This is a genomic window from Sphingomonas sp. NIC1, from assembly GCF_001638925.1.
Taxonomy (GTDB): domain Bacteria; phylum Pseudomonadota; class Alphaproteobacteria; order Sphingomonadales; family Sphingomonadaceae; genus Sphingomonas; species Sphingomonas aquatilis.
In genome coordinates this window covers 515,001-568,368 of record NZ_CP015521.1, presented here as the reverse complement: position 1 = coordinate 568,368, position 53,368 = coordinate 515,001, and the positions used below count along the sequence as shown (strand labels likewise).

General features: G+C 66.5%; 64 protein-coding genes and 3 tRNA genes (2 of these 67 only partly in view). 51 read left to right on the top strand and 16 right to left on the bottom strand.

Features of this window, described 5'->3' with window-relative positions; all coding sequences use genetic code 11:
- Together A7E77_RS02890 and A7E77_RS02885 are read left to right on the top strand one after the other, a co-directional pair.
- Positions 1 to 199 carry the final stretch of an HprK-related kinase A gene (locus A7E77_RS02890; RefSeq protein WP_063685728.1) on the top strand. It extends 656 nt beyond the left edge of the window, so 199 of the gene's 855 nt are visible here — the last part of the coding sequence; its start codon lies beyond the left edge, outside the window; the stop codon is at positions 197 to 199.
- Entirely contained in the window at positions 184 to 1,218 is a 1,035-nt protein-coding gene (locus A7E77_RS02885) for a nucleotidyltransferase family protein (protein WP_063685726.1), read from the top strand. Before A7E77_RS02890 ends, A7E77_RS02885 begins: the two co-directional genes overlap by 16 nt.
- A gap of 132 nt (positions 1,219 to 1,350) precedes the next feature.
- On the opposite strand, the gene A7E77_RS02880 is transcribed toward A7E77_RS02885, so the two are convergent.
- On the bottom strand, positions 1,351 to 2,040 hold the full coding sequence (locus A7E77_RS02880) for an HAD-IA family hydrolase (RefSeq protein WP_063685724.1): 690 nt from the start codon (positions 2,038 to 2,040) through the stop codon (positions 1,351 to 1,353).
- 62 nt (positions 2,041 to 2,102) lie between these two features.
- On the opposite strand from A7E77_RS02880, the gene glmU reads away from it, so the two are divergent.
- Genes glmU through A7E77_RS02855 form a run of 5 tightly spaced genes read left to right on the top strand, consistent with a single transcriptional unit; the run spans position 2,103 to position 10,103 of the window.
- Complete coding sequence (gene glmU / locus A7E77_RS02875) at positions 2,103 to 3,455, top strand: bifunctional UDP-N-acetylglucosamine diphosphorylase/glucosamine-1-phosphate N-acetyltransferase GlmU (RefSeq protein ID WP_063689673.1); 1,353 nt, start codon at positions 2,103 to 2,105, stop codon at positions 3,453 to 3,455.
- 1 nt (position 3,456) lies between these two features.
- On the top strand, positions 3,457 to 5,280 hold the full coding sequence (glmS, locus tag A7E77_RS02870) for a glutamine--fructose-6-phosphate transaminase (isomerizing) (RefSeq protein ID WP_063685721.1): 1,824 nt from the start codon (positions 3,457 to 3,459) through the stop codon (positions 5,278 to 5,280).
- 51 nt (positions 5,281 to 5,331) lie between these two features.
- Positions 5,332 to 6,264, top strand: coding sequence for an ROK family protein (locus A7E77_RS02865; RefSeq protein ID WP_063685719.1), 933 nt, complete (start codon positions 5,332 to 5,334; stop codon positions 6,262 to 6,264).
- A gap of 48 nt (positions 6,265 to 6,312) precedes the next feature.
- Positions 6,313 to 8,217 (top strand): EAL domain-containing protein, encoded by a 1,905-nt coding sequence (locus tag A7E77_RS02860; protein WP_063689670.1) that lies wholly within the window; start codon positions 6,313 to 6,315, stop codon positions 8,215 to 8,217.
- A complete protein-coding gene (locus tag A7E77_RS02855) occupies positions 8,214 to 10,103 on the top strand; it encodes an ATP-binding protein (RefSeq protein ID WP_063685717.1) in 1,890 nt (629 codons plus the stop codon). Before A7E77_RS02860 ends, A7E77_RS02855 begins: the two co-directional genes overlap by 4 nt.
- A gap of 25 nt (positions 10,104 to 10,128) precedes the next feature.
- Here the strand turns inward: A7E77_RS02855 and A7E77_RS02850 are convergent, their stop codons facing one another.
- From A7E77_RS02850 to A7E77_RS02825, 7 genes are all read right to left on the bottom strand, one after another.
- Complete coding sequence (locus A7E77_RS02850; RefSeq protein WP_063685715.1) at positions 10,129 to 10,869, bottom strand: TorF family putative porin; 741 nt, start codon at positions 10,867 to 10,869, stop codon at positions 10,129 to 10,131.
- The gene (locus A7E77_RS02845; protein ID WP_226341825.1) at positions 10,866 to 11,336 is read right to left on the bottom strand and encodes a hypothetical protein; all 471 of its coding nucleotides are present in this window, start codon (positions 11,334 to 11,336) and stop codon (positions 10,866 to 10,868) included. Before A7E77_RS02845 ends, A7E77_RS02850 begins: the two co-directional genes overlap by 4 nt.
- Positions 11,337 to 11,524: 188 nt before the next feature.
- Complete coding sequence (nusG, locus tag A7E77_RS02840; RefSeq protein WP_017979501.1) at positions 11,525 to 12,061, bottom strand: transcription termination/antitermination protein NusG; 537 nt, start codon at positions 12,059 to 12,061, stop codon at positions 11,525 to 11,527.
- A gap of 11 nt (positions 12,062 to 12,072) precedes the next feature.
- Positions 12,073 to 12,270, bottom strand: coding sequence for a preprotein translocase subunit SecE (secE, locus tag A7E77_RS02835; RefSeq protein ID WP_017979500.1), 198 nt, complete (start codon positions 12,268 to 12,270; stop codon positions 12,073 to 12,075).
- A 172-nt stretch (positions 12,271 to 12,442) separates the two neighbouring features.
- On the bottom strand, positions 12,443 to 12,586 hold the full coding sequence (locus A7E77_RS17850) for a hypothetical protein (protein ID WP_167509723.1): 144 nt from the start codon (positions 12,584 to 12,586) through the stop codon (positions 12,443 to 12,445).
- 135 nt (positions 12,587 to 12,721) lie between these two features.
- Positions 12,722 to 12,797 (bottom strand) — tRNA-Trp (locus A7E77_RS02830).
- Between the two features lie 83 nt (positions 12,798 to 12,880).
- Complete coding sequence (locus A7E77_RS02825; RefSeq protein ID WP_063685711.1) at positions 12,881 to 13,477, bottom strand: hypothetical protein; 597 nt, start codon at positions 13,475 to 13,477, stop codon at positions 12,881 to 12,883.
- Between the two features lie 302 nt (positions 13,478 to 13,779).
- Here A7E77_RS02825 and rpsL point away from each other — a divergent pair, with 302 nt between their 5' ends.
- The 31 genes from rpsL to A7E77_RS02670 all read left to right on the top strand — a co-directional run bounded on the left by rpsL (position 13,780) and on the right by A7E77_RS02670 (position 35,183).
- Positions 13,780 to 14,151: a 30S ribosomal protein S12 gene (rpsL, locus tag A7E77_RS02820; RefSeq protein WP_010185487.1), complete on the top strand. Its 372-nt coding sequence runs from the start codon at positions 13,780 to 13,782 to the stop codon at positions 14,149 to 14,151.
- Between the two features lie 57 nt (positions 14,152 to 14,208).
- Positions 14,209 to 14,679 carry a 30S ribosomal protein S7 gene (rpsG, locus tag A7E77_RS02815; RefSeq protein ID WP_017979497.1) on the top strand — a complete coding sequence of 157 codons (471 nt, stop codon included), beginning with the start codon at positions 14,209 to 14,211 and terminating at the stop codon, positions 14,677 to 14,679.
- Between the two features lie 84 nt (positions 14,680 to 14,763).
- On the top strand, positions 14,764 to 16,857 hold the full coding sequence (gene fusA / locus A7E77_RS02810) for an elongation factor G (protein ID WP_063685709.1): 2,094 nt from the start codon (positions 14,764 to 14,766) through the stop codon (positions 16,855 to 16,857).
- A gap of 204 nt (positions 16,858 to 17,061) precedes the next feature.
- Positions 17,062 to 18,255, top strand: coding sequence for an elongation factor Tu (gene tuf / locus A7E77_RS02805; RefSeq protein WP_017979495.1), 1,194 nt, complete (start codon positions 17,062 to 17,064; stop codon positions 18,253 to 18,255).
- Positions 18,256 to 18,518: 263 nt separating this feature from the next.
- Positions 18,519 to 18,827 carry a 30S ribosomal protein S10 gene (gene rpsJ / locus A7E77_RS02800; protein ID WP_007406109.1) on the top strand — a complete coding sequence of 103 codons (309 nt, stop codon included), beginning with the start codon at positions 18,519 to 18,521 and terminating at the stop codon, positions 18,825 to 18,827.
- Between the two features lie 288 nt (positions 18,828 to 19,115).
- A complete protein-coding gene (gene rplC / locus A7E77_RS02795; protein WP_018250686.1) occupies positions 19,116 to 19,865 on the top strand; it encodes a 50S ribosomal protein L3 in 750 nt (249 codons plus the stop codon).
- 2 nt (positions 19,866 to 19,867) lie between these two features.
- Positions 19,868 to 20,494, top strand: coding sequence for a 50S ribosomal protein L4 (gene rplD, locus A7E77_RS02790; protein WP_017979493.1), 627 nt, complete (start codon positions 19,868 to 19,870; stop codon positions 20,492 to 20,494).
- Positions 20,487 to 20,798, top strand: coding sequence for a 50S ribosomal protein L23 (locus A7E77_RS02785; RefSeq protein WP_017979492.1), 312 nt, complete (start codon positions 20,487 to 20,489; stop codon positions 20,796 to 20,798). The genes rplD and A7E77_RS02785 overlap by 8 nt, the downstream gene beginning before the upstream one ends.
- 5 nt (positions 20,799 to 20,803) lie before the next feature.
- Positions 20,804 to 21,643, top strand: a complete 840-nt coding sequence (rplB, locus tag A7E77_RS02780) for a 50S ribosomal protein L2 (protein WP_017979491.1) — start codon at positions 20,804 to 20,806, stop codon at positions 21,641 to 21,643.
- 3 nt (positions 21,644 to 21,646) lie between these two features.
- Positions 21,647 to 21,922, top strand: a complete 276-nt coding sequence (rpsS, locus tag A7E77_RS02775; RefSeq protein WP_017979490.1) for a 30S ribosomal protein S19 — start codon at positions 21,647 to 21,649, stop codon at positions 21,920 to 21,922.
- Complete coding sequence (gene rplV / locus A7E77_RS02770) at positions 21,922 to 22,299, top strand: 50S ribosomal protein L22 (RefSeq protein ID WP_017979489.1); 378 nt, start codon at positions 21,922 to 21,924, stop codon at positions 22,297 to 22,299. Before rpsS ends, rplV begins: the two co-directional genes overlap by 1 nt.
- On the top strand, positions 22,299 to 23,006 hold the full coding sequence (gene rpsC, locus A7E77_RS02765) for a 30S ribosomal protein S3 (protein ID WP_017979488.1): 708 nt from the start codon (positions 22,299 to 22,301) through the stop codon (positions 23,004 to 23,006). Before rplV ends, rpsC begins: the two co-directional genes overlap by 1 nt.
- A gap of 13 nt (positions 23,007 to 23,019) precedes the next feature.
- A complete protein-coding gene (gene rplP / locus A7E77_RS02760) occupies positions 23,020 to 23,454 on the top strand; it encodes a 50S ribosomal protein L16 (RefSeq protein ID WP_017979487.1) in 435 nt (144 codons plus the stop codon).
- 1 nt (position 23,455) lies between these two features.
- Entirely contained in the window at positions 23,456 to 23,659 is a 204-nt protein-coding gene (rpmC, locus tag A7E77_RS02755; protein ID WP_017979486.1) for a 50S ribosomal protein L29, read from the top strand.
- A gap of 11 nt (positions 23,660 to 23,670) precedes the next feature.
- Positions 23,671 to 23,943, top strand: a complete 273-nt coding sequence (rpsQ, locus tag A7E77_RS02750) for a 30S ribosomal protein S17 (RefSeq protein WP_017979485.1) — start codon at positions 23,671 to 23,673, stop codon at positions 23,941 to 23,943.
- 166 nt (positions 23,944 to 24,109) lie between these two features.
- The gene (rplN, locus tag A7E77_RS02745) at positions 24,110 to 24,478 is read left to right on the top strand and encodes a 50S ribosomal protein L14 (protein ID WP_017979484.1); all 369 of its coding nucleotides are present in this window, start codon (positions 24,110 to 24,112) and stop codon (positions 24,476 to 24,478) included.
- Entirely contained in the window at positions 24,478 to 24,795 is a 318-nt protein-coding gene (gene rplX / locus A7E77_RS02740) for a 50S ribosomal protein L24 (RefSeq protein WP_017979483.1), read from the top strand. The genes rplN and rplX overlap by 1 nt, the downstream gene beginning before the upstream one ends.
- Positions 24,788 to 25,372 (top strand): 50S ribosomal protein L5, encoded by a 585-nt coding sequence (gene rplE, locus A7E77_RS02735; protein ID WP_017979482.1) that lies wholly within the window; start codon positions 24,788 to 24,790, stop codon positions 25,370 to 25,372. Before rplX ends, rplE begins: the two co-directional genes overlap by 8 nt.
- 41 nt (positions 25,373 to 25,413) lie before the next feature.
- Positions 25,414 to 25,719 carry a 30S ribosomal protein S14 gene (gene rpsN / locus A7E77_RS02730; protein ID WP_017979481.1) on the top strand — a complete coding sequence of 102 codons (306 nt, stop codon included), beginning with the start codon at positions 25,414 to 25,416 and terminating at the stop codon, positions 25,717 to 25,719.
- Between the two features lie 9 nt (positions 25,720 to 25,728).
- Positions 25,729 to 26,124 carry a 30S ribosomal protein S8 gene (rpsH, locus tag A7E77_RS02725; protein ID WP_017979480.1) on the top strand — a complete coding sequence of 132 codons (396 nt, stop codon included), beginning with the start codon at positions 25,729 to 25,731 and terminating at the stop codon, positions 26,122 to 26,124.
- A complete protein-coding gene (gene rplF / locus A7E77_RS02720) occupies positions 26,124 to 26,657 on the top strand; it encodes a 50S ribosomal protein L6 (protein WP_017979479.1) in 534 nt (177 codons plus the stop codon). The genes rpsH and rplF overlap by 1 nt, the downstream gene beginning before the upstream one ends.
- Positions 26,657 to 27,013 carry a 50S ribosomal protein L18 gene (gene rplR / locus A7E77_RS02715; RefSeq protein ID WP_017979478.1) on the top strand — a complete coding sequence of 119 codons (357 nt, stop codon included), beginning with the start codon at positions 26,657 to 26,659 and terminating at the stop codon, positions 27,011 to 27,013. The genes rplF and rplR overlap by 1 nt, the downstream gene beginning before the upstream one ends.
- A 2-nt stretch (positions 27,014 to 27,015) precedes the next feature.
- Positions 27,016 to 27,765, top strand: coding sequence for a 30S ribosomal protein S5 (gene rpsE, locus A7E77_RS02710; RefSeq protein WP_017979477.1), 750 nt, complete (start codon positions 27,016 to 27,018; stop codon positions 27,763 to 27,765).
- A 6-nt stretch (positions 27,766 to 27,771) separates the two neighbouring features.
- Entirely contained in the window at positions 27,772 to 27,948 is a 177-nt protein-coding gene (gene rpmD / locus A7E77_RS02705; RefSeq protein WP_017979476.1) for a 50S ribosomal protein L30, read from the top strand.
- A gap of 390 nt (positions 27,949 to 28,338) precedes the next feature.
- Positions 28,339 to 29,388 (top strand): acyltransferase family protein, encoded by a 1,050-nt coding sequence (locus tag A7E77_RS02700; protein ID WP_063685707.1) that lies wholly within the window; start codon positions 28,339 to 28,341, stop codon positions 29,386 to 29,388.
- A gap of 85 nt (positions 29,389 to 29,473) precedes the next feature.
- Positions 29,474 to 30,016: a 50S ribosomal protein L15 gene (rplO, locus tag A7E77_RS02695; RefSeq protein WP_017979473.1), complete on the top strand. Its 543-nt coding sequence runs from the start codon at positions 29,474 to 29,476 to the stop codon at positions 30,014 to 30,016.
- Between the two features lie 224 nt (positions 30,017 to 30,240).
- Positions 30,241 to 31,605: a preprotein translocase subunit SecY gene (gene secY, locus A7E77_RS02690; RefSeq protein WP_017979472.1), complete on the top strand. Its 1,365-nt coding sequence runs from the start codon at positions 30,241 to 30,243 to the stop codon at positions 31,603 to 31,605.
- A 39-nt stretch (positions 31,606 to 31,644) separates the two neighbouring features.
- On the top strand, positions 31,645 to 32,292 hold the full coding sequence (locus A7E77_RS02685) for an adenylate kinase (protein ID WP_063685705.1): 648 nt from the start codon (positions 31,645 to 31,647) through the stop codon (positions 32,290 to 32,292).
- A gap of 421 nt (positions 32,293 to 32,713) precedes the next feature.
- Positions 32,714 to 33,409: a response regulator transcription factor gene (locus tag A7E77_RS02680; RefSeq protein WP_017979470.1), complete on the top strand. Its 696-nt coding sequence runs from the start codon at positions 32,714 to 32,716 to the stop codon at positions 33,407 to 33,409.
- A gap of 78 nt (positions 33,410 to 33,487) precedes the next feature.
- Positions 33,488 to 34,834 (top strand): sensor histidine kinase, encoded by a 1,347-nt coding sequence (locus A7E77_RS02675; RefSeq protein WP_063685703.1) that lies wholly within the window; start codon positions 33,488 to 33,490, stop codon positions 34,832 to 34,834.
- 148 nt (positions 34,835 to 34,982) lie between these two features.
- Complete coding sequence (locus A7E77_RS02670) at positions 34,983 to 35,183, top strand: hypothetical protein (RefSeq protein WP_017979468.1); 201 nt, start codon at positions 34,983 to 34,985, stop codon at positions 35,181 to 35,183.
- Positions 35,184 to 35,356: 173 nt separating this feature from the next.
- On the opposite strand, the gene A7E77_RS17845 is transcribed toward A7E77_RS02670, so the two are convergent.
- Entirely contained in the window at positions 35,357 to 35,500 is a 144-nt protein-coding gene (locus A7E77_RS17845) for a hypothetical protein (RefSeq protein WP_167509751.1), read from the bottom strand.
- Positions 35,501 to 35,599: 99 nt separating this feature from the next.
- Between A7E77_RS17845 and A7E77_RS02665 the strand changes: the two genes are divergently transcribed.
- The 6 genes from A7E77_RS02665 (at position 35,600) to guaA (ending at position 40,485) form a co-directional block, all read left to right on the top strand.
- Positions 35,600 to 35,845, top strand: coding sequence for a hypothetical protein (locus A7E77_RS02665; protein WP_017979466.1), 246 nt, complete (start codon positions 35,600 to 35,602; stop codon positions 35,843 to 35,845).
- A 169-nt stretch (positions 35,846 to 36,014) separates the two neighbouring features.
- Positions 36,015 to 36,383 (top strand): 30S ribosomal protein S13, encoded by a 369-nt coding sequence (rpsM, locus tag A7E77_RS02660; protein WP_017979465.1) that lies wholly within the window; start codon positions 36,015 to 36,017, stop codon positions 36,381 to 36,383.
- A gap of 84 nt (positions 36,384 to 36,467) precedes the next feature.
- Positions 36,468 to 36,857 (top strand): 30S ribosomal protein S11, encoded by a 390-nt coding sequence (gene rpsK, locus A7E77_RS02655; protein WP_017979464.1) that lies wholly within the window; start codon positions 36,468 to 36,470, stop codon positions 36,855 to 36,857.
- Positions 36,858 to 36,940: 83 nt separating this feature from the next.
- Positions 36,941 to 38,008: a DNA-directed RNA polymerase subunit alpha gene (locus tag A7E77_RS02650; RefSeq protein WP_017979463.1), complete on the top strand. Its 1,068-nt coding sequence runs from the start codon at positions 36,941 to 36,943 to the stop codon at positions 38,006 to 38,008.
- Between the two features lie 256 nt (positions 38,009 to 38,264).
- Positions 38,265 to 38,687: a 50S ribosomal protein L17 gene (gene rplQ / locus A7E77_RS02645; protein WP_063685701.1), complete on the top strand. Its 423-nt coding sequence runs from the start codon at positions 38,265 to 38,267 to the stop codon at positions 38,685 to 38,687.
- A gap of 241 nt (positions 38,688 to 38,928) precedes the next feature.
- Positions 38,929 to 40,485, top strand: a complete 1,557-nt coding sequence (gene guaA / locus A7E77_RS02640) for a glutamine-hydrolyzing GMP synthase (protein ID WP_063685699.1) — start codon at positions 38,929 to 38,931, stop codon at positions 40,483 to 40,485.
- Positions 40,486 to 40,672: 187 nt separating this feature from the next.
- Here the strand turns inward: guaA and A7E77_RS02635 are convergent, their stop codons facing one another.
- Complete coding sequence (locus A7E77_RS02635; RefSeq protein ID WP_063685696.1) at positions 40,673 to 41,371, bottom strand: pirin family protein; 699 nt, start codon at positions 41,369 to 41,371, stop codon at positions 40,673 to 40,675.
- A 157-nt stretch (positions 41,372 to 41,528) separates the two neighbouring features.
- Between A7E77_RS02635 and A7E77_RS02630 the strand changes: the two genes are divergently transcribed.
- Complete coding sequence (locus A7E77_RS02630) at positions 41,529 to 42,338, top strand: shikimate 5-dehydrogenase (protein WP_063685694.1); 810 nt, start codon at positions 41,529 to 41,531, stop codon at positions 42,336 to 42,338.
- Between the two features lie 46 nt (positions 42,339 to 42,384).
- Here the strand turns inward: A7E77_RS02630 and A7E77_RS02625 are convergent.
- Positions 42,385 to 42,461: transfer RNA gene (locus A7E77_RS02625), tRNA-Arg, on the bottom strand.
- Between the two features lie 60 nt (positions 42,462 to 42,521).
- A tRNA-Pro gene (locus A7E77_RS02620) sits at positions 42,522 to 42,598 on the bottom strand.
- Between the two features lie 140 nt (positions 42,599 to 42,738).
- Here A7E77_RS02620 and pnuC point away from each other — a divergent pair.
- From pnuC to lepA, 3 genes are read left to right on the top strand one after another with little or no spacing between them, the layout of a single operon-like run.
- Positions 42,739 to 43,311: a nicotinamide riboside transporter PnuC gene (pnuC, locus tag A7E77_RS02615; RefSeq protein WP_078462202.1), complete on the top strand. Its 573-nt coding sequence runs from the start codon at positions 42,739 to 42,741 to the stop codon at positions 43,309 to 43,311.
- Positions 43,308 to 43,832 carry an AAA family ATPase gene (locus tag A7E77_RS02610; RefSeq protein ID WP_063685690.1) on the top strand — a complete coding sequence of 175 codons (525 nt, stop codon included), beginning with the start codon at positions 43,308 to 43,310 and terminating at the stop codon, positions 43,830 to 43,832. The genes pnuC and A7E77_RS02610 overlap by 4 nt, the downstream gene beginning before the upstream one ends.
- Before the next feature lie 33 nt (positions 43,833 to 43,865).
- A complete protein-coding gene (gene lepA, locus A7E77_RS02605) occupies positions 43,866 to 45,677 on the top strand; it encodes a translation elongation factor 4 (RefSeq protein WP_017979455.1) in 1,812 nt (603 codons plus the stop codon).
- 407 nt (positions 45,678 to 46,084) lie between these two features.
- On the opposite strand, the gene A7E77_RS02600 is transcribed toward lepA, so the two are convergent.
- The 3 genes from A7E77_RS02600 to A7E77_RS02590 form a co-directional block, all read right to left on the bottom strand.
- A complete protein-coding gene (locus A7E77_RS02600; protein WP_226341824.1) occupies positions 46,085 to 46,543 on the bottom strand; it encodes a hypothetical protein in 459 nt (152 codons plus the stop codon).
- 73 nt (positions 46,544 to 46,616) lie between these two features.
- A complete protein-coding gene (locus tag A7E77_RS02595; protein ID WP_063685688.1) occupies positions 46,617 to 47,084 on the bottom strand; it encodes a YaiI/YqxD family protein in 468 nt (155 codons plus the stop codon).
- 12 nt (positions 47,085 to 47,096) lie between these two features.
- Positions 47,097 to 48,833: a DEAD/DEAH box helicase gene (locus A7E77_RS02590; RefSeq protein ID WP_063685686.1), complete on the bottom strand. Its 1,737-nt coding sequence runs from the start codon at positions 48,831 to 48,833 to the stop codon at positions 47,097 to 47,099.
- A gap of 407 nt (positions 48,834 to 49,240) precedes the next feature.
- Between A7E77_RS02590 and A7E77_RS02585 the strand changes: the two genes are divergently transcribed.
- Both A7E77_RS02585 and A7E77_RS02580 read left to right on the top strand, forming a co-directional pair.
- Positions 49,241 to 50,536 carry an MFS transporter gene (locus A7E77_RS02585; RefSeq protein ID WP_226341823.1) on the top strand — a complete coding sequence of 432 codons (1,296 nt, stop codon included), beginning with the start codon at positions 49,241 to 49,243 and terminating at the stop codon, positions 50,534 to 50,536.
- Positions 50,533 to 51,771: an arsenic transporter gene (locus tag A7E77_RS02580; RefSeq protein WP_063685684.1), complete on the top strand. Its 1,239-nt coding sequence runs from the start codon at positions 50,533 to 50,535 to the stop codon at positions 51,769 to 51,771. Before A7E77_RS02585 ends, A7E77_RS02580 begins: the two co-directional genes overlap by 4 nt.
- 113 nt (positions 51,772 to 51,884) lie before the next feature.
- Here the strand turns inward: A7E77_RS02580 and A7E77_RS02575 are convergent, their stop codons facing one another.
- Positions 51,885 to 53,066 (bottom strand): NAD(P)/FAD-dependent oxidoreductase, encoded by a 1,182-nt coding sequence (locus A7E77_RS02575; protein WP_063689665.1) that lies wholly within the window; start codon positions 53,064 to 53,066, stop codon positions 51,885 to 51,887.
- A gap of 60 nt (positions 53,067 to 53,126) precedes the next feature.
- Between A7E77_RS02575 and A7E77_RS02570 the strand changes: the two genes are divergently transcribed.
- Positions 53,127 to 53,368: the beginning of an HpcH/HpaI aldolase/citrate lyase family protein gene (locus tag A7E77_RS02570; RefSeq protein ID WP_063685682.1), read on the top strand. 610 nt of this gene lie beyond the right edge of the window; the window shows 242 of its 852 coding nt (coding positions 1-242); it begins with the start codon at positions 53,127 to 53,129; its stop codon lies beyond the right edge, outside the window.

Below are 53,368 nucleotides of genomic sequence, written 5' to 3'. Positions count from 1 at the left end.
TGCGGCGGACACCCGCGCGGTCGCCGCATCGGAGGCGTTCGTCCGGCTGACGCAGGCGTCGACCAATTACGTCATGCTGGGCGAGGCCGGATTCGACGCACTGACCCGCCTGGTGTGCGACACGCCGGCGATGGCGATCGACTATCCCGATGGCGCGGCGGCGGTGGAGCAGGTGGAGGCGCTGTGGCGGACGCTCTGATCCTTGCCCGCGCGCTCGCCGATCCGACCAGTCTGGCGCTCGACACCGATTGGGCGGGCCTCGTCACCATGGCGCGCGCCGAACAATTGCTGGGCACGCTCGCGTGGCGGCTGCACGGCCTGCCGCTGCCCGAGGACGTCGCGCTGCTGCTGAGCGATGCGCGCGCCGCGGCCGAGAATGGGCGCCGCACGGCCTTGTGGGAGGCGGAGATGGCGCGGCGGGCGCTGGCGCCGCTCGGTGTGCCGGTCGTGCTGCTGAAGGGGACCGCTTTCGTCGCATCGGGCTTGGCGGCGGGACAGGGGCGGTCGATCGGCGACCTCGACATCCTCGTGCCGCGCGAGGCTCTGGATGCCGTCGAGGCGGCGCTGATCGCAGCGGGCTGGGAATGGGTGAAGCCCGATCCGTATGACGACGCCTATTATCGGCGCTGGATGCACGAATTGCCGCCGCTGATCCACGTGGAGCGCGACCGGATGATCGACGTGCATCATACGATCCTGCCGCTGACCGCGCGGGTGCGGCCCGACGCGACGGCGCTGATCGCGGATGCGGTGCCGCTTGGTAACGGGCTGTCGGTGCTGTCGCCCGCGGCGATGATCGTCCATGCGGCGGCACATCTACTCGCCGACGGCGATCTGGCGGGGGGCCTGCGTAACCTGTGGGATATCCACTGCCTCTATGGCGAGGCGGCGGAGGACGATCCCGCTTTCGGCCTGACGCTGGTGGAGGAGGCCGGGCGCCACGGCCTGCACGATGCGGTGGTGCGCGCGCTGCGGCTGTCGCAGCAGTTATTTGGGACGCAGGTGCGGGCCTACGAAAGGTCGGGCCGCATCCGCCTGACGCCGCGGTGGAGCGACCGACTCTTCCGGCGGCGGATGCTCGCGCGGGACGACTGGGGGCGGCCGATCCGTCCGGTGACGCGGCTGGCGTTCTACGTGCGCTCGCACTGGCTGCGCATGCCGCCCGCGATGCTGGTGCGGCATCTGTGGATCAAGTGGCGGCGTGGGGCGCGACCTTAGCCCCACCCACCTCGTCACCCCGGACTAGGTCCGGGGTCCACCGGGCCGCGGGGGCAGCATAGGAGCCTCAAGCCGTCCCCCTCGCCGCAGAGTGGACCCCGGACCAAGTCCGGGGTGACGGAGTGCGTGGGGTCAGCGTGCCAGCCGCTCGAGCGTCGGGATCAGTGCGTCGAAGCCGTCGATGATCGCGTCCGCACCGAGTTCCTCGACCGGCTGCATCAGGAAACCGAACGAGCATGCCACCGTCGGCAGGCCCGCCGCATGGCCCGCCTGTACGTCGAAGATCGAATCGCCGATGAATGCCGCGGTGCCCCCGCCGCAGCGGGCCAGCATTTCGTAGATCGGCTTGGGGCTGGGCTTGCCGTTGCCCGGCCCCATCGTGTCGCCGCCGATGATGCACGCGAAGCGCCGCGTCAGGTCGAGCGCGTCGATCACCTTCCGGGCGAGCGATTCCAGTTTGTTGGTGACGACGGCGATCCGCACGCCGCGCGCCGCCAGTGTGTCGAGCGCCTCGAGCGTGCCGGGATAGGGGCGGGTCAGTACTGCGATGTTCGCTTCATAATGGTCGAGCAGCCGCCGGTGCAGCACGTCGAGCGTCGCATCGTCGCAGCCACCGGTCGCGGCGAGCCCCTGTGCCAGCATGTGCCGCGCGCCGCCGCCGATCATCGGTTTCACCTGTTCGACGGTCAGCAGCGGCCGATCGATGGAGGCGAGTGCATGGTTCACCGCCGCCGCCAGATCGCCGCTCGTATCGAGCAACGTGCCGTCCAGGTCGAAGCCGACAATGTCGAAAAACGGATCGGGCGATGAATTTAGCGTCATATGCCGCGCCGGTGACGTCTCCCTATGGAAATGGCAAGTCTTCCGTGGCAGGCGACGTCGCCATGACCAGTCCTCTCGCCGTCATCATCCTTGCCGCGGGCAAGGGTACGCGCATGAAGTCCGATCTGCACAAGGTGCTGCACCCGATCGCCGGGCGGCCGATGCTGATCCATCTGATCGACAGTCTGAACCAGGCCGGGGCGACGCGCCGCGTCGTCGTGGTCGGCGCGAGCGGCGAGCAGGTGGAAGCGGCGGTCGTCGCCACGGGTGTCGAGATCGCGTGGCAGCGCGAGCAGCTGGGCACCGCGCATGCCGCGTTGCAGGCGAAGGATGCGCTCGCCGATTTCGAGGGCGTTGCGATCGTCTGCTTCGGCGACACGCCGTTGCTCGCGACCGAGACGGTGGCACGGCTCGCCGCGCGGCTGGAGGCGGAGGATGCGCCGACGGTCGCGGTGCTCGGCTTCCGCCCCGCCGATGCGCGCGCTTATGGCCGGATCATCGCGGACGCGGACGGCACGATCGCCAAGATGGTCGAGTTCAAGGACGCTTCGCCCGAGGAGCGCGCGGTCGACCTGTGCAATTCGGGCGTCACCGCGGTGCGCACGCGCGACCTGTGGCGGCTGCTGGAGGCGGTCGGCAACGACAATGCGGCGGGTGAATATTATCTGCCCGACATCGTCACGCTCGCCGTCGCCGAAGGCGGCCGCGCGGTGGTGATCGAAACGGGCGAGGACGAGGTGGCGGGCGTCAATAGCCGCGCCGAACTCGCGGCGGTCGAGGCGGGCTGGCAGGCGGCGCGCCGCGATCAGGCGATGGCCGACGGCGCGACGCTGATCGCGCCGGATACGGTGTGGTTCAGCCATGACACGCAGATCGGCCGCGACGTGGTTATCGAGCCCAACGTCGTCTTCGGTCCCGGTGTGTCGATCGCCGACGGCGCGACGATCCGCGCCTTCAGCCACCTCGAGGGCGCAAAGGTTGGCGCCAGGGCCGATGTCGGCCCATATGCCCGCCTGCGGCCGGGCGCGGACCTGGCCGAAAAGGCGAAGGTGGGCAATTTCGTTGAGGTGAAGAAGGCGACGATCGGCAAGGGCGCCAAGGTCAACCATTTGTCCTACATCGGCGATGCCGACGTGGGGACGAACGCCAATATCGGCGCCGGTACGATCACCTGCAACTACGACGGCTTCTTCAAGTACAAGACGCAGATCGGCGCGGACGCCTTCATCGGATCGAACTCGGCGCTCGTCGCGCCGGTGTCGGTCGGTGACGGCGCAATCGTCGCGGCGGGTTCGGTGCTGACGAAGGATGTCGAGGCTGGCGCACTCGCGCTCGTCCGGCCGCCGCAGATTGCCAAACCCGGCTGGGCCACCAAGTTCCGCGCGATGATGCGCGCCAAGAAGGAAGCGAAATAACATGTGCGGAATCGTTGGAATCGTCGGGGCCGAGGCCGTTGCCGACCGTCTGCTCGACGGATTGAAGCGGCTGGAATATCGCGGCTACGATTCGGCGGGCATCGCTACCGACCATGACGGGCAGATCGAGCGGCGCCGCGCCAGCGGCAAGCTGGTCAACCTCGCCAAGAAACTCGCCGCCGCGCCGCTGCCCGGCACGACCGGCATCGCGCACACCCGCTGGGCGACCCACGGCGGCCCGACCACCAACAACGCCCACCCGCACGCGACCGACGAGGTCGCGGTGGTCCACAACGGCATCATCGAGAACTTCAAGGCGCTCCGCGACGAACTGATCGCGCGCGGCCGCGTGTTCACCAGCGAAACCGACACCGAAGTCGTCGCACATCTGGTGAGCGAGAAGGTGGAAGCCGGCCTCGACCCCGTCGGCGCGGTGCGCGAGGTGTTGCCGCGCCTGCATGGCGCGTTCGCGCTCGCCATTCTGTTCCGCAAGCACCCCGACATGCTGATCGGCGCGCGCCTCGGTTCGCCGCTGGTGGTCGGCTATGGTGAGGGCGAGACCTATCTCGGCTCGGACGCGCTGGCGCTCGCGCCGCTGACGCAGCGCATCGCCTATCTGGACGAAGGCGACTGGGTCGTCTGCACGACCGAAGGCGCGCAGGTCTATGACCGCGACAACCATCCGGTCGAGCGGCCGATCACCATCTCGGGCGTCACCGGCGAGCTGATCAGCAAGGGCAATCACCGCCATTACATGCTGAAGGAGATCTACGAACAGCCGATCGTCGTCGCCCAGACGCTGCGGTCGTACCTGCAGCGGATGGAGGATCGCGTGACGCTGCCGATCCCCGAATTCGACCTGGCGGGCATCAAGCGCGTGACGATCGTCGCGTGCGGCACCAGCTTCTACGCCGGCATGGTCGCCAAATATTGGTTCGAACAGTTCGCCCGCGTGCCGGTCGATTTGGATGTCGCGTCCGAATTCCGTTACCGCGCGCCGGTGATGGAGCCGGGCGGCCTGATGATCGTCATCAGCCAGTCGGGTGAGACGGCGGACACGCTCGCCGCGCTGCGCCACGCCAAGAGCGAAGGGCAGACGATCGCCGCGGTGGTCAACGTGCCGACCAGCAGCATGGCGCGCGAGGCGGACCTGCTGCTGCCGACGCACGCCGGGCCGGAGATCGGCGTCGCATCGACCAAGGCCTTCACTTGCCAGCTCGCGGTGCTCGCCGCGCTCGCTGCGAACCTCGCCCGCGCCAAGGGCAAGTTCAAGGACGGCGAGGAACGCGAGATCGTCAAGCATCTCGCCGAGACGCCGGCGGCGCTCAACGCCGCGCTCGCCTATGACGAATCGATCCAGGAAATGGCGGGCGTCGTCGCCGCCGCGCGCGACGTGCTGTATCTGGGCCGCGGCACCGACTATCCGCTGGCGCTGGAAGGCGCGCTGAAGCTGAAGGAGATCAGCTACATCCACGCCGAGGGCTATGCCGCCGGCGAGATGAAGCACGGGCCGATCGCGCTGATCGACGAAAACGTCCCCGTCATCGTCATCGCGCCATCGGGGCCGTTGTTCGAAAAGACCGTCAGCAACATGCAGGAGGTGCAGGCACGCGGCGGCAAGGTCGTGCTGATCAGCGACTATGACGGCATCCAGGCGGCGGGCGAGAATTGCGTCGCGACGATCACGATGCCCAAGGTCCATCCGCTGATCGCCCCGCTGGTCTATGCGGTGCCGGTGCAATTGCTCGCTTATCACGTCGCGGTGGCGAAGGGCACCGACGTCGACCAGCCGCGCAACCTCGCCAAATCGGTGACGGTGGAATAAGCGCGGGCCCCGCGCGACCGTTGCGCTGCTTTCATGGGATGGGATGACAGAATGGACCGTGTGCCCCCGTTGGTTGCCGGCATCGAATTGGGGGGCACGAAGATCGTCTGCATCCTCGCGCGCGGACCGGACGATATTCAGGACCGCGTGCAGATCCCGACGACCCGGCCCGACGAGGCGCTGGCGGCAGTCGAGGCCGTGCTGGACGGTTGGGGCGGGTTCGAGGCGCTGGGTATCGCGAGCTTCGGTCCGATCTCGATCGACCGGCATGCCGCCGATTACGGTCACGTCACCTCGACCCCCAAGCCGCATTGGGCGGGCACCGACGTCGCGGGCCGTCTGTCCGCGCGCTATCAGGTGCCGACCGGTTTCCACACCGATGTGGTCGGCGCGGCGCTGGCCGAGGCGCGCTGGGGCGCGGCGAAGGGCCTGCCCGATATCGCCTATGTCACCGTCGGCACGGGCATCGGCGTCGGCCTGATCGCGGGCGGCAAGCCGGTCGACGGCCTGACGCACAGCGAATTCGGCCACATCCGGCCGCAGCGCATGCCGGGCGACGACTGGATGGGCATCTGCCCGTTCCACGGCAGCTGTCTGGAGGGCCTGGCCGCCGGGCCCGCGATCGGCGCACGCGCCGGCTGCAAGGGGGAAGACATTCCCGCGGATCATCCGGTGTGGGAACCCGTCGCGCATGTGCTGGGCCAATTGTGCCATACGCTGGTGCTGACCGGCGTGCCGTGGCGGATCGTGATGGGCGGCGGCGTGATGGTCGGGAACGACCATCTGTTCCCGCGCGTCCGCGACGCGATGGTGCAGAGCCTCGCCGGCTATATCGCGCTGCCCGAGATCGCCGAACCCGCGTTTATCGTGCCGCCCGCGCTGGGGGGCAATGCCGGGCCGCTCGGCGCGATCGTGCTCGGCGAGCAGGCGCTGGCCGAACGCATGGGCACGGCCGCGTCGGCGGGGGCGTTTACGACGCCTTAACCGCATCTGCTTACTCCCTCGTCAACCATAAGAGGGAAGTTGCTGCAGATGACCGCCGCCGTTTCGAAGCGCCTGCTGATCGTCGATGACGAGCCGGCCATGCACGACAGCTATGCCCGCTGCTTCGCGGTGCAGCGCGGTGCTGCGGAGAATGCGCTCGACGCGATGGCGGCGGAGCTGTTCGGCGACGACGCGCCGGCGGCGGATACGGCGGCGGACGACAGCTTCGACCTGACGCATTGCCATCAGGGCCTCGACGCGGTCGCGGCGGTGGAGGCGGCGCTGGCGGCGGGGACGCCCTATGCGGTCGCGTTCATCGACGTGCGCATGCCGCCGGGTATCGACGGCCGTGAAACCGCGCGTCGCATCCGCGCGCTCGATCCCGAGATCAACCTTTGCATCGTCACCGGCTTTTCGGACTTTTCACCGATCGAGATCAGCAAGGTCGCAGGGCCGGCGGACAAGATCTTCTATATCGCCAAGCCGTTCGAAGTGGCGGAGATCGTCCAGACCGCGACCGCGCTGGCGCATCGCTGGCAGGTCGATCGCGAACTGGCTACGGCGCGGGAGCAGCTCGCGGCCCAGATCGTCCAGCTCGAGGAGCAGAGCGCCGAACTCGCTGCGAACGAAAGCCGCGCGATCCATATGGCGACGCACGATTCGCTGACCGATGCGCCCAATCGCCTCGCCTTCCTGCGCGCGCTGGGTGATCGCGCCAAGCGGCCGGGCCTGTTCGCGACCGCGATGTTCGATCTCGACCGGTTCAAGATCGTCAACGACACGTTGGGCCACCTCGCTGGCGACGCGCTGATCCGCGAAGTGTGCAGCATCCTCCACGCGCAGGCGCCCGAGGGGGCGATCGTCGCGCGTCTGGGTGGCGACGAATTCGGCGTGCTGTTCGATGCACCCGGCGAGGAGGCGGCGGTCATGGCCTGCGACCGCATCGTCGCGGCCTGTGCCGGCACGCATCAGGTGTTCGGCAATTCGGTGCAGAGCGGCGCGTCCGCCGGCCTCGTCGTCGTCGAGGGGGCAGGGGTGTGCGATCCCATCGACGCGCTGCGCCGCGCCGACCTGGCGCTCAACGACGCCAAGCGCGCCGGCCGCGGCGTGACCCGCCTGTTCGACGAGAGCATGGACGAAGGCATCCGCTTCCGCCGCCGCATCGAACATGGGTTGGGCCAGGCGATCGCGCGCGACGAGCTGAGCCTCGTCTATCAGCCGATCGTCGCGCGCAACCAGCTGGAGGTGACGGGCTTCGAGGCGCTGGTCCGCTGGAACACGCAGGAATATGGGCCGATCAGCCCGGCGACCTTCATCCCGATTGCCGAGGAATCGAACGTCATCCACGAGCTGGGCGACTGGATCCTCGACACCGCGCTCGCCATGGTGACGCGCTTCCCCGGCCAATATGTCTCGGTCAACTTCAGCCCCCGCCAGTTCCGCCGCCACAATTTCGTCGGCCACATCATGGAGGCGGTGCAGCGCGCCGGCGTGACGCCGAACCGCGTGCAGATCGAGATCACCGAGACCGCCATTTTCGACGACGCCGAACGCGCCGCCGAAACACTCTACAAGCTGCGCCAGATGGGATTCCGCATCGCTCTGGACGATTTCGGCACGGGCTATTCGTCGCTCTACAATATCCGGAAATTCGCGCTCGACAGCCTGAAGATCGATCGCAGCTTCATCGACGGCATGGGCCGCGAGCGTGAGAGTGCCGCGATCGTCCATTCGATCATCCATTTGGGCCGCGCGCTGGGGCTGGAAGTGATCGCCGAGGGCGTCGAGACGGAGGCGCAGGTGCAGGCGCTGCGACTCGCGGGGGCGAGCCATTTGCAGGGCTATTTCTTCTCGCGGCCTGTTGCGCCCGATGCGGCGCTGGCGTTGGCTGAGCAGCGGTTCCTCAATCAGGACCTGGTCGAAGCCGGAGCCGCCACGGGCACGCACGGATGATCCCCGCGCTACGGGCCCGGTGGCCCTTCGGGCGCCGGCGGCCGATCGGTCCTGCCTCGCTCGGTGCCAAGCTGGTGCTGATCCTGACCGCGGTCGGCGTCGCCGGTGCGCTGGGGATCACGCTGCTGCTTGCCAGCGTCATCACGCCGAGCTTTTCGGCGCTGGAGGCCAAGGCGATCGCCGGCCATGTCGAGCGCACGCAGGCGGCGCTGGGCGAATATGCCGCCAAGGTCGAAAACGCCGTGCGCGACTATGGCGACTGGACGCAGAGCTACGATTATATGGCGACGCCGCCGGGATCGCCCGCGGCGGCGACGTTCGAACGCGACAGCTTCTCGCCGCTGGCGATGACCAACCTCGGCGTGCAGGGCATGGCCTATGTGACGCCGCAGGGGACGCTGCGTATTGCACGCTGGCTCGACCCCGCCAGCGGACGCGAACGGGCGCGGCTGCGCACGGCGCTGGTGCAGCTGGCGACGCATGCCGATCTGGCCAGGGTGATCGGCCGCAACAATTCCGGGCATTTCTATGCGCGGCTGGGGCCGGTGGTCGCGGCGATCGGCGTGGCGCAGGTGCGGCGATCCGATGGCACGGGAAGCCCGCGCGGCTATGTGCTGATGGCGCGGCAGGTGACGTCGCGTCAGCTGTCCGACCTGATCCGCCTCGATGCGCGCATCGACCGGTCCGGGCTGGGTGATGCGCCGATGGTCACGCCGGGCAAGCGCACGATGGCGATTGCCGTGCCGATCGCGGGTGTCGATGGCCATGCCGTTGCCGCGGCCCGATTCCATGTCGTGCGCGACGTGTCGCTGCTGGGACGGCGGATGCTGCTGCTGGCCATCGCCGGGTCGACCCTGCTGCTGCTGATCGTGCTGCTCGTCCTGCGCCGCGTCATCGCGCGGCTGGTGCTGGCGCCGCTGCTGCGCGTCGAGCGGCATATGCAGCGGGTGCGTGCGTCGGGATCGATGGCGCTGTTCCAGGACGACGGGCGGCGCGACGAATTCGGCTCGCTGGGCCGCAGCCTCAACGCGATGCTGTCGCAGCTGAAGGACCTGCGCGAACAGATCGAGGTGCAGAGCTTCGCGCTGGGCCGCAGCGAAAGCGCGGTCGCGGTGATGCACAATGTGCGGAACGCGCTCAATCCGATCAGCACGATCCTGAGCCAGGGCATCGCGCAGGCGCCGCCGATCGATCGCGCGACACTGGAACGGGCGATCGCGGAACTCGCGCGCGACGATCTGCCGGCCGAGCGCCGTGCCAAGCTTGCCGCCTTCGTCCAGGCCGCCTTCGCCGCCAAGATGGCGAGCCGCGAGGCGATGCGCCGCGAGCTGGAGGTGGGGCGCGAGGCGATGGCGCACGTGCTGGAGATCATCGGCCAGCAGCAGAAGCAGGCGCACGAGCGCCCCAGTCTGGAACGCTGCGACCTCAGCGAGATCGTCGCGCGCAACGCGGCCATCGCGCGCTATTCGGACAGCGCGTCGATCGCGTTCAGCTTCCCCGCGGAGGCGCATCTGGCCTTGGCGAACCGCGTGATCCTGAGCCAGGTGATCGGCAACTTGCTGGGTAATGCGGCCGAATCGATCGCGGCGACCGGGCGGCAGAGCGGGTCGATCGGGGTGACGATCGACGAGGAAGGCGATGAGGTCGTGGTGCGGATTCGCGACGATGGCGAGGGCTTCGACGCGGCGACGGGTGCGACCTTGTTCCAGCGCGGCTTTTCGACGCGGGCGCACAAATCGGGCGGGCTCGGCCTGCACTGGTGCGCCAATTCGATGACCGCGATGGAGGGCAGCCTGCGCCTCGAGAGCGACGGCAAGGGACTGGGCGCGACCGCGGTGCTGACACTGCGCGCGGCGGAACGGGACGAGATCGCGCAGGCGGCGTGATCGCGTCCCGTGGCGATGCGCGGGATCAGAAGTCGAAGCGGACCCGGCCGAGCAGCCTGTCGCCGGCATGGCCCGCATCCGCGAACGGCCCGAACGCATCGGCGCGCGTGACGTCCGTCCCGACATAGTCGACGCCCAGAGTCAGGCGATCGCGGCGATATTCGACGCCGAGCCGCCAATCGGTATAGGCGCCGCCGGGGCGCAACCGCTGCGCGCGCAGCGGATCGGTGACCGTCCCCGATGAATGGCCGAGGCTGGCGATCGCGGTCAGCGGCGTGCCGGGGAGGCCCGCGCTCGCATTGGCGTAGAGGTACAGGTTGCTGCCCCCGATCGCACGCTGCTCAGGTGCCCAGATCGCCCCCGCGGTCAGATCGGCGGGGCCATAGGTGTAGCTCGCCGACCCGCCGAGTTCGGCATAGTCCATGTTCCCACGTGCACCGCCGAACACGTGCGCGGTGCCCTGTGCGCGCAGCCGCACCGCCCCGACGTCCCACCCGCTGCCGAGCGTCAGGTCGGCGACCGCGTCCGCGCCTCCGTGCCGGTCCGATCCGCGCAGCGCCGCGACGCGCGCGGTGAGATCGAGGCCGTAGCCGATGACCGTTGCATCCCCCGCGATCGAGGCGCGGCCCTCGCTCCAGCTGATGCCGCGGCGATTCTCATCCGTCGTCCCCTCGACTCCGGCGCTGGTCGCGAGTTGCGCGATGGCGGGCGTGGTCGCCAGCAGTGCGCCGGCAGCGAGGGCGGCTTTTGCAAGCTTGTCGATCATCCGGCGGCAACGCTGCCGTGCAGACGGTCGAGCTCGGCACGCAATATGTCATGATCCTCGCGGGCGACCGCCTGGATGTGGCGGTCCAGCGCGATGGACTGCGCGGCGACGTCTCGCGCGATGGCGTCGCGCTGGCCGGCGCACCAGCCGGGACGATGGCCGGATAGCGACCGATCGCTCACAAAGCTGCGCTGCGTGGTGGCGCCGGTCGCGGTGGTGGCGTGGCGCTCCACCGCGATCTGGGCGGTCCAGTGGCACCGCAGGCCGGAGGCGCGGCCGGCGGGCGCGACGGCGCCGATCTGACGTTGGTCGACCACCAACGCGCCGCGATACCGGGCGGTGACGGGGCCGCTGTGATGATCGAGCTGTGCGCTGTGGTCGATCGTCACCGCCGGCGCGACATCACGCGCCATCGCTGGTGCGGCCAGACCAAGTGTCAGGGCCAGCACGGGAAGGTGAGGGGGCATTATGGGTCTCCTGCGGCGGTCCCGGCCTTTGGGCCGGTGACCGTGATGCAGGCACAATGGCCGAACGCGTGCCGGGTTGCCACCATGGGGCCTTGGCCGGTCGGCCGGAAACACAAAAAAACCGGAGCCTAAGCCCCGGTTTTCCCGTGTGTTTCTGCAGGATTGCCAGCGTCTGGCGCCGGCACGTCTTACTTGCTGCGTTCGACCTGTTCGAAGTCCAGCTCGACCGGGGTCGCGCGGCCGAAGATCGACACCGACACCTTGACCTTCGCCTTGTCGAAATCGAGTTCCTCGACGACGCCGTTGAAGCTTGCGAACGGACCCTCGAGCACCTTGACCGCATCGCCGATCTCGTAATCGACCTTGATCTTGGTCTTGGGCGCGGCGGCCGCTTCTTCCTTGCTGTTGAGCATGCGCGCGGCTTCCGCCTCGCTGATCGCCTGCGGCTTGCCCATGCTGCCGAGGAAGCCCGTGACCTTGGGCGTGTTCTTGACGAGGTGATAGACGTCGTCGTTCATGTTCAGCTTGGCGAGCACATAGCCCGGCATGAACTTGCGCTCGACCGCGATCTTCTTGCCGCGACGGGCTTCCGTCACCGTCTCGGTCGGCACTTCGATCTGCTCGACCAGCTGCTCCAGGCCGAGGCGCGTCGCCTCTGCCATGATCGCGTCGCGAACCTTGCCCTCGAAGCCCGAATAGGCGTGAATGATGTACCAGCGCGCCATTGCCTGAACCTTTACTTCGCGAGCTTGAGCAGCGCCTGGACGACCGCGTTGAAGAACGTATCGACGCCCAGGAAGAACAGCGCGAGGATGGTCGTCATGATGACCACCATGACGCCCGTCATGATCGTCTCGCGCCGGGTCGGCCAGACCACCTTCTTGGTTTCGGCCTGGACCTGGCGGATGAATTCGATGGGGGTCGTCTTTGCCACTGTTTTTCTCAGAAACCCGCTGGAATCACGAAAATCCGTACCGCCGGGGCATGAGCCTTCCGCCGCTTTCCCGTGATGGGAAACCGGCGCTGCCCGTCCTCAGCTGTCGGATGGCCTGCGCAAATAGCCGTACGGGGCGCCGAACGCAAGGGCGGCCCGCCGCCTCGCGCGATCAATGGCCGTAGCGTTTGATCCCGCGCCGCCGCAGCTTGTCCCGCTTGCGCTTGCGCAACTTCAGGATGAGCACCGGCGTGCCGATCAGAAGCAGAACCGCGATGATCGCAATGACGAGGGTGTGGCGGGTCGCTTCATCCATGATGCGGGCGCGTTTAGGGACGCCCGACGGCGGCGTAAACAACCTTCGTCAAGGATTATGACAGATCATTCATCTGTCAGTCATATTTTTCGAAGAGTTCGTCGCGATGCGCGTGTTCGCCGTTCCGTGGCGAACTGGCAGGAGTGCACGGACTCGAACCGTGGGCCCTCGGTTTTGGAGACCGATGCTCTACCAACTGAGCTACACTCCTGCAGCCGGGGGCGGCCTCTAGCGCTGTCCGGGCGAAACCGCAAGCGGCTCGTGTGACGAAAGACGCCGCGCGGGCCGAATGCGTCAGGCGGCGAGGCGGATCGGGCGGCGCACGACGATATTGTCGTTCGCTGCTTGGCACCGGACGGGGGTCGGCAGCGGGAGGGCAAGGACCATCACCACGAAGCCGAGGACGCCCGGCGGTAGCGGCAGGAGCATGGCCAGCACTGCGATGCCCAGCCGGGCTTCGGCGAACAAGGTAGCCGGACGGGTGATGGAGCCGCGTGCCGCCAGCCACGCACTCGTGCCGACGCCGATTGCGGCGACCAGAGCGAGGCTTGCCGGCCATGCTGCGGGGAGCAGCGCCAGATTCGGAAGCTGAGCGGCCGGCGCGGTCCACGGCAGGCGGGTGGCGACCAGCAGCCCGATGGCGGCGGCCACGGGCAGGTGTCGGACCGCGCCGCGGCCGATGGCGAGGCCAAGGCACAGCGGCGCCAGCAGCAGCCCGGCCGGGGACAAGGCGACGCCCAGCGCCGCGGCGATCACCATGTCACGATGGCGGCGTTCGTGCGCGGCGAACAGCGCGGCGGTGATCGACAGCAATGCCAAAGCGTCGCTCCAGCCGGTATCGGGCAACAGACCCGCCAGCACCGCGGCGCTCGCAAGCGCCGCGACCGGCATGGGGGGAGGGGCAGGACGGAACGGCGGCATGGGCCTGTTCTGCACCCGGACCGGTTGCCGCGTGGTTAAGGCGCCATCATAAGCGTACGGCAGCGTGGCCGGACCTCCCCGGATTGACCGCCGGCCCGACTCTGCGTATAGGCCCGCCCGTTCCATCGGAGCGATCCGGTGGGCAAGCTTGAACATTGCTGGATGCAAAAGTTGTGGGGCCGGGGTGGCGTTTCGCCGTCCGCGTCCCTTTTTGTATTCCGAAGTGCTGTGATGGCTCCAGCAAAGTAACCCATATACGAGGTGAAGGCTTCATGCCGACGATCAACCAGCTGGTCCGCAAGGGCCGCGACCCGCAGAAGGCCAAGTCGAAGGTCCCTGCGATGGAGCAGAACCCGCAGAAGCGCGGCGTCTGCACCCGCGTTTACACGACGACCCCGAAGAAGCCGAACTCGGCGCTTCGCAAGGTGGCCAAGGTCCGCCTGACCAACAGCCGCGAAGTCATTTCGTACATCCCGGGCGAAGGCCACAACCTGCAGGAGCACTCGGTGGTGCTCATCCGCGGCGGCCGTGTGCGCGATCTTCCCGGCGTGCGCTACCACGTCCTGCGCGGCGTGCTCGACACGCAGGGCGTCAAGGATCGCCGCCAGTCCCGCTCCAAGTACGGCGCCAAGCGTCCGAAGTAAGCCGGTCGGCCTCCCGAGAGGCTCGTCCAGAAGGCTGAAGTTTGAAAGGTTTTTGAAATGGCACGTCGTCGTCGTCCCGAAAAGCGGGTCATCCTGCCTGATCCCAAGTTCGGGGATGAGGTTCTGTCGAAGTTCATGAATTCGGTGATGCTGGACGGCAAGAAGTCCGTCGCAGAACTCATCGTCTACGGTGCTCTGGAAACCGTCGAGCAGCGCGCGAAGCGCGAGCCGATCGGCGTGTTCCACGACGCGCTGAACAACATCAAGCCGGGCATCGAAGTGCGTTCGCGCCGCGTCGGCGGTGCGACCTATCAGGTCCCCGTCGAGGTTCGTCCAGAGCGCGCCCAGGCGCTCGCGATCCGCTGGCTCATCGCCGCGGCGCGTGCCCGCAGCGAGAACACCATGTCGGCCCGCCTCTCGGGCGAGCTGATGGACGCCGCCAACAACCGCGGCAACGCGGTGAAGAAGCGCGAAGACACGCACCGCATGGCGGAAGCGAACCGGGCGTTCTCGCACTACCGCTGGTAAGGCTTGGAAGCGCACCGCTTTTAAACTATATCATGGGGAGCCGGCGAAAGCTGCGCTCCCCATATCTCTAAGGAAATCACGATCATGGCCCGCAGCCATCCGCTCGAGCGCTATCGCAATATCGGCATCATGGCGCACATCGACGCCGGCAAGACGACCACGACCGAGCGCATCCTCTATTACACCGGCAAGTCCTACAAGATCGGCGAAGTGCACGAAGGCACCGCGACGATGGACTGGATGGAGCAGGAGCAGGAGCGCGGGATCACGATCACGTCGGCCGCCACCACCTGCAAGTGGAAGGCCGAAGAGGGTCAGGGCCCTGAGCACCTGATCAACATCATCGACACGCCGGGCCACGTCGACTTCACCATCGAAGTCGAGCGTTCGCTGCGCGTCCTCGACGGCGCGGTCGCCTGCTTCGACGGCGTTGCCGGCGTCGAGCCGCAGTCGGAAACCGTGTGGCGTCAGGCCGACAAGTACGGCGTGCCGCGCATGTGCTTCGTCAACAAGCTCGACCGTACCGGTGCGGACTTCTACTTCTGCGTCAATTCGATCATCGATCGTCTGGGTGCGAAGCCGGCGGTGCTGTATCTGCCGATCGGCGTCGAGGGCGGCTTCAAGGGCCTCGTCGATCTGGTCGAGAACCGCGCGATCATCTGGCTCGAAGAGTCGCTGGGCGCGAAGTTCGAATATCAGGACATCCCGGCCGACATGGTCGAGAAGGCGGCGAAGTATCGCAACGACCTGATCGAACTCGCCGTCGAGCAGGACGACGAGGCGATGGAAGCGTACCTCGAGGGCAACGAGCCCGACACGAAGACGCTGAAGGCGCTGATCCGCAAGGGCACGCTGTCGATGGCGTTCGTGCCGGTCGTCTGCGGCTCGGCGTTCAAGAACAAGGGCGTGCAGCCCCTGCTCGACGCGGTCGTCGACTATCTGCCGAGCCCGCTCGACGTGCCGGCGATCAACGGCGTCAAGCTCGACGGCGAAACGCCGGACGAGCGTCCGTCGTCGGACGACGCGCCGTTCTCGGCGCTGGCGTTCAAGATCATGAACGATCCGTTCGTCGGTTCGCTCACCTTCGCGCGCATCTATTCGGGCGTCCTGGTCAAGGGCGGCTACCTGAACTCGGTGAAGGACAAGAAGGAAAAGATCGGCCGTATGCTCCTCATGCACGCGAACTCGCGTGAGGACATCGAAGAGGCGCGTGCGGGCGACATCGTCGCGCTGGCGGGTCTCAAGGAAACGACGACGGGCGACACGCTGTGCGATCCGGCGCACCCGATCATCCTGGAGCGCATGGAATTCCCCGAGCCGGTCATCGAGCTGTCGGTGGAGCCGAAGACCAAGGCCGACCAGGAAAAGATGGGCATCGCGCTCAACCGCCTGGCTGCCGAGGATCCCTCGTTCCGCGTGTCGACCGATCACGAATCGGGCCAGACGATCATCAAGGGGATGGGCGAACTCCACCTCGAGATTCTCGTGGACCGCATGAAGCGCGAGTTCAAGGTCGAGGCAAACGTCGGTGCGCCGCAGGTGGCGTATCGCGAATACCTCAAGAAGGCCGTGGACATCGACTACACGCACAAGAAGCAGTCGGGCGGCACCGGCCAGTTCGGTCGCGTGAAGGTGAAGCTGACGCCGGGCGAGCGTGGCGCGGGCATCGTCTTCAAGGACGAGATCAAGGGCGGTAACATTCCGCGCGAATATATCCCCGCGATCGAAAAGGGCTTCCGCGAGACGGCGGCGACGGGTTCGCTGGTCGGCTTCCCGATCATCGACTTCGACATCACGCTGTATGACGGCGCGTACCACGACGTCGACTCGTCGGCGCTGGCGTTCGAAATCACCGCGCGCGGTGCGATGCGTGAAGGCGCCCAGAAGGCGGGCATCACGCTGCTCGAGCCGGTCATGAAGGTCGAGGTCGTCACCCCCGAGGACTATCTGGGCGACGTCATCGGCGACATGAACTCGCGTCGTGGCCAGATCCAGGGCACCGACACGCGGGGCAACGCGCAGGCGGTGACCGCGATGGTCCCGCTGGCGAACATGTTCGGCTACGTGAATTCGCTGCGCTCGTTCACGCAGGGCCGCGCCAGCTACTCGATGCAGTTCTCGCACTATGACGAAGTGCCGCAGAACGTCGCAGACGAAGTGAAGGCGAAGATGGCCTGAGGCGCATAGGGCCAAGCGCGCTTGGCTCTAAGTCGCCGCAAGGCCGGCCGGCGGGGCGACGCAGTCGAGCCCGTCCGACGACCGGGGATTTACTCCCCGGTCGGCCTCTCCCACGAGGGGCTGGCATTACCCACAAACTCCCGCTAAAGGGCCGCGTTCGCGTAGCCCCCCGGCGGCACCGAATTCGAATCAGAAGGTAGGAAAATGGCTAAGGCAAAATTCGAGCGGAACAAGCCGCACCTCAACATCGGCACCATCGGTCACGTCGACCATGGCAAGACCTCGCTGACCGCAGCGATCACGAAGGTGCTGGCCGACCAGGGTCTGTCGGAAAAGGTCGATTTCGAAAACATCGACAAGGCTCCGGAAGAGCGCGCTCGCGGCATCACCATCTCGACCGCGCACGTCGAGTATGAGACGGCCAACCGTCACTATGCGCACGTCGACTGCCCGGGTCACGCCGACTACGTTAAGAACATGATCACCGGTGCCGCCCAGATGGACGGCGCGATCCTGGTCGTGTCGTCGACCGACGGCCCGATGCCGCAGACCCGCGAGCACATCCTGCTCGCCCGTCAGGTCGGCGTGCCGGCGATGGTCGTGTTCATGAACAAGGTCGACCTGGTCGACGACGAGGAAATCCTCGAGCTGGTCGAGCTGGAAATCCGCGAGCTGCTGAGCTCGTACGAATTCCCGGGCGACGACATCCCCGTCATCAAGGGTTCGGCGACCTGCGCGCTGTCGGGTTCGAACGACAAGTTCGGCAAGGAAGCGGTGCTCGAGCTGATGGCCGCCGTCGACGACTACATCCCGCAGCCGGAGCGTCCGCTCGACAAGCCGTTCATGATGCCGATCGAAGACGTGTTCTCGATCTCGGGTCGCGGCACCGTCGTCACCGGCCGTGTCGAAACCGGCATCATCAAGGTCGGTGAAGAAGTCGAAATCGTCGGCATCCACCCGGAAGTTCGCAAGACCACCGTCACCGGCGTCGAAATGTTCCGCAAGCTGCTCGACCAGGGCCAGGCGGGCGACAACGTCGGCGCGCTGATCCGTGGCGTCGCTCGTGACGAAGTCGAGCGTGGCCAGGTGCTCTGCAAGCCGGGTTCGATCAAGCCGCACACCGACTTCAAGTCGGAAGTGTACGTGCTGTCGAAGGAAGAAGGCGGCCGTCACACCCCGTTCTTCGCGAACTATCGTCCGCAGTTCTACTTCCGTACCACGGACGTGACCGGCACCGTCGAGCTGCCCGAGGGCACCGAGATGGTCATGCCTGGCGACAACATCGCGCTCGGCATCAAGCTGATCGCGCCGATCGCCATGGACGTCGGCCAGCGCTTCACCATCCGTGAGGGCGGTCGTACCGTCGGCGCGGGCGTCGTGAGCGCGATCGACAAGTAAGAACCAGACGGGGCGGGGGTCTTCCCCGCGCCGACCGGAACACCAGCAGCCCGGCTCTCCTAAAAAAGGAGAGTCGGGCTGTTGCCTTTTTATGAGGGCCGCCGTATTGGGCCGCCCTTCAGTTTTATTGAGTTTCGGCTCTTTCTCGTCGTCCCGCTGTTTCAGTGGGATCTCATCCCGCCGGTCCAGCACCTGCGGCACGAGTCCTCCGCATCACCGCGGTGGAGACGGCCGGGGTCGTGCTCCTCGCATCGGTAGGGATCATGGACAGCAACATCCGTATTCGCCTCAAGGCGTTCGACCATCGCGTTCTCGACCAGGCGACCGGCGACATCGCCGACACCGCGCGTCGCACCGGCGCGCTCATCCGCGGCCCGATTCCGCTGCCGACCCGCATCGAGAAGTTCACCGTCAACCGCGGCCCGCACATCGACAAGAAGTCGCGCGAGCAGTTCGAAGTGCGCACCTACAAGCGCATGCTCGACATCGTGCAGCCGACCCCGCAGACGGTCGATGCGCTGATGAAGCTCGACCTCGCCGCTGGCGTTGACGTCGAGATCAAGCTGGCGTAATGGCCCGCATCCCCGCGGTCGACGTGAGTCCCGCGGGTTTGCTGTTTTCCGCGTGATGCGGGGGCAGCCGGTTGGGAACCCCGCCTCGCGGGGCCCCTGACAGACACGAGATACCGCCGGCTCTACGGAGCCGGGCCAGCGTCTCCCGTCACGTTCCCGGCAACGGGGGCATCCAGCCCGGGACGGGGCCGACGCAGTTACACACGGGTTGGATGATCCTTCTTCGGAAGGGTCGCACGCACGTTCGGGAATGGTCCCGGCGTGCCTCTGTAAAAGGAGTGCAGGATCATGCGTACCGGCGTGATCGCGAAGAAAATGGGGATGACCCGCCTGTTTCAGGACGACGGCCGCCACGTGCCCGTCACCGTCCTGCAGCTCGAAGGCGTTCAGGTCGTCGCCCGTCGCGAAATGGATCGTGATGGCTACACCGCCGTCCAGCTCGGTGCTGGCGTCGCCAAGGCCAAGAATGTCGCCAAGCCGCAGCGCGGCCACTTCGGCAAGGCCGAAGTCGAGCCCAAGGCGGTCGTCTGCGAGTTCCGCGTGACCGAGGACAACCTCCTCGACGTCGGCGCCGAACTGTCGGCCGACCACTTCGTTGCCGGCCAGCTGGTCGACATCCAGGGTCGTACCCAGGGTAAGGGCTTCGCCGGCGCCATGAAGCGCTGGAACTTCGGCGGTCTGCGCGCGACGCACGGCGTCTCGGTCAGCCACCGCTCGCACGGTTCGACGGGTAACCGTCAGGATCCGGGCCGCGTCTTCAAGAACAAGAAGATGGCCGGTCACATGGGCGACAAGAACCGCACCCAGCAGAACCTGGAAGTCGTCGGCACCGACGTCGAGCGCGGCCTGATCTTCGTGAAGGGCTCGGTGCCCGGTTCGAAGGGTGGCTGGCTGTTCGTGAAGGACGCCGTCAAGGTGAAGGCGCACGCCGACACCCCGTATCCCGCCAGCCTGAAGCAGGCTGCCAACAGCAACACCGCCGCCGACACGCCCGCTGAGACGAGCGCGCCGGAAGCGACCGACGGCCAGGAGGGCTGAACGTGAAGGTCAAGGTTCAATCCTTCGCCGGCACCGCTGCGGCGGACGTCGAGCTCAACGACGAGGTCTTCGGCCTCGATCCGCGCGCCGACATCCTGCACCGCGTCGTGACCTGGCAGCTGGAAAAGCGTCGCGAGACGGCACGTGGCACGCGCGAGCGCGCCGATGTCGCCCGTTCGGGTAAGAAGCTCGGTCGCCAGAAGGGCGGCGGTGTGGCTCGTCACGGCGATCGCCGCGCTCCGGTGTTCGTTGGTGGTGGTAAGGCGCACGGCGCCCGCGTCCGCGACTTCAATCCGTCGCTGAACAAGAAGATCCGCGCCCTCGGTCTCAAGATGGCTCTGTCGAGCCATGCGAAGGCCGGCTCGCTGATCGTCATGGACAGCCTGGCGGTGGAGAACGGCAAGACGAAGACGCTGGTCGGCGATCTCGCCAAGGTCGGCTTCGGCAAGACCGCGCTGGTGATCGACGGCGACGCCGTCGAGACGAGCTTCGCGCTGGCCGCCGGCAACCTGCACGGCATCAACGTCCTGCCGTCGGCTGGTGCCAACGTCTATGACATCCTGAAGGCTGACACGCTGGTGCTGACCCGCGCGGCGGTCGAAAAGCTGGAGGCTCGCTTCAATGGCTAAGCAGCAGAAGGCCGTCGACAACCGTCATTATGACGTGATCGTCGCGCCGCACATCACCGAAAAGGCGACGTTGCTCTCCGAGCATAACGCCGTCGTCTTCAAGGTCGCAGGCGATGCGACCAAGCCGCAGATCAAGGCTGCCGTCGAAGCGCTCTTCGACGTCACCGTGACCGGCGTGAACACGATCGTCCAGAAGGGCAAGACCAAGAAGTGGAAGGGCGCTCCGTACCAGCGCTCCGACATGAAGAAGGCCATTGTCACCCTGAAGGACGGCCAGTCCATCGACGTGACGACGGGGATCTAAGGGTCATGGCACTCAAGCATTACAACCCGACGACGCCCGCGCAGCGCGGCCTCGTCCTCGTCGACAAGTCCTCCCTGTGGAAGGGCAAGCCGGTCAAGGCGCTTACCGAAGGCAAGCGCAAGAGCGGCGGTCGCAACAACAAGGGCCATGTGACCTCGCGCGGCATCGCCGGCGGTCACAAGCAGAAGTACCGCTACGTCGACTTCAAGCGTCGCAAGTGGGACGTCGAGGGCACCGTCGAGCGGCTCGAATATGACCCCAACCGCACGGCGTTCATCGCGCTGGTGAAGTATGCCGACGAAGAGCTGGCCTACATCATCGCGCCGCAGCGTCTGGCGCCGGGCGACAAGATCATTGCCGCCAAGAAGACGGACACCAAGCCGGGCAACGCGATGGAGATCGGTCAGGTCCCCGTCGGCACCATCGTCCACAATGTGGAGATGAAGCCGGGCAAGGGCGGTCAGATCGCCCGTTCGGCCGGCACGTACGTGCAGGTCGTCGGTCGTGATCGTGGCATGGTCATCGTCCGCCTGAACTCGGGCGAGCAGCGCTACATCCGTGGCGAGTGCATGGCGACGGTCGGTGCGGTGTCGAACCCGGACAACCAGAACCAGAACCTGGGCAAGGCCGGTCGTTCGCGCTGGATGGGCAAGCGTCCGCTGACCCGCGGTGTCGCGAAGAACCCGGTCGACCACCCGCACGGCGGTGGTGAAGGCCGGACCTCGGGTGGCCGTCATCCGGTCACGCCTTGGGGCAAGCCGACGAAGGGTGCGCGCACCCGTCACAACAAGTCGACCGACAAGATGATCATCCGGTCGCGTCATTCGACCAAGAGGAAGGGCTAAACCATGGCTCGTTCAGTCTGGAAGGGCCCGTTCGTCGAACTGAGCCTTCTGAAGAAGGCGGAAACCGCGCAGGATGCCGGTGGCCGCGCGCCGATCAAGACCTGGTCGCGTCGTTCCACCATCCTGCCGTCGTTCGTCGGCCTCACGTTCAACGTCTACAACGGCCGCAAGTTCGTGCCGGTGTCGGTCAATGAAGACATGGTCGGCATGAAGCTGGGTGAGTTTGCGCCGACGCGCTACTTCCCGGGTCACGCCGCTGACAAGAAGGGCAAGCGCTGATGAGCAAGCCTGCATCCCCCCGTAAGGTCGGCGACAAGGAAGCCCTGTCGGTCGGCACCCAGATCCGTGGCTCGGCGCAGAAGCTGAACCTGGTTGCTGGCCTCATCCGCGGCAAGAAGGCCGGCGATGCGATGAACATCCTCTCCTTCTCGACGAAGGCGATGGCGGTCGACGCGCGCAAGGTCCTGGCTTCGGCCATCGCCAATGCCGAAAACAACCACAACCTCGACGTCGACGCGCTCGTCGTCGCCGAGGCGTCGGTCGGCAAGTCGATCACCATGAAGCGCTTCGCGACCCGCGGCCGTGGCAAGTCCACCCGCATCCTGAAGCCGTTCAGCCGTCTGCGCATCGTCGTGCGCGAGCAGGAAGAAGCATAATGGGTCACAAGAGCAACCCGATCGGCATGCGGCTCCAGATCAACCGGACCTGGGACAGCCGCTGGTTCGCCGAGGGCCATGACTATGGCCAGCTGCTGCTGGAGGATCTGAAGATCCGCCAGTACATCGTGAAGACGCTGCCGCAGGCGGCGATCTCGAAGGTGGTGATCGAGCGTCCGGCCAAGCTGTGCCGCATCTCGATCTTCGCTGCCCGTCCCGGTGTGATCATCGGCAAGAAGGGCTCGGACATCGAAAAGCTGCGCAAGACGCTCGGCGCGATGACCAAGTCGGACGTGTCGCTGAACATCGTCGAAATCCGCAAGCCGGAAATCGATGCGCGTCTCGTCGCGCAGGGCATCGCCGACCAGCTCGAGCGTCGTATCGCCTTCCGCCGCGCCATGAAGCGCGCCGTGCAGTCGGCGATGCGCCTGGGGGCCGACGGCATCAAGGTGATGTGCGGTGGCCGTCTTGGCGGCGCCGAGATCGCTCGTACCGAGAGCTATCGCGAAGGTCGCGTTCCGTTGCACACGCTGCGCGCGAACATCGACTATGCCGAGGCCGAAGCCCACACGTCCTATGGCGTGTGCGGCGTGAAGGTCTGGGTCTTCAAGGGCGAGATCCTCGGCCATGACCCGATGGCGACCGACCGGCTGATGATGGAGGCTCAGACCTCCGGCGTCCGTCCGGCTCGTGACGACCGTCGTTAAGGACTGACACACCATGTTGCAGCCAAAGCGCACCAAATTCCGCAAGGCCTTCAAGGGCCGCATCCATGGCGATGCAAAGGGCGGCACCAGCCTGAACTTCGGGTCGTACGGCCTGAAGGCAATGGAGCCGGACCGGATCACCGCCCGTCAGATCGAAGCGGCCCGCCGCGCGATCACGCGTCACATCCGCCGTCAGGGCCGGTTGTGGATCCGCGTGTTCCCGGACGTGCCGGTTTCGTCGAAGCCCGCCGAAGTCCGCATGGGCTCGGGTAAGGGTTCGCCGGAATTCTGGGCCGCCCGCGTCAAGCCGGGCCGGATCCTGTTCGAGCTGGACGGCGTCGAGGGCAAGATCGCCGCGGAGGCGTTCGAGCGCGCCGCGATGAAGCTCCCGATCAAGACCAAGGTCGTTGCCCGCCTGGGCGACACCTCGCACCTCGGAGGCGAGTAAGATGGCCAAGACCGATTTCGTCAGCCAGAGCGACGACCAGCTCGCCGAGAACCTCGGCCAGCTGAAGCGCGAGCAGTTCAACCTCCGCTTCCAGGCGGCGACGAACCAGCTCGAAAAGTCGAGCCGCGTGCGTGAAGTCCGTCGCGACATCGCGCGGATCAAGACCCTGCAGTCGCAGCGCACCCGCGCCGCGGCCGCCAAGTAAGGAATTAGCACATGCCGAAGCGCGTGCTGACCGGACTGATCGTCTCCGACAAGGGCGACAAGACGGTGGTTGTGAACGTCGAGCGTAAGGTGAAGCACCCGCTCTACGGCAAGATCATCCGCCGTTCGAAGAAGTATCACGCCCATGACGAGGCGAACGAGTACAAGCAGGGCGAGACCGTGCGCATCGAAGAGACTGCGCCGATCTCGAAGCTGAAGACCTGGAAGGTGATCGATCGGGTGAACACCCATGCGACGCCGGAACGGGTCGACGTCGACGCATAAGTCACGCCGCCGGCCATCGTGCCGGCGGATGGCAAGGGCAGGGCTTGCGTCCTGCCAGCGGAGCGGTTACAGGGCCGCTCCCCCGGTGCAGTCCGCTGCGCCGGGGTCATTGTTTTAGGCGGGGTTGGGTCGGTATCCACCCCATTGACGAGAAGGAAATGGATCAATGATCCAGATGCAATCCAATCTCGACGTCGCTGACAACAGCGGCGCGAAGCGGGTGCAGTGCATCAAGGTGCTGGGTGGCTCGAAGCGCCGCACGGCATCGGTCGGCGACATCATCGTCGTGTCGATCAAGGAAGCGCAGCCCCGCGGCAAGGTGAAGAAGGGTGACGTGCATCGCGCGGTCATCGTTCGCACCGCCAAGGACATTCATCGTGCCGATGGCTCGACCATCCGCTTCGACGGCAACGCCGCCGTCCTGGTCAACAAGAACGAGGAGCCGATCGGCACCCGTATCTTCGGCCCGGTCGTGCGCGAGCTGCGTGGCAAGAAGCACATGAAGATTATCTCTCTGGCGCCGGAGGTGCTGTAATGGCCGCCGCGAAGATCAAGAAGGGCGATCGCGTCATCGTCCTGTCCGGCAAGGACAAGGGCAAGACCGGCACCGTGACCGTCGCCATGCCGAAGGACGGCAAGGTCGTCGTCGAGGGCGTCAACGTCGCGACCCGTCACCGCAAGCCGACCCAGGCGAACCCGCAGGGGGGGCTGGAGCGCACCGAAGCGCCGATGCACATCTCGAAGGTCGCGCACGTGACCGCCGACGGCAAGCCCACCCGCGTCCGTTTCGAGACGCAGGACGGCAAGAAGGTCCGCGTGGCCGTGAAGTCCGGGGAGAAGATCGATGGCTGATGCCTACAAGCCCCGGATGAAGGGCATTTACGAAGACACGATCATCAAGGCGATGGTCGAGAAGTTCGGCTACAAGAACGTCAACGAGATCCCCCGGATCGAGAAGATCGTGCTGAACATGGGCGTTGGCGAAGCGACCCAGGACAAGAAGCGCGTCGATCAGGCCGCGTCGGAAATGGAGCTGATCGCGGGCCAGAAGCCGGTGATCACCAAGGCCAAGAAGTCGATCGCGCAGTTCAAGCTGCGTGAAGGCATGCCGATCGGCGTCAAGGTGACGCTGCGTCGCGAGCGCATGTACGAGTTCCTGGACCGCTTCATCACGATCGCGCTGCCCCGCGTGCGCGACTTCCGTGGTCTGAACCCCAAGTCCTTCGACGGTCGCGGCAACTATGCCTGCGGCATCAAGGAACAGATCATTTTCCCCGAGATCAACTATGACCGCATCGACAAGGTGCGCGGCATGGACGTGATCGTCACCACCACCGCGAAGACGGACGACGAGGCGCGCGAGCTGCTCCGCCTGTTCGGCTTCCCGTTCCCTCAGCCCGAGGCTGAGCAGCAGAAGCAGGCCGCGTGAGCGGTCTGGCTTCCCTGAAGTAAGGAAGAGAGCTTAAGTCCATGGCGAAACTGAGTTCGATCAACAAGAACGAGCGTCGCAAGAAGCTGGTAAAGCAATATGCTCCCAAGCTTGCGAAGCTGAAGGCCCAGGCAAACGACAAGAGCCTGGACGAGAACGAGCGTCTGATCGCTCGCCTCAAGATGGCGGAACTGCCGCGCAACGCGAACCCGACCCGTATCCGCAACCGCTGCGAGATCACCGGTCGTCCGCGCGCATATTATCGCAAGTTCCGTCTTGCTCGCGTGATGCTGCGTGATCTGGCCAACAAGGGCATGATCCCCGGCCTGACCAAGTCGAGCTGGTAAGGATTTATCATGGCAGTGACCGATCCCCTGGGTGATTTGCTCACCCGTATCCGCAACGGCCAGCGCGCGAAGAAGGACAGCGTCCTTTCGCCCGCGTCGAAGCTGCGTCTGCGCGTCCTCGACGTGCTGCAGCGCGAAGGCTACATCCGTGGCTACAGCGACGAACAGATGGGCCCGGCCGCCGGCGTCCGCATCGAGCTGAAGTATTTCGAAGGCCAGCCGGCGATCAAGCACGTCGCGCGCGTCTCGAAGCCCGGCCGCCGCGTCTATTCCGGCTCGCAGGAACTCCCGCGCGTCCGCAACGGCCTCGGCATCACCATCGTCTCGACGCCGCGTGGCGTTCTCTCGGACGCGGAAGCGCGTGAGCAGAACGTCGGTGGCGAAGTGCTCGCGGAGGTGTTCTGATGAGCCGCATCGGTAAGAAGCCGGTCACCGTACCGGCTGGCGTGACCCCGACGATCAACGACGGCATCATCAGCGTGAAGGGCCCAAAGGGCACGCTCACCATGCCGCTGCGTGACGAGATCAGCTACACGCTCGAAGACGGCGGCATTTCGGTGCAGCCGGCCAACGACACCAAGCGCGCCCGCGCCTTCTGGGGCATGCAGCGCACGATGGTGCAGAACCTGGTGACGGGCGTCACCGACGGCTTCACCAAGAAGCTGCTCATCACCGGCGTCGGCTATCGCGCCGCGGCCCAGGGTCGTACCCTGAAGCTGCAGCTCGGCTACAGCCACGACGTCAACATCGACGTGCCGGAAGGCATCGAGGTGAAGACGCCGGACGCCACCACCGTCGAAATCAGCGGCGCGGACAAGCAGAAGGTCGGCCAGCTGGCCGCCGAGATCCGCCGCTGGCGCAAGCCGGAGCCGTACAAGGGCAAGGGCATCAAGTACGACGGCGAGTTCATCTTCCGCAAGGAAGGGAAGAAGAAGTAATGACCAAGGGTCTTTCTCTGTTCGCGAAGCGCCGTCGGCGCAATCGTACCGCGCTGAAGGCGCGTGCCGGCACCCGTCCGCGGCTGTCGGTCCATCGCTCGGGCAAGCACATCTATGCCCAGGTCATCGACGACGTCGCCGGCAAGACCGTCGCGTCGGCCTCGACGCTGGAAAAGGACGTGCGCGGCACCTCGGGCGCCAACATTGCGGCAGCGACCGCAGTCGGCACCCGCGTGGCGGAAGCGGCAAAGGCAGCGGGCGTGACGCAGGTCGTGTTCGATCGCGGCGGCTTCCTGTTCCACGGCCGTGTCAAGGCGCTGGCGGAAGCCGCGCGTGAAGCCGGATTGGAGTTCTGACGATGGCTGACGAAAACAACGTGCAGCCCGCAGCGGCTGAAGGCGCGCCCCAGGACGCGCAGCAGGGCCAGGGCGGCTTCGGCGGTCCGGGCGGTGGTCGCGGTCCGCGTGGCGGTCGTGGCGGCGGTCGTGGTCCCGGTGGTCCGGGCGGCAATCGCGGTGGCCGTGACGGCGGCCGTGGCGGTCGTCGCGACGATCGTCGTGGTGGCCAGGACGATGGCGGCGAAGAGCTGATCGAGAAGCTGGTCCACATCAACCGCGTCTCGAAGACGGTGAAGGGCGGTAAGCGCTTCGGCTTCGCAGCGCTGGTCGTCGTGGGCGACGGCAAGGGCCGCGTCGGCTTCGGTCATGGCAAGGCGCGCGAAGTGCCGGAAGCCATTTCGAAGGCGACCGCATCGGCGAAGAAGGCGATGGTTCGCGTTCCGCTGAAGGACGGCCGCACGCTGCATCATGACGGCAACGGCCACTTCGGTGCCGGTCGCGTGACGCTGCGCTCGGCGCCGCAGGGCACCGGCATCATCGCCGGCGGTCCGATGCGCGCGATCTTCGAATCGCTCGGCGTCGCGGACGTCGTGACGAAGTCGGTCGGCACGTCGAACCCCTACAACATGATCCGCGCCACGTTCGAAGCGCTGGGTGAGCAGACTTCGCCGAAGTCGGTCGCACAGCGTCGTGGCAAGAAGATCGCCGACCTGCTCGGCCGCGGTGGTTCGCAGACCGCCGAGGCGGACGCAGCGGCCGTCACGGAGTAACGCGACATGGCGACGATCAAGATCAAGCAGACCGGTTCGCCGATCCGCCGCACGAAGGATCAGCGCGCGACGCTGATCGGCCTTGGCCTCAACAAGATGCACAAGGTCTCGGAGCTGGAAGACAGCCCCGAAGTGCGCGGCATGATCCGCAAGGTCCAGCATATGGTCGAAGTGCAGGGCTGAGCCCTCGCGTTTCGATGGACAGAAAGAAGGGGTCGGTTCGCCGGCCCCTTTTTTTGTTTGATTGAGGGCGGGCTCGCGCGGCGCTGAGCAATCGCCTTTGTCATTGGTGATCACCAACAAGCTCAGGCGCATGGTGCCATCGCCCGCTGCCACTCCCCCCGTGGGCGGTCCTGCGGAGACGGGCATCTCGTGCGGCCAGCGTCAGTCGCCTAATCGCAAGGCTAGCGCGTCTGGATCCCCGCCTTCGCGGGGATGACGGGTGGAGGTGGCGGCGAGCTGTGTTTGGACGCCTGGCGCCCGAGATCGCGCAATCCATCCTATGGGCAAAGGGCAGCGATCTGTGCCACCTAGTCGCATGATCCCTGCACGACGTTTGCGCGACCGGCTTCGATGAGCGCCAAGCCGCAGCCCCCTGCGCTGAGCCCCAGCGTCCGCGCGCTGCTCGATGCCGCGCGCGCCTGCGCGGCGCTGTACGTCGTCGCCCACCATGTCGCCAAAGGCTACGGATTCCCTGGACCGACCGGGCATCTGCTGCGCTTCGGGCAGGAGGCGGTGATCGTCTTTTTCCTGCTGAGCGGCTTCGTGATCTTCGCGAACGAACGTGTCCGGGCGCTGTCGCCGCGCGGCTATGCGTGGCGGCGCGTGCGGCGCATCTATCCGCCGCTGATCGTGGCGATGATCGTCTCGACGCTCGTCTATTGGGACAATGGCACGCTCGCGCGGCATTTCGATGCGGGGCGGCTGGTCGGCACGTTGCTGGCGATACAGGACGTGTCGACGCTGAAGCCCGGGGTGTGGGCCGATCCGTATCTGGGCAACGATCCGCTATGGTCGCTGTCGTATGAAATCGCCTTCTACATCATCTTCCCCCCGACGCTGGCGCTATGGACCAAGCGACCTGCGCTGACGACGCATGCGGTGGGCGCGATCGGCTGCGGGGCCTATGCGCTGTTCGCGATGGTGCCGAACCATCTGGCGTTGGTGATCGCCTATTATCCCTTGTGGTGGGCGGGCGCGATGGCAGCACAGGCCTATCTCGATGGAGAGCGGACCGTCCGGGCGATCGCGGTGCCGCTGGCGTGGCTGATCGCGCTCTGCGGCGTCGCGCTGGTGGTGGCGCTGGTGCAGCCGCGATATGGGATCGGCCTCTATCCGATCTTGCCGCTGCGACATTTCGTGGTGGCCGCCGTCGTGGTTGCGGTGATGTTCGGTCCGGTCGGCCGGCTGATGGGGCGTGCCAGCGCGTGGTCGCCGGCGCTCTGGTCCGGGGTCGCGAGCATCTCTTATGGCCTATACGTCCTGCACATGCCGCTGCTGGTCGATTGGCAGCGTGCTAAGGGGGCAGGGGGCTTCGCGCTGGCGGCGGTGCTGCTGGTGGTGCTCGCGTGGGCTGTTGAGCGCTGGCTTCCGCGTCTGCTCCCGCGGGCGCCGTCGCGCTGAAAGCACGTGACAAGCGGGGGCGATGCCGCTATGCGCGCCGGCTTCCAATCCATCAGCGCGTAACAAGCGAAAGCGAGTGCATATCATGAAGCTCAACGAACTCCGCGACAACCAAGGTGCCCGCAAGTCCAAGATCCGCGTCGGTCGCGGTATCGGCTCGGGCAAGGGCAAGACCGGCGGCCGCGGCGTCAAGGGTCAGAAGAGCCGCGAGGGCGTCAGCATCGCCGGCTTCGAGGGCGGCCAGATGCCGCTCCACATGCGTCTGCCGAAGCGCGGCTTCAACAACATCTTCGCCAAGGACTACGCCACGGTGAACACCGGCGCGATCCAGAAGGCGATCGATTCGGGCAAGCTGTCGGCTGAGGGCACGATCGATCAGGCGGCGCTGAAGGCGGCCGGTCTGGTGCGCGGCGGCAAGGACGGCGTGCGCGTGCTCGGCAAGGGCGACCTGACCGCCAAGCTGTCGTTCCACGTCGCGGGCGTGTCGGCCGGTGCGCGTGAGATGATCGAAAAGGCCGGTGGCTCGCTCGACATCCCGACGGTCGTTCCGGCGTCGGAAAAGGCCGCTGCCAAGAAGGGCGTCGCCTATAAGGCGCGCCAGGAAAAGAAGGCGTCGTTCAAGGCGTAAGCCGCTCTCGTCTCATCCTTCGTCATGCCGGGCTTGACCCGGCATCCATTGGCCCGCTGGCGACACTGCGGCGGGCGAATGGACCGGGGGTCAATGACCCCGGGGGGACGAAGGGATGAGAAACGAGGTGCGTCGCGATTAGACAAGGCGCGCGTAGCGCCTATATGAGCGGCGGGGGCGGACAAACGCTTACCCGCCGTTTTCGTTTCAGGACACCGACACGCATGGCATCCGCAGCCGACCAGATGGCGCAAAGCATCAGCCTCGCGAAATTCGCGCAGGCGACCGACCTTAAAAAGCGGCTGTGGTTTACGATCGGCGCGCTGATCGTCTTCCGCCTGCTGTCCTACGTGCCGCTGCCGGGCATCGATCCGACCGCATTGGGCCTGCTGAGCCAGCGCACCACGGGCGGCGTGCTCGACTTCTTCAACACCTTCTCCGGTGGTTCGCTCAGCCGCATGTCGCTGATCGCGCTGGGCGTGATGCCGTACATCACGGCGTCGATCGTCGTGCAGCTGTCGACCTCGCTGTCGCCGCAGCTCGCCGCGATCAAGAAGGAAGGCGAATCGGGCCGCAAGAAGCTCAATCAGTACACCCGCTACGGCACGGTCGCGCTGACCGCGATCCAGGGCTATTTCATTGCCGTCGGCCTCGAAGCGCTGTCGGCGACCAATGGCGTGCAGGCGGTGATCGAGCCGGGCATGACCTTCCGCATTGCGGCGGTCATCAGCCTGATCGGTGGTACGATGTTCCTGATGTGGCTGGGTGAGCAGATCACCAGCCGCGGCATCGGCAACGGCGTGTCACTCATCATCATGGCGGGCATCGTCGCCCACCTGCCGACCACGCTGGTCAACCTGCTGGAAGGCGGTCGCTCGGGCTCGATCGACGCGGTGCGTCTGATCGGCATCATCGTCGCGGTCGTCGCGCTGATCCTGTTCATCTGCTTTATGGAGCGCGCGCAGCGTCGCATCCTGATCCAATATCCCAAGCGCCAGACGCAGCGCGGCATGCAAGCGGATCGCAGCCACCTGCCGCTGAAGATCAACACCGCGGGCGTGATCCCGCCGATCTTCGCCTCGTCGCTGCTGCTGATGCCGCTGACGATCTCGCAGTTCGCCGGTCAGCGCGTTGCGGGCCAGTCGAAGTGGGGCGATTTCATCATCGCGCTAAATCAATATCTGGCGCACGGCCAGCCGGTGTACATGGCGCTTTACGCCGCCGGCATCATCTTCTTCTCGTTCTTCTACACCGCCGTCGTCTTCAATCCGGAAGAGACCGCGGACAATCTGAAGCGCTATGGCGGGTTCATTCCCGGCATCCGCCCGGGCAAGAACACCGAAACCTATTTCGACTATGTGCTGACGCGCATCACGGTGATCGGCGCGGCCTATCTGGTCATCATCTGCCTGCTGCCGGAATATCTGGTCTCGGCACTGTCGATCCCCTTCTACCTGGGCGGCACCAGCCTGCTGATCGTCGTCAACGTGACGATGGACACGGTGACGCAGATCCAGAGCCATTTGCTGGCGCATCAGTATGGCGACCTCATCAAGAAGGCGAAGCTGAAGGGCGGGCGCCTGCGTTAACGCCGCGACGACGATTGCACCGACGACAAGGGGACACGCGTGAACATCATCCTTCTCGGGCCGCCGGGGGCGGGCAAGGGCACCCAGGCGCAGCGGCTGATGGCCTCGCGCAGTATGGTGCAGCTCTCGACCGGCGACATGCTGCGCGCTGCGGTGAAGGCGGGCTCGCCCGTCGGGCTGCAGGCGAAGGCGGTGATGGATGCGGGCGAGCTGGTGTCGGACGACATCGTCTCTGCGCTGATCGGCGAGCGGCTCGACCAGGGCGTCGGTGGCGGCGCGATCTTCGACGGCTATCCGCGCACCGCGGCGCAGGCCGCGTCGCTCGACTCGCTGCTCGAAGCGCGGGGCATGACGCTGGATCATGTCATCGAGCTGGAGGTCGACGAGGCCGCGCTGATCGAGCGCGTCGAGGGCCGCTACACCTGCGCCAAGTGCGGCGAGGGGTATCATGACCGGTTCAAGCTGCCCAAGGTCGCTGGCGTTTGCGACGTGTGTGGCTCGACCGAGTTCAAGCGCCGGCCGGACGACAATGCCGAGACCGTGCGGACGCGGATGAACGAATATCGCGCCAAGACCGCGCCGATCCTGCCGATCTACCAGGCGCGCGGCCTGGTGCAGCGGGTCAACGGTATGGCCGACATCGAGCATGTCGCAAACGAGATCGCGACGATCCTCGACGGCGAGTGAGCCCGCTCAGGTTTGAATAACGAGAGGGCGGTCCGGTTGGGCCGCCCTTTTTCGTTTGCAGGACATGTCGTCATTCCCGCGAAGGCGGGAATCCATAACCTCTGACCTTTCGGCTCTTTCGAAGACCTGCGCGTCTGGATTCCCGCCTGCGCGGGAATGACGGGGTGGGCGGCGCGAGGCGCTCACCCCAACCGACCCGACCTCCAATACCCACTCGAATGACGCTTTTGTCATGTCGCGGTCATCGCCCCTCCACCTCGCATTCCGTACACCGGACCCATGGTCGCCACGCGGCCGAACGGTTCGACGAGATCGGCGCCCGACACTCCCGGGGGTGCCGTGGCGGCCGGCGGAGGGCTTGCTTTCCGCCGGCCGTTCCCGTTTGAAGGCAGACGGTTGCAGACAGGCGAAAGGAGCGCGCATGACCCGCAAGATCCTGGTGGTCGAAGACGATGCGTCGACCTCGGCCTATCTCGCCAAGGGCCTGTCCGAAGCCGGTTACGCGGTCGAAGCCGCGCATGACGGGCGTGACGGTCTGTTTCTCGCCAGCGAGGGCATCTTCGACCTCATCATCGCCGACCGCATGCTGCCGGGCCTCGACGGCCTCGCCATGGTCAGCGCGATTCGCGCGGCGGGGCTGGATACGCCGGTGCTGATCCTGTCGGCGCTCGGCGCGGTGGACGATCGCGTCGACGGCCTGAAGGCGGGTGCGGACGATTACCTCTGCAAGCCCTTCTCGTTCGCCGAACTGTCGGCCCGGATCGAGGCGCTCGTCCGCCGATCGGACCGCGCCGGGGCGGAGCCGACCAAGACGCGCCTGTCGGTCGGCGATCTGGAGATCGACCTGCTCTCCCGCGCCGTCACCCGCGCCGGCCGGTCGATCCCGCTCGGCGCGCGCGAGTTCAACCTGTTGGAATTCCTCGCGCGGCATGCGGGGCAGGTGGTGACGCGCACGATGATGCTGGAGAAGATCTGGAACTACCATTTCGATCCCGGCAGCAACGTGGTCGACGTCCATATCGGTCGCCTCCGCCGCAAGCTGGAGGAAGGCTTTCCGACCCCGATCCTCCATACCGTGCGCGGTGCGGGCTACCGTCTGGCGGCCGATCCCGCCTGAGTTCGGCCGGTAGCGGCTGTCCTTGGCAAGGGGCCGTCCCGGACTGTCCGCTGACCGCCGGATGCGATAGGGCGAGCCATGCGCCTGTCCGTCACCGCCCGTATCGCCCTGCTGTCGATCCTATTGACGCTGGTCGCCAATATCGTGCTGCTCGGATTCGTTTGGAAACAGACCGATGCGGTGGTCGTCGACACTGTGCGCCGCGACACGATTGAACATGCCGAGGCGATGCGCGCGCTCTATCGCATCGGTGGGCTGCCGCCGGTGGTGGCGGCGACCGCCCAGGCCCATACGGGCGACGACAGTTCCTTCTTTATCGCGGTGCTGGATCACAAGGGCCGAACGGTGGCAGGCACGTTGCCCCCCGGGCTGTCGCCGGCCTTGCTGCCCACCGCGTTCCGGATCGGCGATGTCGTTTCGCCGACCACGCGCGACGGCATCGGCTATGTTCTGCGTCCGATCGGGGACCATTGGCTGTTCGCCGGCCGCCGGCTCGACGTGGTGGATACCGAGCGTCGTGCGATCGAGGATGCGCTGGTGATCGCCGTGCTGCTGTCGCTGTTGCTCGGGGTGGTCGCCGCGCTGATCCTCGCGCGCTACGTCGGCCGCCGACTGACGCGCATCGCCGCAGTGATTGAGGCGGTGAGCGAAGGCGACCTGTCGCGGCGCGTGCCGTTGACGCCCGCCCACCGCGATGCCTTCGATCGCTTGGCGGACCGATTGAACCAGATGCTGTCGAAGCTCGAACGGCTGATGGTCGAACTGCGCGTCGTCACCGATAGCCTCGCCCATGATCTTCGCTCCCCGCTCGCGCGTCTGCGCACCAAGACCGAGCAGGCGGTGCTGATCGCCGATCCGCAGGCGCGCGAGGCGGCGCTAGGCGGCCTGCTCACCGAAACCGACCTCGTGATGCGGATGCTGACCATGGTGATCGAGATCAGCCGATCCGAATCGGTGTCGCGCGACCGCTTCACCGAGGTGGCACCCGCCGAACTGGTGCGCGAGATCGCCGACCTCTACGAACCGGTCGCCGAGGACGCGGGGCTGGTCTTCACCGTCGCGATCGACGACACGGCGCCGGTGATGCGCGTCCATCGCGAATTGCTGAGCCAGGCGATCGGCAACCTGATCGACAATGCGTTGAAACATGCCGGCGACGGTGGCGCACTGACGCTGCGGCTGGAACGACACGCAACGGCGATTGCGATCCAGGTCGAGGACCGCGGCGCAGGGATCGCCGAGGCGGATCGCGAACAGGCGCTGAAGCGCTTCGGCCGCTTGGATGCGGCGCGCACGACGCCGGGGGCGGGCCTCGGCATGGCGCTGATCGAGGCGGTTGCACGGTTGCACGACGGGCGTTTCGAACTGGCCGACAACGCGCCGGGTCTGATTGCGCGGATCGTGTTGCCGGTGACGCGGACCTGACCACGGGGCCGATCCGCCCACTCGTCGCGTTTTCCCCACTGCCGATGGTTAACCACTTGTCAGGGCGCGGCGCTTAGTGTGTCGGGCGGGACGCGGCCGGGGGGCTGCATGTGGGGCTTTTGCGCCGGAGACGGCAAGAAGGAGCGTTATGCTGGGGGCCATCGTTTTCACCTATGGCATGCTGATGAGCTTCGTGTTCCAGGGCGCGGCCCGGAACGCCAAGCTGAAGCGGCCCAATCCGCCGATGCTGCAATATGTCGGCTATCTGCTGGTTGGCCTGTCCGCCGGTCTGTCGGGCATGTTGCTGCTGATGGCGTTCACCGCGAAGGCGCCGTTCCCGCTGGTGTGAGGGCGCGCGCTACCGCTTTAAGGGGGGCGCTACCGCGTCCTCTACCGGTTCCCGTAACCCGTTCGCCCTGAGCCTGTCGAAGGGCGCCTCATCGCAAGCGGATCGCTCGAGGGTAGGCGCCCTTCGACAGGCTCAGGGCGAACGGCGATATATACGGTAAGGAAAGTAGGCCCTTACGCCGCCCGGCGCGTCGCGAGGGCGGCCTCAATCCGCGCGATCAGCTCGCTCATCGAGGGCGCCGACCAGGGCACCGTAGCAGGCGCGGGCATCTGCACCTTCTGGGCGATCCGGCGATAGGCGTGTTGCGACAGGGCCATGACATCTTCCTCGGACTGACCTGAGGAACGATGCCGCCGACATGCTCACCAAAAGGTTAACGGCTGGCCTCGGCGTCGCAAAGCGGTACAGCGATCGGCATGACTGCGCTCAATCTGTTCGGCCTGTTTGCCATCCTGTTCATGCTGCTGTGCTACCTGATGGAGGAGCGGTCGCCGTGGTGGACATTGGGCTTCGCCTTCGGCTGCCTGCTCAGCTCGGCCTATGGGTTCCTGCAGGGTGCCTGGCCGTTCGGCGCGGTGGAGCTGCTCTGGACGGCGATTGCCATCCGCCGCTGGTGGGTGGGGCTGAGGAAGGTGCGCGCGAATGCGGAACCGCTCGCTTGACAGGGCGTTTGCGCGCGCCTACCTGCCTGTCCTTCCGAAGCACCGGTCCCGGCGGCGCCTGTTGGCGCGCGTCGCGTGCATGCGTACAGGGCAGGTGTTGCTCGGAAGATGCGACGAGATGGGGTTTGTGCGGCCATGCCAAACCCTGTGGAGCTAGGAGAAACGTTTCATGGCACGTATCGCGGGTGTCAATATCCCGACCAACAAGCGCGTGGTGATCGCGCTGACCTACATTCACGGCATTGGCCCGGCCAAGGCCAAGGAAATCACGGAAAAGCTGAACATCGCCGCCGAGCGTCGCGTTCAGGACCTGACCGATCAGGAAGTGCTGCAGATCCGCGAGACGATCGACGCCGATCACACCGTGGAAGGTGACCTTCGTCGCGAAACCGCGATGAACATCAAGCGCCTGATGGATCTCGCCTGCTACCGTGGTCTGCGTCACCGCAAGGGCCTGCCGGTCCGCGGCCAGCGCACGCACACCAACGCGCGCACCCGCAAGGGCAAGGCGAAGCCGATCGCAGGGAAGAAGAAGTAAGCGCCTGCGCGCTTCCTTCTCCGCCGGAAGCTGGTCGGCAACGATCGCCCGGCGTTTCAGCTAGTTAAGGTCAGGACATAATCCATGGCACGTGAACCGCAGCGTCTTCGCCGTCGCGAACGCAAGAACATCACCGCCGGCGTCGCGCATGTGAACGCCAGCTTCAACAACACCATGATCACCATCACCGACGCGCAGGGCAACGCCATTTCGTGGTCGTCCGCCGGCATGATGGGCTTCAAGGGCAGCCGCAAGTCGACCCCGTATGCCGCTCAGGTGGCCGCGGAAGACGCCGGCAAGAAGGCCGCCGAGCACGGCGTCCGCACCCTCGAGGTCGAGGTGAAGGGTCCGGGTTCGGGCCGCGAATCGGCGCTGCGCGCGCTGCAGGCGGTCGGTTTCCAGATCACCTCGATCCGCGACGTCACCTCGATCCCGCACAACGGTGTGCGTCCGTCGAAGCGTCGCCGCGTCTGATTACCCACGCGCCGGCTGACGAGCCGGCGCGTCTTTCTCCCGGCTGGAGCTGCCCCCGTTCCGGCCCAAATTAGGGGACACCTGTGTCTGTCAATGCAAAGAACTGGCAGGAACTGAAGAAGCCCAACGGCCTTGAGAAGAAGGGCGGCGATGGCAAGCGCAAGGCGACCTTCGTGGCCGAGCCGCTGGAGCGTGGCTTTGGCCTGACGCTCGGCAACGCGCTGCGTCGCGTGCTGCTCTCGTCGCTGCAGGGCGCCGCGGTCACCTCGATCAAGATCGAGAACGTGCTGCATGAGTTCAGCAGCCTTGCCGGCGTGCGCGAAGACGTCACGGACATCGTCCTGAACGTCAAGCAGATCGCGCTCAAGATGCAGGGCGAAGGCCCGAAGCGTCTCCAGCTGTCCGCCACCGGCCCGGCCGAGGTGAAGGCCGGCGACATCGCCGTGTCGGGCGATATCGAGGTAATGAACCCCGATCTGGTCATCTGCCATCTGGACGAAGGCGCGACGCTCAACATGGAGCTGACCGCCGACATCGGTAAGGGCTATGTGCCCGCGACCGCCAACCGTCCGGCCGATGCGCCGATCGGCCTGATCCCGGTCGATGCGCTGTATTCGCCGGTGCGCCAAGTGTCGTACAAGGTCGATCCGACCCGCGTCGGTCAGGACCTCGATTACGACAAGCTGACGCTGACGATCGAAACCGACGGCACGGTGACCCCGGAAGACGCGGTGGCCTATGCCGGCCGCATCCTTCAGGACCAGCTGGCGCTGTTCGTCCACTTCGACGATTCGGCGATCACGCGCTCGTCGGCGCCGATCGGCCAGGCGGCCGCTCCGGCAGCCGGTGGCGAGACGGCGGGCGACACGCAGCAGATCAACCGTTACCTCCTCAAGAAGGTCGACGAGTTGGAGCTGTCGGTGCGTTCGGCGAACTGCCTGAAGAACGACAACATCATCTATATCGGCGATCTGGTCGGCAAGACCGAAGCCGAGATGCTGCGTACTCCGAACTTCGGCCGCAAGTCCTTGAACGAAATCAAGGAAGTGCTCTCGTCGATGGGGCTCCGCCTGGGTATGGAAATCCCCGGCTGGCCGCCCGAGAACATCGAAGAGATGGCCAAGAAGCTCGAGCAGGAGATTATGGGTTAAGCCGCATCGGGATAGCGATGCTATCCCGAAGACGGCGTCAGCCCGGCCGACGGGTCGGGGAGCGGCAACGCCGCAACCCGAACCCGATCGACGTGACCGGTGCGGCTTCGCCGCACCGCCACCCGGCCACCGAAAGACACCCTTCTCGGCGTGACTTTTGTGACTTTCCAAAAGGGGTGAACGGCGGTCCCCTGCTATCAAACCGCCAGCCTTGGGGTTCCGTGACACGGCCCCCTGACAAACGAAGGAAATACCCATGCGTCATCGCGTCGGCGGCCGTAAGCTGCAGCGTACCTCGGCCCATCGTACGGCCCTGTTCCGCAACATGTCGGCCGCGCTCATCAAGCACGAGCAGATCACCACCACCGTCGCCAAGGCGAAGGAACTGCGTCCCTACGTCGAAAAGCTGGTGACGCTGGCAAAGAAGGGTGGCCTGTCCAACCGTCGTCTGGCGCACGCCCGTCTGCTCGACGATGCGCAGCTGGTGAAGCTGTTCGACGTTCTCGCGTCGCGCTATGCCGACCGCAACGGCGGCTACACCCGCATCATCAAGGCCGGCATCCGCGCCTCGGACGCGTCGCCGATGGCGATCATCGAATTCGTTGACCGCGACGTCTCGGCCAAGGGCCAGGATTCGGGCCCGGTGCTGTCGGACGAGGATTTCGACGAGGCGGCGTAAGAGCCAGCGGAGCTGGATCGAGGCTCCAGCCTCGTCCGGCCGGCATCGCTACAAGCGACGTCCGACGACTCGGCTTTGCCGAGTCGTGCTTCGGATACGAAAGGCCGCACCAGCGATGGTGCGGCCTTTTTGTTGCCTGTCAGAGACTTGGCCCGCCGCGGCCAAGCCGCGTCGTCGGACGGGGCCTTCGCCCCGCCGGCCGGGCTTGGCCTTATGCGGCTGCGCCGCTAAGGCCGGCGCCATGCAGCACAGCGACAGCATTCTCATCGTCGATTTCGGCAGCCAGGTCACGCAGCTCATCGCCCGCCGGGTGCGAGAGGCGGGGGTCTATTCGGAAATCGCGCCCTTCCAGTCCGCCGACGAGGCCTTCGACCGGATCAAGCCGGCCGGCATCATCCTGTCCGGTGGTCCGGCCTCGGTCACGGCCGAGAACAGCCCGCGCGTGCCGCAGCGCTTCTTCGACGCCGGTCTGCCGATCCTTGGCATCTGTTACGGCCAGCAGGTCATGACCGCGCAGCTGGGCGGCCACGTCGTCGTCTCCGGCGACGGTGGCGAGTTCGGCAAGGCCTTCGTCGACGTGCAAACGAGCTGCGGCCTGTTCGACGGCCTGTGGGCCGAGGGTGAGCGCCACCAGGTGTGGATGAGCCACGGCGACAAGGTCGACGCGCTGGCCCCCGGCTTCACCCCCGTCGCCGTATCGGAAGGCGCGCCCTTCGCGATCGTCGCCGACGAGGCGCGCCGCTTCTATGGCGTGCAGTTCCACCCGGAGGTCGTCCACACGCCGGACGGCGGCAAGCTGATCGCCAATTTCGCCCGCCACGTCTGCGGCCTGACCGGCGACTGGACGATGGCCGAGTTCCGCGAGGCCAAGATCGCCGACATCCGCGCCCAGGTCGGCAGCGGCAAGGTGATCTGCGGTCTGTCGGGCGGCGTCGATTCGGCGGTCGCCGCACTGCTCATCCACGAGGCGATCGGCGACCAGCTGACCTGCGTCTTCGTCGACGGCGGCATCCTGCGCGCCGGTGAGGCCGAGCAGGTCGTCGGCCTGTTCCGGGGCCATTACAATATCCCGCTCGTCCACGTGCAGGCGCAAACGCTGTTCATGAACGGGCTCGCCGGGGTCACCGATCCCGAGGCGAAGCGCAAGTTCATCGGCAAGACCTTCATCGACGTCTTCGAGGCGGAAGCGAAGAAGATCGGTGGGGCAGAGTTCCTGGCGCAGGGCACGCTCTATCCCGACGTCATCGAAAGCGTCAGCTTTACCGGCGGCCCGTCGGTGACGATCAAGAGCCACCACAATGTCGGCGGCCTGCCCGAGCGCATGAACATGAAGCTCGTCGAGCCGCTGCGCGAACTGTTCAAGGACGAGGTCCGCGCGCTGGGCCGCGAGCTGGGGCTGCCCGAAATCTTCGTCGGCCGCCACCCGTTCCCCGGACCCGGCCTCGCGATCCGTATCCCCGGCGAAGTCACGCAGGAACGCTGCGACATCCTGCGCAAGGCGGATGCCATCTATCTCGAAGAGATTCGCAACGCCGGCCTGTACGATGCGATCTGGCAGGCGTTCGCGGTGCTGCTGCCGGTCCGCTCGGTCGGCGTGATGGGCGACGGTCGCACCTATGACAGCGTGCTGGCGTTGCGTGCGGTCACCTCGGTCGACGGCATGACCGCGGAGGCTTTCCAGTTCCCCGGCGACTTCCTGCCGCGGGTCGCGACCCGGATCATCAACGAGGTGAAGGGCGTCAACCGCGTCGTCTACGATTACACCAGCAAGCCCCCCGGCACGATCGAGTGGGAGTGACCGGGCCTCGCGATCCTGCGGGGCGGGATCGCGGCCCGGTCACTCGCCGGCAAGCAGCCGCCGCAGCGCTCGCCACACAGGAACCGTTCGCGCTGTGCCTGTCGAAGGGCAGGTGAGTCTCACCCTGCTTCGACAAGCTCAGCATGACCGGCGTCTCGGGCGGTGAGGCACGCGGTGCAGAAGGTGCCTACGCCACGTCCACCAGCACCATTTCGCTGTCCTCCAGCGCGATCACCCGCAACACGTCCTGGTCCGCGATCGCCGCGCCGTCGCGGGCGTTGACCCGCACGCCGTCGATCTCGACCGCACCCGTCGCCGGCACCAGATAGCCGCGCCGGTCCTTGCCCAGCGGATAGTCCGCGCTTTCGCCTGCCTTCAGCGTCGCTGCGACGACGCGGCCATCGGTGCGGATGCGCAGCGCATCGCCGTCCTCCTCGTAACCGCTCGCCAGCACGACGAACTGTCCCGCGCGCTCGCCCTTGGGGAAGGGGCGGGCGCCCCAGCTCGGCTTTTCGCCGCGGCTGGTCGGCTGGATCCAGATCTGGAAGATCTTCGTCGTCACATCCTCGCGATTATATTCGGCATGCGCGATGCCGGTGCCGGCGCTCATCACCTGCACGTCGCCTGCCTCGGTCCGGCCGAGGTTGCCCAGATTGTCCTGATGCGTGATCGCGCCTTCGCGGACGTAGGTGATGATTTCCATGTCGCGATGCGGGTGGGGCGGGAATCCGGACTGCGGCGCAATCGTATCGTCGTTCCAGACGCGCAGATTGCCCCAGCTTTCGCGCTTGGGATCATAGTAATTGGCGAAGCTAAAATGATGCTTGGCATCGAGCCAGCCGTGGTTGGCACCGCCCAGCGACGCGAAGGGACGAAGGTCGATCATGATACGTCTCCCGATGAGGGGCGGCGGATCGCCGGCGGCCCTCGTTGATCCGCAATATGGCGCGGGTGGGCGAGGCGATGAAGGGCGGCAAACGGCAACGGTCCGTTCGCGAAATGACGTGCGTTGACGCGGGCGCCGACACGCGAGAGGAGGAGGCATGACCAAGCCCCCCATCGGCCGCGACACGCGGCTGTGCATGTCCCTGTCGGCGCGTCCCGGCAATTTCGGCTCGCGCTTCCATAACCGACTGTACGAGCTGACGGGGCTGGACTTCGTCTACAAATCCTTCTCGACCACCGACCTGCCCGCGGCAGTCGGCGGCATTCGGGCGCTGAACATCCGCGGCTGCGCGATCTCGATGCCGTTCAAGGAGTCGGTGATTGCGCTGCTCGACGGCCTCGCGCCCTCCGCTGCCGCGATCGACAGCGTCAACACGATCGTCAACGACGATGGCGTGCTGACCGGCCACAATACGGATTACGGCGCGGTGGTGGATCTGCTGCGCGACGTCGACCCTGCCACGCGATTCGTGCTGCGTGGATCGGGCGGCATGGCCAAGGCGGTCGCCGCCGCACTGCGCGACAGCGGTTTTGCCGACGGCACGATCGTCGCGCGCAACCGGGCGGCGGGCGAGCCGCTCGCGACGCTGTACGGCTATCGCTGGGCGCCGGAGCTGGCTGAGGATGCGGCGCTGCTGATCAACGTGACGCCGCTCGGTATGACGGGTGCCGATGCCGACGCGCTCGCCTTTCCGGTCGAGATGATCGCGGACTGCACGATCGCGTTCGACGTCGTGCAATATCCGCCCGAAACGCCTTTCCTCCGCGCGGCGCGCGAGGCGGGCAAGCGCTGCATCACCGGCACCGAGGTGGCGACGTTACAGGCCTTGCAGCAGTTCATCCTGTACACGGGTGTGACGCCGACCGATGCACAGGTCGCCGAGGCCGCCGCGTTCGCGCGCGGCTGAGCCGGATCAGCGAGACGCCGAGCCACATTCATAGATGTTTGGGAAATGGCGCGCCCGGAACGATTCGAACGTCCGACCCTCAGATTCGTAGTCTGATGCTCTATCCAGCTGAGCTACGGGCGCTTGGCCATGGCAGAAGCCACGGCGGGTATTGGCGCTGCGGGTGGGACCCGCAGCAAGATATGGTCGGGAAGAGAGGATTCGAACCTCCGGCCCCTGCCTCCCGAAGACAGTGCTCTACCAGGCTGAGCTACTCCCCGACGGAGTCCGTCCGGGTCGTTTTCGGCGACCCGACCGTGCTTGGAGGCGCGCCTATAGCCACGCCCGAAACGGGATGCAAGCGCCCGATGCACTCTCTTGCGAAATCATGCGTGTTCGCCGTAGCAGGTGGCGCGTGAATATGATCGAAGCCCTTGCTGCGGCGCTGGTAATCCTGAACGTGGCGCTCGTCGCAGGTCGCAGCCTGTGGAACTATCCGGTCGCGCTGGTGGCGGTGGCGATCTACGCCAGCGTGTTCTTCGAGGCGCGGCTGTATAGCGACGCGCTGCTCCAGGGCTTTTTCTTCGCGGCGAATCTGTACGGCTGGGCGAACTGGTCGCGCAGTCGGCATGCGGCGGGCGAGGTGGTGGTCGACACGCTCGATTCGCGGGGGCGGACGCGCTGGTTGGCGGGCGGTATCGCCGCCTGGGCGATCTGGAGCGCGCTGATGCATCGTTACACCGATGCCTCCTATCCCTGGTGGGACGGCGCGATCGCCATCGCGTCGGTGGCAGCCCAGCTGTTGCAGGCGCGTCGCCGCATCGAAAGCTGGTGGGTGTGGATTGCGGTCGATGTGGCGAGCGTGCCGCTCTACGCCGCAAAGGGGCTGTGGTTTACCGCTGGGGTGTACGGTGTGCTGCTCGCGCTGGCGGTCTACGGCTACGTCGACTGGCAGCGCGCGGCGACGCGACGCCAGCTGGCGGTGGCGGCATGACGCCGCGAACGATCTGCCTGCACGGGCCGGAGAGCACCGGCAAGTCGGCGATGATCCCGCGGCTCGTCCAGCATTTCGGTGGCGTGCCGCATGTCGCCGAGTTCGGGCGCACCTATTGCGAGGCGTTCGGCACCGACCTGACGATGGCCGATCTGGTCGAGATCGCGAAGGGCCATGACGGCAAGACCCGCGGGGCGCTGTCAGAACGCAGCTATCCCGTGATCCTGGACACCGATCCGCTGATGACGGCGGTCTGGGCGGACATGATGTTCGGCCGCCGCGATCCCTGGTTCGCAACCTGGACCAATACGGCGGACATCTACCTGCTGTTCGATATCGATCTGCCGTGGGTCGACGATGGCACGCGGATGTTCGGCAGCCCCGCGCAACGCCAGCGTTTCTTCGATCTCAGCCGCAAGATCTTGGAGGAACGCGGCGTGCGCTGGGCGCTGGTAAGCGGGCAGGGCTCGACGCGTTACATCAACGCAATGCACGCGATTGAGGCGCTGAGCCGCGACTAGCGCAAAGCCGTCCTCCCCTGCTAGGGGCGGCGCATGACGACCCCGCTTTCGCAGATCCGTAACTTTTCGATCATCGCCCATATCGACCATGGCAAGTCGACACTTGCCGACCGCCTGATCCAGCGCACCGGCGGCCTGACCGACCGCGAGATGTCGAGCCAGGTGCTCGACAACATGGACATCGAGAAGGAACGCGGCATCACCATCAAGGCGCAGACGGTGCGCCTGTCGTATCCCGCGAAGGACGGCGTCACCTATACGCTGAACCTGATGGACACGCCCGGCCACGTCGACTTCGCGTACGAAGTGTCGCGGTCGCTGGCGGCGTGTGAGGGCGCGCTGCTGGTCGTGGACGCGGCGCAGGGCGTCGAGGCGCAGACGCTGGCCAACGTCTATCAGTCGATCGAGCATGACCATGAGATCGTGCCGGTCATCAACAAGATCGACCTGCCTGCCGCCGAGCCCGAGAAGGTGCGCAAGGAGATCGAGGATGTCATCGGCCTCGATGCGTCGGAAGCAGTGCTGGCCAGCGCCAAGTCGGGGATCGGCATCGACGACATCCTCGACGCGATCGTCACCAAAATTCCGCCGCCCAAGGGCGATGCGACCGCGCCGCTCAAGGCGATGCTGGTCGATTCGTGGTACGATCCGTATCTGGGCGTCGTTATCCTCGTCCGCGTGATCGACGGCACGCTGAAGAAGGGGCAGCAGGTCGCCTTCATGCAGGCGGGCACGACGCATCTCGTCGACCGCGTCGGCTGCTTCCGGCCGAAGATCGAGCAGCTGACCGATTTGGGGCCGGGCGAGATCGGCTTCATCACCGCGCAGATCAAGGACGTCGCGCAGGCGCGCGTCGGCGACACGCTGACCGACGCCAAGAAGCCCGCAGCCGAGCCGCTGCCGGGGTTCAAGGAAGTGCAGCCGGTGGTGTTCTGCGGCCTGTTCCCGGTCGATGCCAATGACTTCGAGAAGCTGCGCGAATCGATCAGCAAGTTGCGGCTGAACGATGCGAGCTTCAGCTTCGAGATGGAGACGAGTGCGGCGCTGGGCTTCGGCTTCCGCTGTGGCTTCCTCGGCCTGCTGCACCTGGAAATCATCCAGGAGCGGCTGACCCGCGAATACGACCTCGACCTGATTACGACCGCGCCGTCGGTGGTCTATCAGATCGACCTGACGCACGGTGGCGGCCAGATCGATCTGCACAACCCCGCCGACATGCCCGATCCCAACAAGATCGAGAGCATCAGCGAACCGTGGATCGAGGCGACGATCTACGTTCCCGACGAATATCTCGGCAGCATCCTGAAGCTGTGCCAGGACCGCCGCGGTATCCAGAAGAATCTGACCTATGTCTCGGGCCGCGCCCAGGCGACGTACGAACTGCCGCTCAACGAAGTGGTGTTCGACTTCTACGATCGCCTGAAGTCGCTGTCGAAGGGCTATGCCAGCTTTGACTATCACCAGATCGGCTATCGCGAGGGCGACCTCGTCAAGATGAGCATTCTCGTGAACGAGGAGCCGGTCGACGCACTGAGCATGATCGTCCACCGCGGCACCGCCGAAGTGCGCGGGCGTGGGATGGTCGAGCGGCTGAAGGAGCTGATCCCGAGGCACATGTTCAAGATCCCGATCCAGGCGGCGATCGGTGGCAAGGTCATCGCGCGCGAGACGATCAGCGCGATGCGCAAGGACGTGACCGCGAAATGCTATGGCGGCGACGCGACGCGTAAGCGCAAGCTGCTGGACAAGCAGAAGAAGGGCAAGGCCCGGATGCGCGAATATGGCTCGGTGAGCATTCCGCAGGAGGCGTTCATTGCGGCGTTGCGGATGGGGGATGAAGGCTGAGGCTGAGCGCCCGAGGCTAAGCAAAGCTTAGCCGAGGACCAGCGCCAGCCCGGCCGACGACCGCGCGACCCTGTCGTCGCGCGTGTCGATCGACGACGCGGCTTCGCCGCGGCGTGGCGTGTTTCGGTGTATCTTTTTTCTTAGTCACTCCGGACGTGTTCCGGAGTCCACTCTGCGGCGAGGCTTCCGCTTTGAGCCTCCGGACGTCCCCTGGTCGCCTGGTGGACCCCGGAACAAGTCCGGGGTGACGGGTTTGATGGGGCCGAAGTTGGTCTTCAGCGCGCCACCGCCGCGGCGAAGCCGTGCCGTCGATCGACACGGGCGAGAGTGAACTCGCCCGGTCGTCGGCCGGGCTGGCGCTGATCCTCGTCTAAGCGGCTGCGCCGCTTAGCCTCGGGCGCGCAGCCTTACATATAATTCTGGGGATCCGGGCTCGGCAGGTTGCAGGCGCGGGTCTTGCCGCGTTCGCAGGCGTCGACCTGCGCGCGCCAGTCGGCCATCGCCATCGCATAAGCACGCTCGCGGTCTGCCTGAAGCGCGGCATTCGCGACGATCGTCTGACGACGGGCACGCATCGCGGCGCGGTAGGCGGCGACGTCGGCCTGATAGCGCGCGTCGTTGGCGGCGTTGACCGCGGTCACGGCATGGCCGTCCATCCGCGCCTGTGCCGCGACGTCGCGATTGGCGGCGGCGACGCCCGGCGCGCTTTCGGCGGCGATTGCGTTGCTGCGTGGGGTGTTGCTGTCGTGACCCGGATCATAGGGCAGCGGCGTGCTGGGCTGATCGGCGGGATTGGTGCTCTGGGTCTGCGCGATGGCCGGGGCGGCGATCACCAAGGCGGCACCAATAAGTAACGGACGAAACATGGAGAATGCTCCTTGTTGGACTGTCCGCGATAATCGGTGAACGACAGGTCCGGTTCCGAACCCAGTGTCGGCGTCAGCGTTGCAGCTTGGCCAGCAGCGTGTCGAGGGTCTGCAGAAAGCGGCTGCGGTCGGCAGCGGCAAAGGGTTTGGGGCCGCCCAATTGCTCGCCGCCCGCGCGCAGGTCTGCCATGATCGCCCGCGTCGCGATCGCGCCACCGATCGACGCGGTCGTGAAAGGCTTGCCAGTAGGCGCGAGCACGGACGCGCCTGCCTTCAGGCAGCGATCGGCCAGCAAAATGTCCGCAGTGATCACCAGTGCCGCAGCATCGGCGCGTTCCGCGATCCAGTCATCGGCGGCGTCAAAGCCGTCGCTTACCACGACGCGCGTGATGAGCGGGTGCTGAGGGATACGGAAGGGCGCGTTGCTGACCAGCGTCACGGGCACCTCCCGGCGCCACGCGACTTTGTAGATTTCGTCCTTTACCGGACAGGCGTCCGCATCGACGAGGATGCGGACGCCTGGTGCCGGATCGGATGTCATCGTCTGCGCGCCTTAACCGCGGGGGCCCTTGCGATACGGCTTGGCCTGATGCCGCGCGGGCGCGCCACCGGTACGCGGGCGACCAGCATTGTCACGCGGCGCGCGCGGACCACGCGGACCGCCGCCATGACCGCCCTCGGCGCGCGGATTGCCGGCGAAGGGGACGATCTGCAGGCTGCCTTCGTCGCTTTCCGGGTTGGCGGTGCGCTGTACGCTGGCGAGTACGCGGTCGGCGACGGTGCGCGGCACTTCGAACAGCGTTTCCTTCGGGTTGATGCGGATCGCGCCGATTTCCGCCTTGGTGATATGGCCGCGGCGGCAGATCAGCGGCAACAGCCAGCGCGGGTCGGCGTTCTGGCGGCGGCCGATGTCCATGCGGAACCAGACGGTATCCTCGAAGCCGGGGCGGGGACCCTGCTGACGCTCGCTCTGCTGCGGCGCTGCCGAATCGAGCAGGTCTTCCGCCTGCGGCATCGCGGCGCGGTGCGCGTGGACGAGTGCGGCGGCGATATCCTCGGGCGACTTTTCGGCAATCAGGCGCTGCGCCAGCTCGCGATCCTCGTCGTCGAACTCGATCGGCTCGAGCAGCGTCGCGATCAGGCGCTCCCGATCCTGTTTGCGGATGTCGTCGGCGCTGGGGGCGGGGATCCAGTCGCAGGCGATCTTGGCCTGCTTCAGCATCATGTCGACGCGGCGGCGGCGCGGGTAGGGGACGATGAGCACCGCGGTGCCCTTCTTGCCCGCACGACCGGTGCGGCCCGAGCGGTGCTGCAGCGTTTCGGCGTCGCGCGGCATTTCGACGTGGATCACGAGCGTCAGGCTGGGCAGATCGATGCCGCGCGCAGCGACGTCGGTCGCGACGCAGACGCGGGCGCGGCGATCGCGCAGTGCCTGCAACGCCTGGTTGCGCTCATTCTGGCTGTGTTCGCCCGACAGCGCGACCGCCGCGAAGCCGCGCTCGACGAGGCTGGCGTGGAGGTGGCGGACGTTGTCGCGGGTGGCGCAGAACAGGATCGCCGTCTCCGCTTCGTGGAAGCGGAGCAGGTTGATGACGGCATGTTCGATATCGGCGGGCGCAACGGTGACCGCCTGATATTGGATGTCGCCGTGGCCACGCGTCTCACCGACGGTCGAGATGCGCAGCGCGTCATTCTGGTAGCGCTTGGCGAGCGCGACAATCGGCTTGGGCATGGTCGCCGAGAACATCAGCGTGCGGCGTTCGGACGGCGACGAATCGAGGATCTGCTCGAGGTCTTCCCGGAAGCCCATGTCGAGCATCTCGTCCGCCTCGTCGAGCACGGCGACGCGCAGCGCGGACAGGTCGAGCGCGCCGCGCTCGAGGTGATCGCGCAGGCGGCCCGGCGTGCCGACGACGATATGCGCGCCGTGGCTGAGCGAGCGACGCTCCTTGCTGGCGTCCATGCCGCCGACGCAGGTCGCGATGCGCGCATGCGCTTCCTTGTAGAGCCACATCAGTTCGCGGCTGACCTGCAACGCCAACTCACGGGTCGGCGCGATGATCAGCGCGAGGGGGAGGCCCGGCGGCGGCAGCGTGCCGTCGACGAGCAGTTCGCCCGCCATGGCAAGGCCGAAGGCGACCGTCTTGCCCGAACCGGTCTGGGCGGAGACGACGAGGTCGCGGCCGGCGGCTTCGGGTTCGATCACCGCGGCCTGGACGGCAGTGGGCGCTTCATAGCCACGGGCGACGAGCGCTTCAGCAAGAAGCGGGGGCAGGGAGGAAAAGGGCATGGGAAACCTAAAATAAAAGCGGGCCCCGAAGCCCATGCCGACAGGGCAGGGCTGGAGCGCAGCAGGTCAACAAAATCGCGATGGAAATCGCGGGCCAATGCGGGCGGCAATACGGGTAATGTGGCGCTTATCGCGTACGCATCATGGCCGTGGCCGTAACCCCAAGAGACCCTGCCTGCGCGCCAAATCCGCGAAGCCGAGGCCGAGCGAGGCCGCGCGGGCTCCCTACGCCAAACCGCGCCGCTGCGCAACTCGGGCAAAATCGGAGGGTGGCGCTACACGTGCGGGGCAACATTCCGTAACATTTATTAGTCCGATGCGGGATCAAACCCCGGCGCCTGCCGTTGGGCGGCGACGGATTGGAACGGGGCCGCCGCGGCGCCGACCATCGCGGTGAGGACGACTGCATGGCGACACTGGCTCCCCCGGCCCCACGGCACGCACCCCGAGATCGCGGTGGACCGCATGGCGCCGGGCGCACGCTGGATGCGCTGAACTTTTTCCTGGCGGATGTGCGCGATGGGCTGGGCCCGTATCTCGCCATCTATCTGCTCGCGGTACGCGGGCCGGCGCATGGCTGGAACGAGGCGACCGTCGGCATGGTGCTGACCATCGCGGGCATCGTCGGGCTGGTATCGCAGACGCCGGCAGGCGGCCTGATCGATCGCAGCCGTAACAAACCGGCGATCGTCATCGTCGCGGCCTTGCTGGTGACGCTGACCAGCGTATCGCTGCCCTTCGTCCACGGTTTCGCGATGGTCACCGCGACCCAGTCGCTCGCGGCGGTGGCGGGGGCGGTGTTCGCCCCGGCGATCAGCGCGATCACACTGGGCCTGTTCGGCCCCAAGCTGTTTTCGAAGCGCGTCGGGCGCAACGAGGCGTTCAATCATGCCGGCAACGCCGTATCCGCCGCGCTGGCCGGAGCACTGGCGTGGAAGTTCGGCCCGGTCGTCGTCTTCTGGTTGATGGGCGCGCTGACGGTGGCAAGCGTCGCCGCAGCGCTGCGGATTCGCAACGGCGATATCGACAATGCGGTGGCGCGCGGCCTCGATTGTGAACCGGACGAGACCTGCGACCAGCCCGGCGGTTGGCGCGTGCTGGTCGAGAACCGGCCGCTGCTGCTGTTCGCCGCCATCGCGTTCCTGTTCCACCTGGCCAATGCGGCGATGCTGACGTCGGTCAGCCAGCTGCTCGCCAAGACGGTAGGCAAGGATTCGGCGACCTCGCTGACCGCCGCCTGTATCGTCGCAGCGCAATTGGTGATGGTGCCGGTCGCCGTCATCGTCGGCCGCAACGTCGATAGCTGGGGGCGCAAGCCGCTGTTCCTTGTCGCGTTCGGCGTGCTGGCGGCACGCGGTGCGCTGTATACGCTGTCGAACGACGCCTGGTGGCTGGTCGGCGTGCAGGCGCTCGACGGAGTGGGAGCCGGTATCTTCGGCGCATTGTTCCCAGTGGTGATTGCCGACCTGACGAAGGGTTCGGGCCGCTTCAACGTCGCGCAAGGCGCGGTCGCGACGGCTCAAGGGCTGGGCGCGGCGCTGAGCGCGACGCTGGCGGGCACGATCATCGTCGGGGCAGGCTATGCCGTAAGCTTCCTGACGTTGGCAGCGACAGCGGCGGTCGGCCTCGCGCTCTATGCGATGGCGATGCCCGAGACAAAGCCGAAGCATCCCGCGCCCAAGGCGAAGGGGCACGCCGCATGATCGCGACGGTCGCCATCTGTGCAGGCGCCACCGCAGGTGTGATCGCGCGCCCGTTCCGTTGGCCGGAGGCGATCTGGGCGGTCGGCGGCGCGTTGCTGCTGCTGGTCACCGGGTTGATCGCGCCCGGGGCGGCGTGGGGCGCGGTGCTGAAGGGCAGCGACGTCTATCTGTTCCTGATCGGCATGATGCTGCTGTCCGAGGCGGCGCGCGAACAGGGCGTGTTCGACTGGGTCGCCAATCTTGCAGCGGCGCGCGCAAACGGATCGGCCACGCGCCTGTTCACATTGGTATTCCTGACCGGGGTGGTCGTGACGACCTTCCTGTCGAACGACGCGACCGCAGTGGTGCTGACCCCGGCGGTCTATGCCGTGGCGCGACAGGCGGAGGTGAAGCCGCTGCCACTGCTGTTCGCCTGCGCACTGGTCGCCAATGCGGCGAGTTTCGTGCTGCCGATCTCCAACCCCGCCAATCTGGTGCTCTACGCCAGCGACCTGCCGCGACTGGGCGCGTGGCTCGGCGCGTTTGCGCTGCCGTCGGTGTTGGCGTTGGTGGCGACCTATGCGGGTCTGCGCTTTCTGTTCCGCGATGCGCTGAGCGGTACGGCGGCGCAAGGCGAAGGGGTGAGCCTGTCGACCGGTGGCCGGCTGGCGCTGATCGGGATCGGTGCGACGGCGACCCTGCTGACGATCGCGTCGGCGGTCGGCTGGGATCTGGGCTGGCCGACCTTCGGCGCGGGCCTCGCCACCGCGATCGCGGTGCAGGCACGGGCCGGCGAGACGCCGCTGCCCTTGCTGCGGCGCGTGTCCTGGTCGGTGTTGCTGCTGGTCGCCGGGCTGTTCGTGATGGTCGAGGCGCTGGCGGAAACGGGGCTTATCCAGTGGCTCGCCACCCAGTTGATGCACGGCGCTGCGACCGACCTGCGCGCGACCGCTGCGGCGGCAGGCGGCCTGCTCGCGGTCGGTAGCAATGCGATCAACAATCTGCCCGCCGGGCTGATCGCCGCGCAGACGATCGCGGCGGCGCACCCCCCCAAGCTCATCGTCGATGCGCTGCTGATCGGCGTGGACCTCGGCCCGAATCTGTCGATCACCGGCAGTCTTGCGACGATCCTGTGGCTGATCGCAATTCGTCGCGAAGGCGAGGACGTCAGCTTCTTCCAGTTTCTGCGCGTCGGTGTGGTGACCACGGTGCCCGCGCTGATTCTGGCGATCGGCGTGCGGGTGTTGCTCGGTTGACGTGATTCGCCCGTGTCGAATCGGCCGTTAGGTTCTTCGGTCCGGGCGGGCGCTATAGGCCGCCAAAGGCCCGAGCCGTCAATGGGGTGACGCTTCTAGGAACGAGGCAAACTCTAGAGCGCCTGCGCCGCAGCCCAACCACTCGCCCACGCCCATTGGAAGTTGTAGCCGCCCAGCCACCCGGTCACGTCCACCGCCTCGCCGATCGCGTGAAGGCCCGGCACCCGGCGCGCCTCAAGCGTTTGCGACGATAGATCGGCGGTGCTGATACCGCCCACGGTGACCTCCGCTTTGGCAAAGCCTTCGCTGCCGTTGGGCGCGAAACGCCAGTCGGCAAGGCGCCGCGCCGCCTCGTCCAGCCGCCGGTCCGGCGTGTTGGCGAGTTCCGTGCTCACGCCGATTCGCTCGGCCAGTGCCTCGGCGAGCCGGTCTGGCAGATGCGCGGCCAGCGCGCGGCGCAAGGTGGTGCGGGGCTGCTGGCGCTTCGCCTCGATCAGCCAGCCGGGCGCGGTATCGGGCACGAAGTCGATGCCGATCGATTCGCGGGGGCGCCAATAGCTCGACACCTGCAGGATGGCGGGACCCGACAGGCCGCGGTGGGTGAAGAGGGCAGCCTCGCGGAATCGCGCCTTGCCGGCGCTGGCGACCACTTCCGACGCGACGCCGGACAGCGTGGCGAACAACGCCTCCTCGCCGCCCAGCGTCAGCGGCACCAGCGCCGGCCGGGGCTCGACCACCTTCAACCCGAATCGGCGGGCGAGATCATAGGCGAATCCGGTCGCGCCCAATTTGGGGATGGAAGGACCACCGGTGGCGATGACCAGCTTCGGCGCGGTCACGGTGCGGCGGGGCAGGGTGACGCGGTACGCTTGACCATCGTGATCGACCGCGCCGATCGGCGACGACAGGGCATAGTCCACGCCGCCCGCCGCGCATTCGTCGCGCAACATCGCGACGATCTGCTTCGCCGATCCGTCGCAGAACAATTGGCCGAGCGTCTTTTCGTGCCAGGCGATTCCATAGCGATCGACGAGGGCTACGAAGTCTGCCGCCGTGTAGCGGCCCAGCGCCGATTTGGCGAAATGGGGGTTGGCGGACAGATAGCGGTCGGGCGCCGTGTGGATATTGGTGAAGTTGCTGCGCCCGCCGCCCGAGATCAGGATTTTGGCGCCGACTGCGTCATTGTGGTCGACCAGCAATATCCGGCGGCCGCGTTGTCCGGCGACCGCGGCGCACATCAGTCCGGCGGCGCCGGCGCCGAGGACGATCGCATCATAGGTATCGGGGCTCGTCATGCGGCGCCGGTAGCCGCTGGCGGCGGCGTCGGCTAGCACGGCGCATCCAAGGAGAGAGCGATGCGACTGAGATCCCTGCTGTTCGTACCCGGCGACCGACCGGAGCGATTCGCCAAGGCGGCGGCCAGCGGCGCGGATGCGATCATCCTCGACCTGGAGGATTCGGTTGCAATAGCGGCAAAGGCGGCGGCGCGCGAGGCGGTGGCGCGCTATCTGGCGGAACCGGCGGACGTGATTCGGTTCGTCCGCGTCAATCCGCTGGGGAGCGGGGACCTCGACGCCGATCTTGCGGCGGCGCGCGG

Bases quoted from the DNA above. Each gene is read 5' to 3' on its own strand.
- A7E77_RS02575 (WP_063689665.1), bottom strand. From the start codon at position 53,066: ATGACGAGCCCCGATACCTATGATGCGATCGTCCTCGGCGCCGGCGCC.
- A7E77_RS02865 (WP_063685719.1), top strand. From the start codon at position 5,332: ATGGACCGTGTGCCCCCGTTGGTTGCCGGCATCGAATTGGGGGGCACG.
- fusA (WP_063685709.1), top strand. From the start codon at position 14,764: ATGGCCCGCAGCCATCCGCTCGAGCGCTATCGCAATATCGGCATCATG.
- rplQ (WP_063685701.1), top strand. From the start codon at position 38,265: ATGCGTCATCGCGTCGGCGGCCGTAAGCTGCAGCGTACCTCGGCCCAT.
- rplC (WP_018250686.1), top strand. From the start codon at position 19,116: ATGCGTACCGGCGTGATCGCGAAGAAAATGGGGATGACCCGCCTGTTT.
- A7E77_RS02785 (WP_017979492.1), top strand. From the start codon at position 20,487: ATGGCTAAGCAGCAGAAGGCCGTCGACAACCGTCATTATGACGTGATC.
- A7E77_RS02630 (WP_063685694.1), top strand. From the start codon at position 41,529: ATGACCAAGCCCCCCATCGGCCGCGACACGCGGCTGTGCATGTCCCTG.
- A7E77_RS02665 (WP_017979466.1), top strand. From the start codon at position 35,600: ATGACTGCGCTCAATCTGTTCGGCCTGTTTGCCATCCTGTTCATGCTG.
- rpsS (WP_017979490.1), top strand. From the start codon at position 21,647: ATGGCTCGTTCAGTCTGGAAGGGCCCGTTCGTCGAACTGAGCCTTCTG.
- A7E77_RS02585 (WP_226341823.1), top strand. From the start codon at position 49,241: ATGGCGACACTGGCTCCCCCGGCCCCACGGCACGCACCCCGAGATCGC.
- lepA (WP_017979455.1), top strand. From the start codon at position 43,866: ATGACGACCCCGCTTTCGCAGATCCGTAACTTTTCGATCATCGCCCAT.
- A7E77_RS02880 (WP_063685724.1), bottom strand. From the start codon at position 2,040: ATGACGCTAAATTCATCGCCCGATCCGTTTTTCGACATTGTCGGCTTC.
- rplB (WP_017979491.1), top strand. From the start codon at position 20,804: ATGGCACTCAAGCATTACAACCCGACGACGCCCGCGCAGCGCGGCCTC.
- A7E77_RS02670 (WP_017979468.1), top strand. From the start codon at position 34,983: ATGCTGGGGGCCATCGTTTTCACCTATGGCATGCTGATGAGCTTCGTG.
- A7E77_RS17850 (WP_167509723.1), bottom strand. From the start codon at position 12,586: ATGGATGAAGCGACCCGCCACACCCTCGTCATTGCGATCATCGCGGTT.
- A7E77_RS02855 (WP_063685717.1), top strand. From the start codon at position 8,214: ATGATCCCCGCGCTACGGGCCCGGTGGCCCTTCGGGCGCCGGCGGCCG.
- A7E77_RS02610 (WP_063685690.1), top strand. From the start codon at position 43,308: ATGACGCCGCGAACGATCTGCCTGCACGGGCCGGAGAGCACCGGCAAG.
- rpsG (WP_017979497.1), top strand. From the start codon at position 14,209: ATGGCACGTCGTCGTCGTCCCGAAAAGCGGGTCATCCTGCCTGATCCC.
- rplE (WP_017979482.1), top strand. From the start codon at position 24,788: ATGGCTGATGCCTACAAGCCCCGGATGAAGGGCATTTACGAAGACACG.
- A7E77_RS02850 (WP_063685715.1), bottom strand. From the start codon at position 10,869: ATGATCGACAAGCTTGCAAAAGCCGCCCTCGCTGCCGGCGCACTGCTG.
- A7E77_RS02675 (WP_063685703.1), top strand. From the start codon at position 33,488: ATGCGCCTGTCCGTCACCGCCCGTATCGCCCTGCTGTCGATCCTATTG.
- nusG (WP_017979501.1), bottom strand. From the start codon at position 12,061: ATGGCGCGCTGGTACATCATTCACGCCTATTCGGGCTTCGAGGGCAAG.
- rplO (WP_017979473.1), top strand. From the start codon at position 29,474: ATGAAGCTCAACGAACTCCGCGACAACCAAGGTGCCCGCAAGTCCAAG.
- A7E77_RS02600 (WP_226341824.1), bottom strand. From the start codon at position 46,543: ATGTTTCGTCCGTTACTTATTGGTGCCGCCTTGGTGATCGCCGCCCCG.
- A7E77_RS02825 (WP_063685711.1), bottom strand. From the start codon at position 13,477: ATGCCGGTCGCGGCGCTTGCGAGCGCCGCGGTGCTGGCGGGTCTGTTG.
- A7E77_RS02860 (WP_063689670.1), top strand. From the start codon at position 6,313: ATGACCGCCGCCGTTTCGAAGCGCCTGCTGATCGTCGATGACGAGCCG.
- rpsQ (WP_017979485.1), top strand. From the start codon at position 23,671: ATGCCGAAGCGCGTGCTGACCGGACTGATCGTCTCCGACAAGGGCGAC.
- rpmC (WP_017979486.1), top strand. From the start codon at position 23,456: ATGGCCAAGACCGATTTCGTCAGCCAGAGCGACGACCAGCTCGCCGAG.
- A7E77_RS02635 (WP_063685696.1), bottom strand. From the start codon at position 41,371: ATGATCGACCTTCGTCCCTTCGCGTCGCTGGGCGGTGCCAACCACGGC.
- rplR (WP_017979478.1), top strand. From the start codon at position 26,657: ATGACCAAGGGTCTTTCTCTGTTCGCGAAGCGCCGTCGGCGCAATCGT.
- rpsJ (WP_007406109.1), top strand. From the start codon at position 18,519: ATGGACAGCAACATCCGTATTCGCCTCAAGGCGTTCGACCATCGCGTT.
- rplV (WP_017979489.1), top strand. From the start codon at position 21,922: ATGAGCAAGCCTGCATCCCCCCGTAAGGTCGGCGACAAGGAAGCCCTG.
- secY (WP_017979472.1), top strand. From the start codon at position 30,241: ATGGCATCCGCAGCCGACCAGATGGCGCAAAGCATCAGCCTCGCGAAA.
- A7E77_RS02595 (WP_063685688.1), bottom strand. From the start codon at position 47,084: ATGACATCCGATCCGGCACCAGGCGTCCGCATCCTCGTCGATGCGGAC.
- A7E77_RS02680 (WP_017979470.1), top strand. From the start codon at position 32,714: ATGACCCGCAAGATCCTGGTGGTCGAAGACGATGCGTCGACCTCGGCC.
- glmS (WP_063685721.1), top strand. From the start codon at position 3,457: ATGTGCGGAATCGTTGGAATCGTCGGGGCCGAGGCCGTTGCCGACCGT.
- rplP (WP_017979487.1), top strand. From the start codon at position 23,020: ATGTTGCAGCCAAAGCGCACCAAATTCCGCAAGGCCTTCAAGGGCCGC.
- A7E77_RS02700 (WP_063685707.1), top strand. From the start codon at position 28,339: ATGAGCGCCAAGCCGCAGCCCCCTGCGCTGAGCCCCAGCGTCCGCGCG.
- rpsN (WP_017979481.1), top strand. From the start codon at position 25,414: ATGGCGAAACTGAGTTCGATCAACAAGAACGAGCGTCGCAAGAAGCTG.
- rpsM (WP_017979465.1), top strand. From the start codon at position 36,015: ATGGCACGTATCGCGGGTGTCAATATCCCGACCAACAAGCGCGTGGTG.
- rpsE (WP_017979477.1), top strand. From the start codon at position 27,016: ATGGCTGACGAAAACAACGTGCAGCCCGCAGCGGCTGAAGGCGCGCCC.
- A7E77_RS02580 (WP_063685684.1), top strand. From the start codon at position 50,533: ATGATCGCGACGGTCGCCATCTGTGCAGGCGCCACCGCAGGTGTGATC.
- rpmD (WP_017979476.1), top strand. From the start codon at position 27,772: ATGGCGACGATCAAGATCAAGCAGACCGGTTCGCCGATCCGCCGCACG.
- A7E77_RS02590 (WP_063685686.1), bottom strand. From the start codon at position 48,833: ATGCCCTTTTCCTCCCTGCCCCCGCTTCTTGCTGAAGCGCTCGTCGCC.
- rpsK (WP_017979464.1), top strand. From the start codon at position 36,468: ATGGCACGTGAACCGCAGCGTCTTCGCCGTCGCGAACGCAAGAACATC.
- rpsC (WP_017979488.1), top strand. From the start codon at position 22,299: ATGGGTCACAAGAGCAACCCGATCGGCATGCGGCTCCAGATCAACCGG.
- A7E77_RS17845 (WP_167509751.1), bottom strand. From the start codon at position 35,500: ATGGCCCTGTCGCAACACGCCTATCGCCGGATCGCCCAGAAGGTGCAG.
- rplN (WP_017979484.1), top strand. From the start codon at position 24,110: ATGATCCAGATGCAATCCAATCTCGACGTCGCTGACAACAGCGGCGCG.
- rplF (WP_017979479.1), top strand. From the start codon at position 26,124: ATGAGCCGCATCGGTAAGAAGCCGGTCACCGTACCGGCTGGCGTGACC.
- tuf (WP_017979495.1), top strand. From the start codon at position 17,062: ATGGCTAAGGCAAAATTCGAGCGGAACAAGCCGCACCTCAACATCGGC.
- glmU (WP_063689673.1), top strand. From the start codon at position 2,103: ATGACCAGTCCTCTCGCCGTCATCATCCTTGCCGCGGGCAAGGGTACG.
- rpsH (WP_017979480.1), top strand. From the start codon at position 25,729: ATGGCAGTGACCGATCCCCTGGGTGATTTGCTCACCCGTATCCGCAAC.
- rpsL (WP_010185487.1), top strand. From the start codon at position 13,780: ATGCCGACGATCAACCAGCTGGTCCGCAAGGGCCGCGACCCGCAGAAG.
- rplX (WP_017979483.1), top strand. From the start codon at position 24,478: ATGGCCGCCGCGAAGATCAAGAAGGGCGATCGCGTCATCGTCCTGTCC.
- A7E77_RS02845 (WP_226341825.1), bottom strand. From the start codon at position 11,336: ATGCCCCCTCACCTTCCCGTGCTGGCCCTGACACTTGGTCTGGCCGCA.
- guaA (WP_063685699.1), top strand. From the start codon at position 38,929: ATGCAGCACAGCGACAGCATTCTCATCGTCGATTTCGGCAGCCAGGTC.
- pnuC (WP_078462202.1), top strand. From the start codon at position 42,739: ATGATCGAAGCCCTTGCTGCGGCGCTGGTAATCCTGAACGTGGCGCTC.